The organism is Bacteroides timonensis, assembly GCF_000513195.1.
Lineage (GTDB): Bacteria > Bacteroidota > Bacteroidia > Bacteroidales > Bacteroidaceae > Bacteroides > Bacteroides timonensis.
The window spans coordinates 1-57671 of the sequence record NZ_CBVI010000002.1; the positions used below are offsets into that span (position 1 = coordinate 1).

Here is a 57671-nt window from a genome sequence, read left to right on the forward strand (position 1 = left end):
AAAATATAAATATCTTTCATCTGATTATCAAAGAGAGAATACGTTCTATTTCATGTTTTTGAATGCCATGATGCATTGGCAAACAAATCACACTATCAGCAATCCGATGTGCTACAGGCAGATTTTCAGGTCTGGCAGACTCCAAACCTCGATATGTAGAAAATTCACTTATCAAAGGATAGAAATACCGCCGGCCTAAAACATTGTTTTCCTTCATCTTAAAATAAAGTTCATCCCGAGTCATACCATATTCTTCGGAATTAACAAAAATGGGAAAGTAAGAATAATTGTGACGAACTCCAAGCACATCTTCCATAAAGCAAATACCTTTTACTTCCTTTAAAGCGCTCTGATATTGCAAAGCCACCTGATGCCGGGATTCAATAGCTGCATCCACTTGCCTTAGATTAATTAAGCCATAAGCAGAACGAATCTCATCCATTTTTCCGTTAATGCCAGGTGCGACAATAGTTGTTTCCCCTGCAAAACCGAAATTCTTTAAGTAGTCAATCCGCTCCTTTATTTTTTTATCATGACAAATTAAAGCACCACCTTCAACAGTGTTATAAACTTTCGTCGCATGAAAACTTAAAGTAGACATATCTCCAGCGTTAAGTATTGATTGTCCATTCACCTCCACACCAAAGGCATGAGCAGCATCATAAATCACCTTCAACCCATATTTATCAGCGATTGCCTGAATACGCACTGTATCACAAGGCTTACCATAAACATGTACCGGCATGATAGCAGTAGTCTTCGGAGTAATGGCAGCTTCAATCTTATCAGGATCAATATTACAAGAAATAGGATCAATGTCCACAAACACGGGCTTAATGCCATTCCACCACAAGGAATGAGTGGTCGCCACAAAACTGTAAGGAGTAGTAATTACCTCACCCGTAATGCGTAATGCCTGCAAGGCACACATCAGTGGCAACGTACCGTTAGTAAACAAACAGATATAAGGTACTTTCAAATATTCGCACAAGGCTTTCTCTAATTCCTGATGGTAATGACCGTTATTAGTCAGCCACTTTCGATCCCAAATATCCTGAAGATAAGGCATAAAGTCATCCAAGGAGGGAAGTAAAGGAGAAGTAACCGTGATTATTTTATTTTCCATCTTACTATAACATATGATTTATTTTTTTATTTACGCTTAAGTGTGGTAAGTACTAGTTGCCTGATTTCAAGATATTCAACCAGCTGAAGACGTTCATAAATGAGCATAGCCAACAGTATTCCAACCAGTATTTGGATAGGTAACAGAATATAAAGAGAAATATTCCAAAAGGAAATCCCCCACATCACAGCTGCCACAATGGATGAAACCATAAAAGTAGGTAATATGTCTTTAATTTGTTTTCCGGTAGGATAATGAATCAAATTCGCAGAATAATAACTATTCAGAAAATAAGCAATAAATGAAGTACAAACACTTCCCCAAAGCATATATTCAATCCCATACAAAACACCAACCACAATGGGACCAACGGCAATCATTTTCTTTATTATTTCCAGTTTTAGAAACAGGTCTGAACGACCTTTAACTTGTAGAATATTCAGATTAATGGCATGAAGCGGATAAAGCATGCCACTGAAGCAAATAATCTGTAAGAAATAAACAGCAGGCAGCCACTTCTCTCCTATCAGAATAATAATTAGAGGTTTTGCTACCGCTGCCAAGCCTAACATACAAGCAAAAGTTATCAACATCGTAGTTCTTATCATCCGTCGGTAGGCTTCGCGCAGTCGTTCCGAGTCTTCTTGGATGGAACTGAGCACCGGATAACTAACACGCTGAATTACAGAGGTCAAATTACTTGAAAAAATTATATTAAACTGTTCTGCACGAGTATATTGCCCCAACTGTGCAGAAGTATAAAAACGGCCGATAATAATATAATAGATATTCTTGTAAATTGTGTCCAGCAATCCAGAAAGTAATAATTTTGAACCGAAGCCAAACAATTCCTTAAAACTTTGCATGGAAAATTCCCATATCGGCCGCCAATGGCAATGTATCCACAAAAACAGCGTATTCAATGATTGGCGGGAAAGTTGTTGCCCTACCAAGCTCCATACTCCCATTCCCGACACAGCCATACCAATTCCAATAATACCACTGCTGATACTGGAAACTAATGAAACCTTGGTCTGAACTTTAAAATTAACATCACGGACAAAAATAGTACGAGGAATAATTCCCAATGCATTAACCACCAGCATCAATCCAATAATTCTTACAATTCCCATCAATACCGGTTCTTTAAAGAATTTACTAATGGCAGGTGCAGCAAAAAATAAAGCAAGATACAGAACAATGCTAATCACTAAATTGAAATAGAAAACCGTATTATAATCCACGCGTTCAATATGTACCTTGCGTATCAATGCATTGGAAAAACCGCTGTCAATAATAGAGTTGGAAATTGCTATAAAAATAGCAATCATGGCCATAATACCGTATTCGCTCGGAGTCAGCAAACGGGCTAAGACAAGTCCTACCAAAAAGGTAATTCCTGAATTGGCAATATTATCAACAAAACTCCATCCGACACCTCGAATGGTTTTGTGTTTTAAGGATTCTGACATGTGTTAACGATTCACAAGCAAGTGGAAAAGATATCCTCCACATCAATTCTCATAACTCCGATGATAGAACCAAATCTCGCAGATTAGAATGCCGCATATCTTTTTCACTTACCAACACTTGCTCCACAGGTATTTTCCAGTTAATCCCCAAATCCGGGTCATTCCATGCCAAAGCACCTTCATACTCCGGAGCATAAAAATTATCACACTTATATTGAAATATCACCTCATCGCTCAACACACTGAAACCATGCGCAAGACCTCTTGGTATAAAGAATTGACGATGATTTTCTTCTGTTAGTTCTACAGCTACATGCTGTCCGAAAGTCGGCGAACCTTTTCTTATATCTACAGCAACATCCAAAACAGTCCCCTTTACTACACGCACCAGTTTACTCTGTGCAAAAGGAGGTTTCTGAAAATGCAAACCACGAATGACACCGTAAGACGATTTAGATTCATTATCCTGCACAAATGTTGTCTTACAGACTTTTTCTTCAAATTCTCTCTGATTGAAGGATTCAAAGAAGTAGCCACGTCCATCTTTAAAAAGACGTGGTTCTATGATGACAACCCCTTCAATGGCTGTTTTTATAATTTCCATATTGATTCAAAAAAAGAGTATTCATAGCTCTTTAAATTTCCGATACGCCACCTCCAACTTCACATCATACCTATTCTGCGCATAAGCAGGGCCGTTATAGCATTTAGCAAACGCAGCCCAGTCCTTACATTGCAAAGCACGAAGCATCGGAGGATTCTTTTTGATGAAATTCGCAAAAAGAAGCAGTTGTTTGTATTCGCTTTCGCACATGCTCTGCACGAAGCTTTCTACGCTCTCCTCACCACAAGCGGCATAAATCATGGCTTTTCGTTTAATCCGGTCGGACGAATGGAATTGGTGTACATATCCAGTATCGCCAGCACCCCCTTGGGGAGGGAAAGGCCAGAGGCGTGGATGTTCACCTTCAGACGGCTCGACAGGGTGTTTTCATATTCTTCTTTCCGCACCTCCCCCCCCGGAGGCGCAAGACGACCGTTCAGCAAGACCTTACGCTCTACAAGCTGTATATTGCCGTTGTCTTTCGGCTTATAGACATACGAGCCTACGGAAGTGATTTCAAGGTCGAAGTCCACATTCAGAATCTTCATAAACCAATCTTTCAAACGGAGAAACAGGCGGGAAAAGAGGCCTTTCCTTTTTCCGGGCTGGCCGATAGGGTAAAAACGGATGACAAGGCGTTCGCCCATGATATACGCAGGTTACTCTTCCACTTCTTCCCAAGGACAGGGATTATCAATCACATTCTGAAACTCCGCAATAGCTTCCCGCTGTTCTATTCTGAGCATAAACCGGATCGTTATAGTATTACACTCTGACTGCGCTCAATGAAGTCTTGAGCAAACGCATAGAATAGTACCCTGATTTGAGTGCTTACCTCAAATCTCCCTCAGCCCCGTCTTCCACCCCTCAAACGGGCAAGACTTCATTATTTCATTATAGAGTTTACAGCTATAGTTTAGCACCTCTATCATCGCAGCGGTTATGGCGGGATTGCCTACCAGTTCATAAGATTGCAGAAAGACATCCAAGTCTACCCGCTTCGCTATACCGCTGGCATTGTTTTCGTCAGGTAAAGTAATGCATTCAAATCCGGACTTCACTGTAAACAGATCAATCACTGTAGGGCACTGCTTTTCAAGCATTTTAAAGAGTTTATTGGGGTCGTCGTGATTATTCACGCGGTCGAAGTAATTTCCCCAGGAACAAAACAAAGATACTTGTTTCGAATTTGTAACAATAAGATTGACTATGCCGTAAGTTCCCTTAGAAATCTTTACCACATACTCTATGTAGTCTTTACGGATAATGACTGTAGTCTTTTCGCCTTGGAAGAAGGTCGCACCGGCTGTATTTGAAAGGAAATTACGCATAATACTAGTTTTTTGGAGCTACAAACATTACTTTCTATCTATCCAATTTTCTATCTTTACATTTTTAACACGTTCAAAATGCCTCAAATTATCAGTCACCAACGTATAACCTTTAGCCATAGAGCACTGGCAATAAGTAAATCGAAATCATCTATAAGCAGACCTTCTTTACGAAGGCGTGACTTTTCGCGGGCATAAACATCTATACTGGCTTCAAAAGTAACAATATTGATGCAAGATAAAAAATGATCTAATTGATTACGTCTTTTAGAAGTAGCACCACCATATTCTAAACCATACTTGAGTTCAGCTACCGTAACAGATGATATATAGCAATTTTCAACACCTATTTCATCCATTTTTTGTGCAACATTATATTTGTCCCGAAATAGGAACACACAAATATTAGTATCAAGCAAATATTTCTTCATCCCCAAGACTCAACTGTTCTTGTAAAAGTACGACTCTGGCGAATATCATCAATTATCTCATCTGTAGAACGAGAGTCATCATCCCACATCCCTCGAAATTCTTTCGTCCAACCTTCTTTGGCACCATTATTAGCCGGATTATCCAATAAGGAATTAGATAATTTGGCTATTAAAGCCAATTTTACATCTTTACCCAAGTTCTTTACAGAATTCCAATAAAGATCTATTTCGGAAACTTTTGCATACTTATCCATTGAACATCCTCCTATTACACCATTCATACTTTTAGAATAATACAAAGAACGGAATTTGGTTTATAAAAAGCAAATATTCAGCGAGGTTTCTATCAAACGCACTCTGTTTCTTTATTCTCCTAATGTCTACTATAGCATCATTATTGCATTCATATTTTATTCTTCAAATATACACTCATCCATCGGCAGACGTATCACGCAATCTATCCCACCACAAATTCAGCCCTATCCATACCACAATATCCACCATCAACATTATCGTATTATTCACATATGGCATCAACAGTATATTTATCGCACTGAAAGCACATGACATGCCCAATAAGCCAATCATAGCTTTTCTCGGACTAAGTCCAATTGCCAATAATTTATGATGGATATGATTCTTATCCGCCTCAAATGGACTTTTACCATTACGCACTCGAACCAATATCACTCGAATTACATCAAACGAAGGAATAATCAAAGTGCTGAAAGCAATCACAAAGGCACCCTCTGTATATGACATTACATCAGGATTCACCTGGCTATATTTAATAGCAAGAAAACTCAAAGTGTATCCCAATGTCAAACTTCCTGTGTCTCCCATAAAGATCTTCCTGGCTCGTTCCGCGCTACCGAAAACATTATAGTAGAAGAATGGAACAAGAACGCCAAAGGTAGCGGCCGCCAACATTGCATAACTCCAAAGCCCTTTCTCAATAAATAAAAAAGCAAAAATGAGAAGGGCTACACTGCTCAATCCGGATGCCAAACCATCAATTCCATCAATCAGATTTATTGCATTCGTGATAAATACAACAGTAAAAACTGTGAAAGGCATACCAATATAAGGAGCAAGTTCATGAATGCCGAACAAGCCGTACAAATTATTAATCCAAAGTCCGGACAACGGAAATAAACAAGCACAAAATATTTGGATAACAAATTTTTGACGATAACGAACACCCACCAAATCATCCGCTATTCCTGTCAGATAAAGCAAGGTCATTCCACATGCAAAAAGAAGCATTTCCGGCAACAAATAAGAAGCATAAAGAGTAGTAAGCTCACAGCCTAAAAGCAAACGGAAAGTGTAAACCAAACAATATGTAAAAAGCACAGTAGGAAAGAAAGAAACTCCACCTAAACGAGGAATGGCCTTCCTATGTATCTTACGGGAGTCCGGTATATCAAAAAGCTTCTTTCGCATAGATATCAGCAAGATACGCGGAATTAACATCCGAGCTATAAATACTGATATCAAGAAAGTTAGAAGAATAAATAGAATATTCAAGATGAATATAAATTATAAATGATTAGTATGTTAACCAAGTACCTCAAAAGGATATTGATTTTCTTCAATATTCTTCAATTCTTCCATGACTTCCGCTTGTTCGGAAGTTAAAGTTCCTTTGTCCCACTGATCCATAATGGAATGAGCTTCTTGAAGCAAACTCTCTTCATAAATTTCGCCATAACAGTAAGTCAGCAAACGAACTTTAAGCAAAGAAGTTGGAAGCTGTTCCAGAATATTATAAGCGCGGTCTAATACAGATTGCTTCTTCTGCTCTTTATCTCCATAATCGTAGATCGTAGCATTGTAACCCATCAAAAGTGCCAGACACAGATTGGCTTCTTCTTCGATATCGGAACTCTTAGAGGAAAAAAGAGAATTGGACTTAACGAGAACTTCCTTATTCAACCGACAAAAAGTATCGGAATAGATAGGTTCGCCGTCCATACCAAGATACATCAGCTCATGAGCAGCACGTTGAAGCTCAAAAGCACAAGAAAGTAAAGAATTCATGGAGATTAATATATAATTAGTTGATTAGCTTCAGATAAGACTTGGGGACTTTAATACTTGCGACTAAGACACCCTTGATACGAATAACAACATAGGTTTTATTGGCTTGTGTGGCAATCTCACCTTCAATGCCGCTAAAATCCCCTTTGATGACCTTCACTTTATTCCCTATAGCAAAGGGTTCGCTATCAAAACTGACTCCATCAGGATTCAAGTCCATAATAAACATGAAGTCTTCCATTTGTTTATTAGGGACCACCAACATGGAATGAGTGAAAAGGTCTTTCATATAATAAAGGCGAACACCATAAACATTGGAAAGATCACAGGCAGTCTGCTTAGTAGCATAGATAAAGATTAAATTTCGAATAACAGGAACCTCAGTGCGCTTACGGCGATACTTCAGCTGAGATACCACAATTCGCGTGGGAAGATAGTAATCAAGATCCAGGCCCTCTTCTGCCTTAAACTTATCTAGGGATTTTCGGACAGCAAACTCTTGCTTATCACGAGTACGGGCTGCAAACCAATATTTTTGATTTTCAATCACTTGCAAAAAGTAAGTAGAGGATTTTACTATAGTTCCGGATGCGCTTCGCGGTTTGAACGAGACATATTCTCTTTCAAACCGTAACCAATAGATATTTCAATTTAATGAGCTATAAACGAAGATATTAAATTCGAAGAAACGCCTTTTAATCGTTCGTTTAATGGGCGTCAAGATTTGAGAAAAAACAGATAATTCAAAAACATAAAAAGGAAGAGATATTAAATATATTAAACGACAAAAATGTTAGACTGATTATCAATAATATAACTATATAAAAAGCCTAGTTCTAAAATATTTTTATTAAACATCTTGCAAGTTCAAAAAATACCCATTATCTTTGCGCCCATTAAACGAACGATTTTTGGACACCCCTATAATTTTAGAGTAACTATCTACATTTCAATATATTAACCAAACAAAAACCATCAACAAAAGAACTTTTTTTTATCAGTTCCATTGCCAGTTACAAAAAGAAACTCCTACCTTTGCCCGTTTTTCAAATCAAACATTTAATATAGATTTAATTATTACGTTAAATAAATAAAATTATGGAACAAGAAGAAATGGCTGAAAGCCTTGAAAAAAAGACCTGAAACAGGCAAAAAAGTCACCTTTAAGAGGCAATGTATCAGAGATTAAGAGAAAACCCGGACGCCCTAAAGGTATAGTGGTAAAAGGGATACTTCCCAAATATCGAAAAGAAGGGATGATAGAACTGCTCAATTGGAGAGACAAAGGATTTTTCGGTAAAAAAGAAAACATATCCATTCACGAATTGGCAGACAAGGGTGCTGAATGGGAACTTTTTCTCTCTGACAGTAATACTCCACTATCAGCCAAGACAATAGAAATAGAATTGGGAGAAATCTGGAGAGGTGAACATCTACAGAAAGTGATGGAGAAGAAGAGTAAAAACAAGAATAAAGACAAGAAATAAATGGACAACAATTAAATATTGACACCCTATATACAACCTGCTATATCTTTGCCCCCGCTTTAGCAAAGATTAAGCCCCGCAAATCGAGAAGATGTCGCTTTATCCCCAAAGTGATGTCTTCTCTTTTTTTATGCCCGACATAAACACCGACTAAAGAACTAAGAATTAATAATTTAAAATTAAACACAATGAGAAATCGAAAGAAACCCGCTTCAATCTATGAAGCACTCAGAAAGAAATGGAGAATACGAATCATGCTCGAAAAAGACTACACAGAAGACGCAGCACTATGGATGACCGACAGAGTAGAAAGCCTAATCAGCCACATGCAGTATGGATATGCACTCATAGCATACCATAAACAGGACGGAACCTTCAAGTTTGTAAAAGCAACACTACTTCCATACGAAAAATGTTTCCGTCGGAAATACGATATACATCGTATAGAAGGGCACATCATCTACTGGGATGTGGAGTCACAAGCATGGAGAAGTTTCCAATTAGAGAATTTTCTGGAATGGAGACCGATCAATTGAATGAAAGAATTAAAAATGAAAGAATAAAATTATGGCAATGACGTATGGAGGGATTCAATATTATCCCATTTCAGTGGTACTCTTTGACGAGATATACATGGGGCTGATAGAAGCCAGGTTCGGAATGAAAGGCATAGCCATAGCGATGAAATTGCTATGCAAGATATACAAGGAAAACGGATATTACCTGCTTTGGGGAGAGGAACAATGCGCACTCTTCACCAATAAGGCGGGAAAAGATATCGATGAGGAAGAAATGCAGGGTATCGTGGATATTCTTGTAGATAAAGGATTCTTTGACAAACAAAGTTACGAGAAGCAGCAGGTTCTGACTTCCATAGAGATTCAGAAAGTATGGCTGGAAGCTACAAAACGTAGGAAAAGGGGGGATATAGCCTCCCTACCCTACATATTGGTGAAAACGGAAGAAGAAAAAAGCGATAAAGGTGATAAAGATGGTAAAGAGACAGAATGTATGCAAAATCCACAGAATTGCATACAGGACGTAGCCGATTCCACCGAAAATGCAGACAATTCCGGACAAAGCATAGTAGAGTATAGTAGAGCAGAGGAAAGCAAAGAACTCCCCCCACTAACTCCCCCGACGGGGGAGGATGTCGGTGTATGGAGAAGATATTCTTTCGTCGAGTTTCCGGGATACGCCTACAACAAAAACACCCACAACCTGGAATGCCTCTTGCTCGCACTGGACGGACTGCATATCAACGATCCTAATGACGTGAAAGCGATTCTGAAGCTGTCCGACTACGGACGGCTGGGAAACGGGGTCTGGAAAATCATACATGCAACCAAGTGGAGCATAGTGAACAGCAAAGGGAAATATCTGGTCGGAGCACTGAACAAGGCGAGAAATCAATAGCTTGGAAAGCAGAAAAAAAGTCTAAAACCGGGCACTGATTATCAGAGGATTACAAGGAGTTAACTTCCTGCCGACAAGGAGTTAACTTCTTGTAGACAAACTCTTAACTTCTTGTAAACAAGGATTTGGTGGTAGAATGCGTCATCCGATAAACGTATTCCGTCCTTATCCTTTTCAGCTACACCCACAAATTCTACCTTGACCGATTTACCAACGACAAATGTAACCAGCCATAAATACCCAATACAATAACCAGCAATGTCTGTATACCATGTACTATCAGGGCAAAAACTCCCGCATCGGTAGCATTGACACCGTATAGCATCATCATTGTAATGACAGCGAAATGCCACGGTCCCGCCCCATTAGGAGTAGGGACAATCACAGCAAAAGTGCCGCCCACAAACATCACCAGACTTGCCAGAAAACTGAGATGTTCAGTAAAAGCGAAGCAATAGAAAGTGATATAAAAGTGATAAAAGTAGCATATCCATATCAACACCGTGTAAAGGAGGAAAAGCGGTATATTCTTCACACTCTTCAATGACATCACACCTTCCCATACATTCAGCACCACTCCTTTCACTTTCTCGAAGAAAGAAAGCATACGCAGAAGGAAATAGAGTAATACTAATACACCAATGATACTAAAAAGAACGACATAAAACCAGGGAGATGTCACCAGATGCACCAACGAAGGGACTTTCGTACCTGTCTCTTCAAAAAAACGAAGGAAGACAGGCATCTGCATCAGAAAAGTAATCCCGGTAATCAAAAGAATGGTCAATGTATCTATCAAGCGTTCCGTTACCACTGTTCCAAGCGATTTGGCAAAAGAAACATCGTCATATTTGGCAAGCACACCGCAACGGGAAACTTCGCCTACACGGGGTAAAACAAGATTAGCGGCATAAGAAACAAAGATAGCATCCACACAATCGCTCGTCTTTGGATAAGCTCCGAGCGGAGCAAGCGTCTGTTTCCAACGCCAGCCACGGAAAACATGGCTCATCACACCAAAAAACAACGAAAACAGCATCCATCCCCAGTCCGTTCCATGCAGAAGTACCTCCTTGGCGCGTGCAAAATCAAAATCTCGATACACCCAATAAAGAATAAAACCGCCCAAAGCGACCGGTAAAAGGATCTTCAGTGTCTTTTTTAATAGTTTATTCATGCAGAATTCGTTATTCTTCGTCGAAAAGGATTACCTTTGTGGGCTGCAAATACAGCACTTTCCCAAAAGGACGGTCTCCGTTTGCGGTGCAAAAGTAACGATTTAGTTGATAAATGAAATTAGTAAAGCCTAAAAAGTTTCTCGGCCAGCATTTTCTGAAAGATCTGAAAGTGGCACAGGATATAGCCGATACGGTAGACGCATGTCCCGGCCTCCCCATTCTGGAAGTAGGTCCGGGCATGGGGGTATTGACCCAGTTTCTGGTGATAAAAGAACGTCCGGTGAAGGTGGTGGAACTGGATTATGAGTCCGTAGCCTATCTGCGTGAAGAATATCCGTCACTGGAAGACAACATCATTGAAGACGACTTCCTGAAAATGAATCTCCAACGCCTGTTCGACGGGCAACCTTTTGTGCTGACAGGAAACTATCCTTATAATATATCCAGCCAGATATTCTTCAAAATGTTGGATAACAAAGAACTGATACCTTGTTGTACCGGTATGATACAGAAAGAAGTGGCCGAACGTATTGCCGCCGGACCGGGCAGTAAGACGTATGGCATCCTGAGTATATTGATACAGGCATGGTATCGTGTAGAATATCTTTTCACCGTACACGAACATGTATTCAATCCGCCACCCAAAGTGAAAAGTGCAGTTATTCGCATGACACGAAACGAAACGAAAGAGTTGGGTTGTGATGAGAAACTGTTCAAACAAGTAGTGAAAACGACTTTTAATCAACGCCGCAAAACCCTGAGAAATTCGATAAAGCCGATACTCGGCAAAGATTGTCCGCTGACGGAAGACGTTTTGTTTAACAAACGACCAGAACAACTATCGGTACAGGAATTTATCAGTCTGACCAACCGGGTTGAACAGGCCTTGAAAGAGATTAGAGAAACAAGTGATGAAACCAAGAAATGATAATTAAAGATTTTAGGCGCGGATGAACGCGTTTTTTTCAGACACGGATTTCACGGGTTACACAGTTATTTCCGGAGTCATACAGTAAAGCCGTGAAATCCGTATCTGAAAATAATTTAATAGCGTAGCTTTTAATCCGTGGAATCCGCGTAATCCGCACCTAAAAATCATACGACTTAGCCCGCTAAATTATCATTTTAAAAAGAGGAGAAAGATTATGGAGATGGACGAAGAATACATTGACAATGTCAAAAACCTCATAGAACAAAAGGACGCTGAGAACGTCAAAGCGCTCCTTATAGACCTGCACCCTGCGGATATTGCCGAACTGTGCAATGACCTGAGTCCTGAGGAAGCACGTTTCGTATACCGCTTACTGGATAACGAAACGGCAGCAGACGTGTTGATGGAAATGGATGAGGACGTCCGTAAAGAATTCCTGGAAATACTCCCGTCAGAAACCATTGCCAAACGCTTTGTGGACTACATGGATACGGATGATGCCGTAGACCTGATGCGTGAATTGGATGAAGAAAAACAGGAAGAAATTCTTTCTCACATTGAAGACATCGAGCAGGCAGGAGACATCGTAGACCTGTTGAAGTACGACGAAGATACCGCCGGTGGTTTGATGGGTACTGAAATGGTGGTCGTAAACGAGAACTGGAGTATGCCGGAGTGCCTGAAAGAGATGCGTCAGCAAGCTGAGCAATTGGATGAAATCTATTATGTCTATGTCATCGACGACGAAAACCGCCTGCAAGGAGTGTTTCCACTGAAAAAGATGATTACCTCCCCTTCTGTATCCAAGGTTAAACACGTGATGAGGAAAGACCCCATTTCTGTACGCGTAGACACATCTGTGGACGATGTGGTACAGACCATTGAGAAATATGACCTGGTAGCCGTTCCTGTTATCGACAGTATCGGACGGCTTGTGGGGCAAATCACCGTAGACGACGTCATGGATGAAGTTCGTGAACAATCGGAACGTGATTACCAGTTGGCATCCGGTCTTTCCCAGGATGTGGAAACGGATGATAATGTAATGCGCCAGACCAGCGCCCGCTTGCCATGGCTTATTATCGGTATGCTGGGTGGTATCGGCAATTCCATGATTTTAGGTAATTTCGATGCTACTTTCGCAGCCCATCCCGAGATGGCACTCTACATACCGCTGATCGGTGGTACAGGCGGAAACGTAGGAACACAATCTTCGGCCATCATCGTACAGGGTCTTGCCAACAACTCGCTGGATGCAAAAGATACTTTCAAGCAAATTACCAAGGAATCCGTAGTGGCCCTTATCAACGCTACTATTATTTCCTTATTAGTATATATATATAATTTTGTCCGGTTCGGCGCAACTGCCACCGTCACCTATTCCGTTTCTATCAGCCTGTTTGCAGTAGTGATGTTCGCATCTATCTTCGGCACGCTGGTACCTATGACACTGGAAAAGTTGAAGGTAGACCCAGCCATCGCTACCGGTCCGTTTATTGCAATTACCAATGATATTATAGGCATGATGTTATATATGGGAATTACCGTACTTCTATCCTAAAACAAGAAAAATGAAAAAAAACTAAGGAAAAAAGTATGAAGTAATTGTTTTATTTCATTAATTTGTGACCTAATGTAACCCGAACGGGTAAAACCGTTTTTTAAAATGTATGTACAATGATGGACACTCATGACACTAATCTCCCCGAAAAGGCGGTGGAATTAGAAGAAGAAAAGAAAGCAGCTGAGGTTTCAGAACCGGCTCTGACGGAAACTCCGGCTGAAGAAGCAACGCAGGAAGAGCAGCCGGTAGAAGCCGCACAAAAGCTAAGCAAGGAAGAAATCCTGGCTAAATTGAAAGAGATTTCCGCAGATGTGGAAAACGCCGGCAAACAGGAGATAGATAGTCTGAAACAGGCTTTCTATAAGCTTCATAATGCCGAACAAGAAGCGACAAAGAAGCTGTTTATCGAAAACGGGGGAATAGCAGAGAATTTCATTCCAACAACGGATGCTGTTGAAGAGGAATTCAAAAATATCATGTCCGTCATTAAAGAAAAGAGAGGTGCATTGTCAGCTGAACAGGAACAACAAAAAGAGCTGAACCTGCAAATCAAACTTTCCATTATCGAGGAACTGAAAGAACTGGTAGAGTCACCCGACGATGCCAACAAATCCTACTCAGAATTCAAGAAGTTACAGCAACAGTGGAATGAAGTGAAACTTATTCCGCAAGCCAAAGTCAACGAACTGTGGAAGAGTTATCAACTCTATGTGGAGAAGTTCTACGATCTGTTGAAGCTGAATAATGAATTCCGCGAATATGACTTCAAGAAAAACCTGGAAATAAAAACACATCTATGTGAAGCTGCCGAAAAGCTGGCTGATGAAGCAGATGTAGTGTCGGCTTTCCACCAGTTACAAAAGCTACATCAGGAATTCCGTGACACGGGTCCGGTTGCAAAGGAACTACGTGACGAAGTATGGAATCGATTTAAAGCTGCTTCCACAGCCGTAAATCGCCGTCATCAACAACACTTCGAATCATTGAAGGAAGTAGAGCAGCATAATCTTGACCAGAAAACAGTGATTTGTGAAATCATTGAAGCAATAGACTACAACGAATTGACCAACTTTGCTGCGTGGGACAATAAAACACAGGAAATCATTGCCCTGCAAAACAAGTGGAAGACCATCGGTTTTGCACCGCAAAAGATGAACGTGAAGATATTCGAACGTTTCCGTAAAGCGTGTGATGAATTCTTCCGCAAGAAAGGTGAATTCTTTAAAGCCCTGAAAGAGGGCATGAATGCAAACCTGGATAAAAAACGTGCTCTTTGCGAGAAAGCCGAAGCTCTGAAAGACAGTACCGACTGGAAAGCAACCGCTGACGAACTAACCAAACTGCAAAAAGAATGGAAGACCATCGGTCCGGTAGCAAAGAAATATTCTGATGCAATATGGAAACGGTTTATTTCTGCTTGTGACTACTTCTTCGAACAAAAGAACAAGGCTACTTCCTCCCAACGTTCCGTTGAGATAGACAACCTGAATAAGAAGAAGGAAATCATCGAGAAGTTGGGTGCCATTGATGAGAATATGGATACGGATGAAGCGACTCAGTTGGTACGCGAATTAATGAAGGAATGGAACAACATCGGTCATGTACCTTTCAAGGAAAAAGACCGTTTGTATAAGCAATACCACGGACAAGTGGATAAATTGTTCGACCACTTCAACATCAGCGCTGCTAATAAGAAGCTGAGTAACTTCAAATCCAACATCAGCAGTATTCAGGAAGGCAGCCCGCAGTCACTCTATCGCGAACGCGAGAAACTGGTACGTGCAGCAGATGCCATGAAGAACGAATTGCAGACTTATGAAAATAATCTTGGCTTCCTGACAGCTTCTTCAAAGAAAGGCAACAGCCTGCTGACAGAACTAAACCGCAAAGTAGAAAAACTGAAGGCAGATATTGAATTGGTAAAACAAAAGATTAAGGTTATCGACGATTCCATTCGTAGCACCGAATAATTTTAAGCCTATATATACAAAGAGGGTGTTTCAACATTTTTGAAACACCCTCTTTGTTATTTATATCTTAATGATGGAACAGACGAATACCTGTAAATGCCATAGCGATACCGTATTTATCGCAGGTTTCAATAACATGATCATCACGTACTGAACCTCCTGCCTGGGCAATGTATTCCACGCCAGTCTTGTGAGCACGCTCTATATTATCTCCAAACGGGAAAAAAGCATCTGAACCAAGAGCTACTCCTTTCAGAGTATTCAGCCATTCGCGCTTTTCCTCACGCGTCAGCACTTCCGGTTTTTCTGTAAAGAACTGCTGCCAAATACCGTCAGCCAACACATCATCATGGTCATCGCTAATGTAAATATCAATCGTATTATCACGGTCGGCACGGCGGATTTTCTCTACCCAGGGTAAGTTCAATACTTTTGGATGCTGGCGAAGATACCAGATATCAGCTTTATTTCCAGCTAAACGGGTACAGTGGATACGGCTTTGCTGCCCTGCTCCGATACCAATCGCTTGTCCGTCTTTCACATAACATACAGAATTGGACTGCGTATATTTCAAAGTAATAAGCGCTATCATTAAATCACGCTTTGCAGCATCCGGGAAAGTCTTATTCCGCGTAGGAATATTAGCAAACAATTCGCTACCATTCAGCTGAATCTCGTTACGTCCCTGCTCAAAAGTTATTCCGAACACATCCTTACGCTCAATCGGTGCAGGTTTATACGAAGGATCAATCTTAATCACATTATAAGTACCCTTACGCTTGTTCTTCAGAATTTCGAGTGCCTCGTCCGTATATCCCGGAGCAATGACACCATCGGATACTTCGCGGTTAATAAAACGGGCAGTCGCCTCATCACAGACATCACTCAAAGCTATAAAATCTCCGTAAGATGACATACGGTCCGCACCACGGGCACGCACATATGCACTGGCCAGAGGAGAAAGCGGCAAGTTATCAACAAAATAAATCTGTTTCATTGTCTCATCCAATTCCAGACCAATAGCAGCACCTGCAGGGCTAACATGTTTGAATGAAGTCGCAGCCGGCATTCCGGTAGCCGCTTTCAATTCTTTCACCAACTGCCAACCGTTCAGTGCATCCATAAAATTGATGTATCCCGGGCGTCCGTTCAGGACTTCGATAGGTAACTCCCCCTCCTGCATAAAAATGCGGGCCGGCTTCTGATTAGGGTTACAGCCGTACTTGAGTTCTAACTCTTTTGCCATAGTTTTAATTATTTTGAATAGAATTGCTACATTATTACTTAAAACATAAAGTATGATCAATCATTATAAATCCACAACAATACAGGCTTGGTTTCAGCCTTTAACAACACATCAATTTGCCTCATCGTTTCATTACAAATCACCGGACATCCCTGACTCATGCCTAATGGAAGATGTGAAGGATAAACCTCTGTCGCAGGCAAAGGAGTATAAGAATGTAATACGACAATACGTTTGAAAGCATTATCATTAGTGGGTTCCAGACCATGCAATTTATAATGAACATTGATTCCCCATTTGCTGTAAGCCCGAATACCGACTTTGTATTTTCCCAGAGAAGAGCAAAGACTTCCCGGTGTATTGCTAAAGACAGGTTTAGAAGGTGTACTATCTTTCCCATAACCATGGGCACAAAGACTTGCATACTTAATGGAATCTCCTTTAAAATCCCAAACAAAGAAACGTTTTTTACCAGAATGTATGCTGAAATCTACTAAGAAACAATAATTCGTACTGAATCCCTTACTAACGCAATATGCCTTTACTTCATGCGCTTTCGATTTCAGACGTAGATGATCGACAACATTTACCGTAATGCTTTCACTACATTCGGCACATGCTCTACCCTCTGATCCTAAAATAAAGAAAAATAGCAGCAGAAACTGAATGAATCTCTTCATAAGCTTCATTATTGTATTAGACGTTAATAGACTTGGGGAGAAAAAGCAAAAAAGCTACGAACTTATTACATTCGCAGCTTTTTTTAGTTGGGCTACCTGGATTCGAACCAGGAATGACAGGACCAGAATCTGTAGTGTTACCATTACACCATAGCCCAATAACAGGTCGTTTCTGTTTTGCGGTTGCAAAGATACAAAGAATTTGATAATCCAAAACAATTTATCGTGTTTTTTTCTCTAAAATCTGCTAAGATGCCGTATGCCAAAGAAATATATACCTAAAAAAAATCAAAAATTGAAAGACTTTTTCCCTTTTAGGTGTTTGATACAAGAATTCAGCGTATATTTGTCAACTGTTTAATTTTAATAATAAGTAATGAACGAATCAAAGAAACTCATTCAACAAATAACCGAAGGTATACAAGATAAAAAAGGAAAAAATATTGTAATAGCAGATCTTTCTAAAATTGGCGATACTATCTGCAACTATCTTGTCATTTGTCAGGGAAACTCCCCAAGCCAGGTGACCGCCATCGTAGAGTCCGTAAAGGAATTCACCCGCAAAGGCGCTAACAGCAAACCTTTTGCAATAGACGGATTGCGCAATGCCGAATGGGTAGCAATGGATTACTCCGACATACTGGTCCATGTGTTTCTACCCGAAACGAGAGACTTCTACAATCTGGAAAATCTCTGGGCCGACGCCAAATTAACCCAAATACCTGACATTGATTAATAAGCCCTATGGACAACAATAATAATAACGCTAACAAAAAGCCCAATAAGGTAAATATGCCCAAGTTCAACCTGAACTGGCTGTATATGATCATAGCTATGATGCTTCTGGGCTTGTACATCACCAATGAAAACAGTACCGGAATCAAAAGTGTCTCTTATGACGAATTCCAGCAATACGTACGTGACGGCTATATGAGCAAAATCATCGGTTATGATGATAACTCTGTAGAAGCATATATCAAGCCACAATACGTTAAAAACGTATTTCAGGCAGACTCTAGTAAAGTGGGTAAAAATCCCATGATTACGACTGAAGCACCGTCTCGTGAAAGCTTGGGAAACTTCCTGCAAAAGGAAAAAGATGAACTGCACTTTGACGGTTCTATCAACTACGAAAAGAAACGCAATTATTTCGGGGTCGTACTGTGGCAGATTCTGCCTATTGCTTTCCTTATAGGTTTCTGGATATTCATGTCACGCCGTCTGAGCGGTGGTGGCGGTGCAGGCGGTGGCGGCATTTTCAATGTCGGTAAATCGCGTGCCCAACTGTTTGAGAAGGGGACTCCCGTGAAAGTGACATTCAAAGATGTAGCCGGACTTGCCGAGGCCAAACAGGAAGTAGAGGAAATTGTGGAATTCCTGAAAGAACCGCAAAAATATACAGACCTGGGAGGTAAAATACCCAAGGGCGCATTGCTGGTAGGCCCTCCGGGAACCGGTAAGACCCTGCTTGCCAAAGCTGTGGCAGGCGAGGCCAACGTACCGTTCTTCTCACTGGCTGGTTCCGACTTTGTGGAAATGTTTGTCGGTGTAGGTGCATCACGTGTACGTGACTTGTTCCGCCAAGCCAAAGAAAAAGCCCCCTGTATAGTATTCATTGATGAAATTGACGCCGTAGGTCGTGCCCGCGCCAAAGCTGCCGCCATGGGTGGAAATGATGAACGCGAAAACACATTGAACCAGTTATTGACAGAAATGGACGGTTTCGGTTCCAACAGCGGTGTAATCATCCTGGCTGCTACCAACCGTGTAGACGTTTTGGATAAAGCCTTGTTGCGTGCCGGACGTTTTGACCGCCAGATTCATGTAGACCTTCCCGACCTCAACGAACGTAAGGAAGTATTCGGCGTACACTTACGCCCCATCAAAATAGATAATACAGTAGACGTAGACCTGTTGGCACGCCAGACCCCGGGCTTCTCCGGTGCCGATATCGCCAATGTCTGCAATGAGGCTGCACTGATCGCTGCCCGCCACGGCAAAAAGTTCGTAGGCAAACAAGATTTCCTCGATGCTGTAGACCGTATTGTTGGTGGCCTGGAAAAGAAGACGAAAATCACTACGGAAGCGGAACGTCGTTCCATCGCTATCCACGAGGCAGGACATGCTTCCATCTCCTGGTTACTGGAATATGCCAATCCGCTGATTAAAGTAACGATTGTTCCACGCGGACGTGCCCTAGGCGCTGCCTGGTATTTGCCCGAAGAACGCCAGATTACCACCAAAGAACAAATGCTTGATGAGATGTGTGCCACACTGGGTGGACGCGCAGCTGAGGATTTGTTCCTGAAACGCATTTCGACCGGTGCCATGAACGACCTGGAACGTGTTACAAAACAGGCTTTCGGCATGATCGCCTACCTCGGAATGAGCGAAAAGTTGCCCAACCTCTGTTATTACAGCAACGATGAATATTCTTTCAATCGCCCGTACAGCGAAAAAACAGCTGAACTGATTGACGAAGAAGTGAAGAATATGGTGAACGAACAGTACGAACGTGCTAAGAAAATACTTTCCGAACATAAGGATGGGCACGCCAAACTGTCACAGTTGCTGATAGATAAAGAAGTTATCTTTGCAGAAGATGTGGAAGAAATCTTCGGAAAACGTCCTTGGGCTTCCCGTTCTGAAGAAATCAGTGCAAACAAGATTTCGGAAGACCTTAAGAAAGCTGAAGAAGCAGCTGCCAAAGAAGCTGTGGAGAGCGAAAAAGAAGTAAAAGCGGAAGAAGAAAACAATGTTGAAGGCGGAACAGAAGCCGGCAAAACAAAGGTTTCAGCAGAAGGTACCAAAGTTTCTGTAGAACGACCCGCAAAAGAATAAAGAACTAAAAACGGAATTACCGTGAAAAGCAATTTCTTAAAACGCGCCATCACAGGTGTGTTATTCGTAGTAGTATTGGTGGGCTGTATCCTATACAGCCCCCTTTCATTCGGTATCCTGTTCACCATTATCGGTGCACTGAGCGTACACGAATTTGCCCACCTGATAAACCAAAACGGTGAAGTACAAATCAATAAAACAATTACCGCTTTGGGAGGCGCTTATCTCTTCTTGGCCGTAATGGGCTTTTGTCAATCTACTATCGGAGCCCAGGTATTTCTGCCTTATCTGGCATTACTGCTTTACCTGATAATTACAGAACTGTATCTGAAAAAGAAAAATCCCATTGGTAACTGGGCCTTTTCCATGTTAAGCCAGCTGTATGTAGCATTACCGTTTGCATTGCTCAACGTATTGGCTTTTCAATATAACCCGGCAGAAAGCAGCGTGACCTACAATCCCATCCTACCACTTTCCATCTTTGTATTTATATGGCTGAGTGACACTGGAGCGTATTGTATAGGCTCGTTAATCGGCAAGCATCGTTTGTTCGAACGTATTTCCCCCAAGAAGTCATGGGAAGGAAGCATCGGTGGTGGTGTGTTCTCTATTGCTTCTTCATTCGTATTCGCCCACTACTTCTCATTCCTGTCTGTTTGGGAATGGGCCGGACTGGCACTGGTTGTTGTCATCTTCGGTACTTGGGGTGATCTAACGGAGTCGCTAATGAAGCGCCAGTTAGGTATCAAAGATTCGGGTCACATCCTACCCGGCCACGGTGGAATGCTCGACCGTTTCGACAGTGCTTTACTGGCAATCCCCGCAGCAGTGGTTTACCTCTACGTTTTAATGTTGATGAAATAAAAAAGGCCGGAGGAATTCACATTCACCCGGCCCTACACAAAACACTTTACTTTACTTCAATTGCATCTTTGAGAAATCTAAGCTAGAAGCTTTTTGGGAATTATCCGATTGTTTTTCAAAGGTAATTTCGACTTCATCGTTCACTTCTGAATTCAGCTTCAACTTGATACCTTTCGTTTCAGAAGTTATATTCAATTCTTTCAGATTGAACGACACTAATCCGGGAGCACGAACTCCACTCAGGTCATCATAATCATTGTATCGAAGTTCCAGATGGATATATCCGTCATCATTACCTTCTTCCGCTAAAGGAACCTCGGCATCTTCTGCACGTTGTACCAGACTGATGCGATGTTTCGTACCCGAATTCTTCGGCAGATTCTGCATAAAGATAACGTTCATATATCCCCCACTGATGGTGATATCCCCTTTATAGATAAATACCGGATCATTACCATATTCCTCATCATTCTCCGATGTCAGCGGTTCCACACTTTTCGTCAGGGCATGCCAGATCTTCTCAATCTTCACGGCATGATCATATCCTTCATAATTATCATAGATGGGATTAAAGATTGTTATTATACGCTGCCCGTCTACAGGCTGATACCAACCCATATTAGTATTAATAGGCCAAAGCGTTCCCCAAGTGTCACTTTCCAGATAGAAAGTATTCCCCTTCACGCGTACGGTACTCCAATTCGGATAAGAAAAATCACCGATAGAGTATCCGTCATCTAAATCATCGCATGATTGCAACGCAGGTAGTACTGCCAAGCACATCATAAAAAATAGCCAATGTAATCTCTTCATAATCAAAGTCCTTTTGCTTGTTTTCGTAAAAATTGTTAGTTCATAATCTTTCGTGTATTCTGACTATAAAATACGAAAGCCGGGCATTTACTGCACCGGCTTTATCTCTTTTAACTATTTTATATCCTTTTGAAGCAAAAAGACTTTCATTATGTAACTCCTTCTAAATCCTACCACAATAATGCAGGTGTAACAGGCGTATCATTTCTTGTGCAGCATGCTTCGGAGCACCGGCATCTCCCAGACGCGATGCCATGTACTCATAGCCTTCGAGCATTCGTTGCCGATACTCCTTATTATATAAGATACGTTCCAGTTCGGCACGGGCCTGCTCTACTGTCATCGTATCAGCCACGAGCTCTTTCACCACCTCACGGTTTGCAATAAGATTCACCAATGAAATATACTTTACCGTCAGTATATGACGGCGCAGGAACGAAATGACCTTCCCTATCGGCGTATGATAGCAAACAGCCTGCGGCACCCGGAACAAGGCCGTTTCCAGCGTAGCAGTTCCCGAAGTTACCAATGCAGCTTCAGCCTGTTGCAGCAAACGATAGGTTTGTCCGAAAAGGATCTTTACTTTCGCACCGCCTATATATTCGTGATAATAGTCAGGAGAAATACCGGGCGCACCGGCCAAAACCAATTGGTACTCAGGAAAGGCAGAAGCTGCACGAAGCATATCGGGCAAGTTATCTTTTATCTCCTGCTTCCGGCTACCCGCCAGTAAAGCGATTATCGGCTTAGGCTCCAATCCGGTCTCACGAATAAAATCATCGTACGTTTCAGGATGTTCCGCACGAAAAGCGGTCACTTCATCTACCGTAGGATTGCCTACATAATGTATCGGATAATGATGCTTGCCTTCGAAAAACTCCACCTCGAACGGCAGAATGGAAAACAATTCATCCACATCCCGCTTGATATTCTTGATACGGTATTCTTTCCACGCCCATATCTTCGGAGAGATATAATAATAGACTGGGATTTGCGTCTTAGCTCGCAGGAACTTGGCAATATTCAGGTTAAAACCGGGATAATCCACCAGTATCACTACATCCGGCTGCCATGCCACAATATCCTCTTTACATCGTCTCATGTTGGCAAAGATTGTGCGCAAATGCAGTAACACCGGGATAAAGCCCATATAAGCCAGTTCCTTATAGTGCTTCACCATCGTTCCACCCACTGCTGCCATCAGGTCGCCCCCGAAGAAACGGAATTCCGCCTGCGGGTCTTCAACCTTCAAAGCAGCCATCAGGTGAGACGCGTGTAAGTCACCGGAAGCTTCACCGACAATCAAGTAATACTTCATATCAAATTAGATTAGAACCAGCTTTGCAGTTCATCTATAAGTTCGTAAGCCGTAACATCCACCTTGGTCGGAGTAATAGCTACATACCCGTTATCAAGTGCCCAATGATCATTCTTTTCATTATCGGAATCGGTATTCTGGAACTCACCGGTCAGCCAGTAGTAATGGGTATCACCGCGATGCGCGAAATTCTCCCATTCATTGGTCCACTGTCCTTTGGACTGTTCGCAGACTTTAACTCCCTTGAGTTCCTGCACATTGGGGAAATTTACATTGAGGCAAGTCAACGGAGGCAGCCCCTTTTCCAAAACCTGACGGGCTATCTCGCGGATATAAGGACCGGAAGGCTCAAAATCAGGATTCGGATCATGACAGCAAAGAGAGAAACCAATGGAAGGCACACCTTTCAGGCAGCCTTCAATTACCACTCCCATCGTACCGGAATAATGCACATTCACGGCAGAGTTATCACCGTGATTGATACCACCGACTATCAGATCGGGTTTGCGATCGAGCACCGTATGTAAAGCAAGTTTTATGCAGTCTACCGGAGTACCGGAACATTTATAAACTGTCAGCCCTACATCTTTACGAACCAACTGGTAATGAATGGGTTCCGTTACAGTCAGCGCACTTGCACTACCCGAACGCGGCGCATCCGGCGCCATCACAACTATTTCTCCCAGCGGACGAAGAAACTTAACCAACTCACTAATGCCTTTTGCAATGACACCATCGTCATTGGAAACCAATATCAAAGGTCTCTGATTTTCCATATTCATCTTTATTTTCTATGCAAAAGTAGGCAAAAATAAAGAAAGCACCTAATACAATACTTTGCTTTTGTTGTCCCAAAGTTTGCGTTTCATTCGATTATCGAACAATATTGTAAGTAGTCAATCAGAATGAATTCGTAGTATAAATGGGAATTTAGTTACCTATTATTATGTGAACTAATTATGAACACTTACTTATTATTTTTATTCGATAATCGAATAAAACCAGCGTAAACCGTTATTCTTCGTGATGTCCGTCATCTCCTCCCGTCGCACTCAACACGATATTGCGTGCGACATGCGCCTCATTTCCGGCAGCATCTGTACAGTAAACCATCAGGTGGTAATCTCCCGGAGTGGCATTAGCCGGTATCACGATATCATGATGATGGATATGAGCCGTCCTTTGTTCCGAAACATCGTAAGACTTATTAAAGGTGAAATCAACAGTCGTCTCAGCAGTGCGGGTATCATGCGAATGATGGTCGAAGTTATTGTGAATCTCTATCTTGTACGATTTCAACATGACATCATCCGATAAGTCCATCTCAAAATGTACTCCGTGTTCACTGCCTATTGCCAGCACTCCGCCTTCGGCAGGCGATTTAAGATCAATCACCGGTTTTGTAGTATCACTAAGCGGATTGTCACTGTCTCCGCAAGCTGTAAGTAATGAGACACTTATCACTAAAAGGGAAATAATCATCGGGAAATAAAATCTTGTTTTCATTTGAATAATTTTTTAAATGGTACTTTGATTAATAATTGAAAGTTTCGCCCCGGTTCGGGAATCTCCACTTTCCGATAAAAACTGAGATGATTGTAATACCGCGTATTGAATAAATTACGGACAGTCAGAGTAATCTCCACTTCCGTTCCGGCAACGGGTAAATCAAGAGAGCCAGCTATATGAAAGAGGTTTGCACCCGGCGTGCGGTCTTCGTTGCGATCCACACGGTTTTGCCTGGCTATGCTCTGCCATTCGGCATAAAGCATATACCGCTTCCTTTGCCAGGTGAGCGTGTTGCGCAGCGTGGCAGGTGGAGAAAAGCTCAAAGGAATACGTTCATCACAATTGTAGGTATAGACATACTCACCGGATATACGGTAGTTGAGAGTAGGCAAAATAGTTAGTTCCACACTCGCCTCCACTCCGGCAAACAAGGCTTCCGTCTGCGTATAACGGTAAATCTGTCCCGTATGGGGTAAAACAGACCATTCCCCCGTAGGCCGCAGAAAGATATAATTACTAAACCAATTGACGAAAGGAGAAACATATACAGACCATCTCCCGTACTTCAACTGATAAGAAGCATCCATCTGCCAACCCTGTTCGGACGAAAGTGTGGCATCTCCCTGTTCATGACGGAATGTGCCGTGATGCACACCATTCGAAGCCAGTTCATTAGCTCCCGGAAGACGAAAACTCCGCCCGACATTTACCTTCAACTGATGCCGCGTCGAGGGCGTCCATACCACACCCAATGATAAAGAATAGTCGCCAAAGCTCCTGTTTACCCGGCGGCTGTTCCACCGGTAGAACTCCACCTGCTCTTCAGCATATCCCTGTTCTTGCAAATAAGTAGCCAGATAAGGATCATCATGGGCAAAGACACGCATGCGACCATAGTCATACCGTACACCTCCACTGACGGATAATGTATTATCCGGACGATACGTCGTAAGCCAGGATATACCGGTAGTAAAACGATCATATTCCGGCAACAAGAAAGAATAACCGGAAATCGTATTTCGCTGGAATTGAGAATCCCATCCCATCCGGTGTTCCCAAGAAGAAGAACCGATCCACCGTCCTTTTGCCGAAAAACTGAAAGTATTCAGATTAAAGGCCAGTTCTTTGTCAGGATCAGTTTCCGGCAGAAGTTGTGTTCCGTAATGGGTATGAAACGCACTCCATTCCTCGCGGTGATTGTTCTGATAACCGATATCACCCGACAGGATAAACTTCTCCCAGGCATACTGCTGATGAGTGGTCACTTTCAGGTGATTTACCTTACTATAAGGAAGATCGATGTTCCGGCTGTCACCGTCGTCTTCCAGACGTGACAAGTCGGGTACCCCATGTGCTCCGGGGAAGAACCCCGTCTTCTGAAAAACATTGGACACAGCAAGATTCGACTTATATCCCTTCTTCTGATATTGGGTAAAGAAATTGACGTTGCGTTCCCATCCCGCCGTATTTTTCAGCCGACGACCGTAGACCGGCATCTTCTGAGTCAGATAAACAATCGTGTCTGCCGGGATACGGTAATCTCCAAAGCGCTGTTCCGAGTAACGCAACCGCGTATACCAGGCATTTCTTTTGATACCCAACATCAGTGAAGCGCCTATGGTTTCGTTCACAGACTTACCCAACAGCGTCACGTCACCAAACAACATATTCTCTGCCGGCACCTGCACCGGAGCAATATCAATTACTCCGCCCATGGCGTCACTGCCGTAAAGCAGCGAAGCAGGACCTTTCATTACATTCACGGCATCCACATTGAAAGCATCCAGCTCCAGACCATGGTCTGCACCCCACTGCTGCCCTTCCTGTTTGATGCCATTCTCCAATACAGCCACCCGATTAAAGCCCATGCCACGAATCATCGGCTTGGAGAATCCCGAACCGATATCCATAGCCTGCACGCCGGGGATATTTTCCATAGCCTGCATGAAGTTACCCGTGAAATGTTTCCGCAAGAAATCCCTGTCAGCCACTTCGAGCGTAAGTGCAGTCTTTTTGTTCTGAAGCTGTTGATAGGTTTCCGCTATCACGACTTCAGGCAAAGCTACATTACGGACTGAATCGGATTCCTGCGCATGAACGGAAAGGGTTGTACACAACATCCCCATCACGCCCGGAATAATTCCTATACGCATTGATTACAATCTTAATTTAGAATAAAACAATGAGAGGCAAGCTACAGAAAGCCCGTCTCCACATGAATGTAAATTATGTAATCAAGCTATGGGAGGTGCGCGTAGATAATGTGAATAAGACAGTGTATAAACAATCTTATCCTGATGAACAACCTGCTCAAATGTGATGGGCGTTAAGATGCAACGGAAGTCAATAGACTGCGCTTCCGTGAAAAGAGAAAGAGAAAAGTGACAGATAGCACAATCATCGGACGAATGCCGCGGATGATCTGCATGGGAACAGGAAGCAGCATGCTCGTCCTCGTGATGGTGAAAAGCCTTCACCACGAAGAACGGTAGGAGTGCCATCATCAGCACCCATGCTATAACTACTCTCTTCTTTCCGCTGTTATTCACTTTCTTAATCGACAAGTATTTGAATAGGCTGCGAAGATATGTATCTCTAACTAAAAACGCAAACTACGGCACTTAATATGTGTTACCGCTCCGGCTTTTATCAATCTGAATAAGCCATTTCCAGACAGGCAACACCTCTATTGAAAGCCCATCCTTTTCTACCACCCGTTCATCATTACGAGTCACAATCTGAAGTCTTTCCGCATTCAGGAATTTAGCCGCTTTCACAAGCCCATTGACTTCACGTTCAAAAGTCTGCACATCCGAGATATTATATGAAGCCTGAATCAGCCAACTTTCTTCCGGCATATAGAAGTCAACTTCTATATTCTGATTGTAGAAATAAACCTTTTCTCCAAACTGACGATGCAAGGTTATCGCAACAAGATTCTCCAACAATAAAGTTTCCGGCCGGAAAATAAACAAATTCAAGATTCCATTATCAATAAAGTAATATTTACGGTTACTCTCACGCTCTGCGAACCTCGCAGCATAGTTTTCCAAACTGAATATAAGCCAAGTCTCTTGCAGATAGCCCACATAATCAATAATGGTACGCACCCCCACACTTTCTCCCGCTGAAGAAACTATATTCTTCAAACGATTATAAGAAGAAGGTTGCATCACACTCTCCGCCAATTTTTTCACCAACAACCGCATTGAATCCGAATTACGCAAAGAATAACGGGCAACTAAATCGCCGAAAAATATCTTCTGATACAATCCGCTCAACCATGAACGCTTGTCTTCAAAAGAAAGTAGTTCCGGAAAACCGCCATTATAGAAATAAGTATCAAAACTACGCACCACCCCATTTCTAATACCCGGTGTATAAAGCCAATTTGATTTCAATTCAAATCCTTCGAAATTTAAAAATTCCCTAAAGGAGAATGGATATACATTCTGTATCAGGAAACGCCCGCCTAAGGTCGTAGCAATCTCAGAACTCAGCATTTTAGCATTGCTTCCCGTAACAAATACCCGATAGCTCTTATCTGCCAGTCGACGAACAAATTTTTCCCAGCCTGGCACAATCTGTATCTCATCCAGAAAGAAAATTGGACGAGAAGAAAATGTTTCTTCATACACCTGCTTTATCTCATCCAAATCTTCCGACTTCAGTCCTATGAAACGTTCGTCTTCAAAATTAAGATAGAGAATTTCTTCTATATCAGTTCCCCTTTTCATAAGCTCATGGATCCGTTGAAACATAAGATAAGACTTTCCGGTACGGCGAATGCCTAAAAAGACATAATTCCCGTTGTCTTCAAACTTGAAAGGACGTTGCAGCAACTTCACATTCTGAACAAACTCCTGATTTTCACCTATAATCTGCTTTATCAGTTCTCGATCCATCTTCTTTATTTGTTTTATATACGCAACACAAATATAGGATTTTTGTTTCATATACGACACAAAATACCTATATTTTTATTTCATATACAATACAACCTAACGAAAGAAACTTCCCACCGCATAAAGAGGCACGTTCACAAAAATCAGGAGGAGTTTACTCCACTCAATCACATTTTCAAGAGGAGTTTCCCGCTTTAAGCGTTACTAAGCGGCTAAAAGGAGGAGAAGTTTCGGTTATTTAACGTCCGCGCTACAGCATCCCCTTCCCCATCACGCACATCTCCCTTACCTTTCCCCCGCAAAAAGCTTGCATATCTACTGAAGCATGATTACCTTTGCCGCTCAAGATGGTATCTTGTGTTGTTCAAGATCACATCTCATACTACATAAGATGCCATCTTGAGCGGCTAAACAAAGAGAGCTACAGTCCATAGGAATATGAGTTCCATGCGCTAAGCCCCTATGCAGCTGACATTAAGAAGCATAGCTGTCATCAACAACACCAATCAACAGAAACAAGGATATGGGAATGATTTATTTAGTAAGGAAGAAACTCTTCCGCTCCAAGGAAGGAATGAAACAACTGTACTACGCTGTGCAACGTACCCTGCAACCACGCGGCGGAGTAACTACCGAAAAGCTGGCGCAACGCATGGCCAGCCGTAAAGGCATGAGCGAAGGCGACGTGCAAAGTGTACTGGTGGACTTACCCAAATACATAGAAGAAGCGCTCAGAGAGGGCGAGTCCGTCACCATCAGAGGACTCGGCTCCTTCAACCTCGCCATAACCAGCGAAGGCTTCGAACATCCCGACGACGTAATGCCGGGCAAGGTGCAGGTTTCACGCATTTACTTCAAACCGGATCGCACGTTGGTGGGAAGGCTACGCCAGGACATGGATTTCTTCCGTTACCCGCTGAGCAAGTACTTCCCCCACGAAATGCTACGTCCCGAAACGCTGGAACGCGAACGGGTACAGACCAAAAATAAGCCGGAAGACGAAGCAAAGGATATTGATACGGTAACAAGCTGAAAGCACTGAAAGCCGTCCCCGACCGGACATTTCAGTCTAAACGCCTTACACACAACGGCCTAAAGCCGCTGAAAGAGATGAAAGCGCAGAACGCATGATTATTCGCACAAACCACGCCCCAAATGCGGACAGGCACTTAAAACAAATCTTAATCTTCTGCAAGCGAGACAAAAAAGATATTTCATTTCAAGATAATTACGTATATTTGCAAGCTGAACAAGAGAACGAAAAGTGCCGGAACAGGTCGAAATGAAATAAAACGGCTTTGAGTTATTAACAAAAAAGGCGACTTATCAACAGATTTTGCAATCTTTCTCTTTTTTAGTAGGCGCAATACGGAATTATCACTTATTTCGCTGCCAATAAACACTAAGATTATGGGAAAAATTATTGCTTTGGCAAATCAAAAAGGTGGTGTAGGAAAAACAACGACTACGATTAACCTCGCAGCCTCACTCGCCACCCTGGAAAAGAAAGTGCTCGTTGTGGACGCAGACCCGCAGGCAAACGCCTCTTCCGGTTTGGGTGTCGACATCAAGCAGTCGGAATGCACTATTTACGAATGCATTATCGACCGGGCTGATGTTCGCGAAGCTATCCATGACACCGAGATTGATACACTGAAAGTGATATCCTCACACATAAACTTGGTGGGCGCCGAGATAGAGATGCTCAATCTGAAAAACAGGGAAAAGATATTGAAAGAAGTACTTGCCCCGCTGAAGGAAGAGTTTGATTATATCTTGATAGACTGCTCGCCCTCACTGGGACTGATTACCATCAACGCACTGACCGCAGCCGACTCTGTGATTATCCCCGTACAAGCGGAATACTTTGCATTGGAAGGCATCAGTAAGTTGCTGAATACAATCAAAATTATCAAGTCGAAACTGAACCCGGCACTCGAAATCGAAGGTTTCCTGCTAACCATGTACGACTCACGCCTGCGCCAGGCCAACCAGATTTACGACGAAGTGAAACGCCACTTCCAGGAACTGGTGTTCGAAACCGTGGTGCAACGCAACGTCAAACTGAGTGAAGCCCCCAGTTATGGTCTGCCTACCATCTTGTATGATGCAGACTCCACAGGAGCCAAAAACCACATGGCACTTGCCAAAGAACTGATTAGTCGCAACAATTAATTTAAAAACGAAGAACCATGGCACAAAAAAGAAATGCATTAGGACGCGGGCTCGACGCTCTGCTCTCAATGGACGAAGTGCAGACCGAAGGCTCTTCTTCCATCAACGAAATAGAGTTGTCGAAGATTGTCGTCAACCCGAATCAGCCACGTCATGAATTTGACGAAACGGCGCTTCAGGAACTTGCCGACTCAATCTCTGAAATAGGTATCATTCAGCCCATCACCTTGCGTAAGCTCTCGGACGATGAATATCAGATCATTGCCGGAGAACGCCGCTTCCGCGCCTCGCAACTTGCCGGACTGACAAGTATCCCCGCCTATATCCGCACCGCCGACGACGAAAACGTCATGGAAATGGCGCTTATCGAGAACATACAGCGCGAAGACCTGAATTCTGTGGAAATCGCTCTTGCCTACCAGCACCTGTTGGAACAATACGGCCTGACGCAGGAACGCCTCAGCGAACGTGTAGGTAAAAAGCGCACTACCATCGCAAACTACCTGCGCCTGTTGAAGCTGCCTGCACCTATTCAGATGGCCATACAAAACAAGCAGATTGACATGGGGCATGCCCGTGCACTCGTCACTCTGGCCGATCCGAAGCTGCAAGTGAAGATATTCGAAGAAATCATCGAGCATGGATACTCCGTACGCAAGGTGGAAGAATTAGTAAAATCTCTGAGCGAAGGCGAAACCGTGAAAAGCGGCGGACGCAAAATAGCTCCCAAACGAGCCAAGTTGCCCGAAGAATTTAATATGCTGAAACAACAGCTATCCGGCTTCTTCAGCACCAAAGTGCAGCTGACCTGTTCGGAGAAAGGAAAAGGTAAAATCAGTATCCCGTTCAATAACGAAGAGGATTTAGAACGTATTATCGGCATACTCGATACTCTAAAAAAATAAATGACGAAAGGAACTAAAACATATCAATGGTGTATCGCCCTGCTGCTTTGCCTCGTGCAGACGGCAGGGATTGCTATGTATGGGCAGGACCGTCCGCGTGCCGCTGCCAAACGACAGCAAAAAGAGCTTGCGGACACATTGCGGAAGATACCGCAAATTGTACCGGATAGCCTGGATGCACTAAGCGATCCTATTCTGCAACGGGTTTCAACCGCTGATAGCCTCGCAGTAGCCGACAGTATTGCTGCCGAAAATAAAAAGCGTTTGTTGGAGATGACCTCCGCCCCCACCCCGCAAGTGCCCGATACGCCAGCGGACAGTCTGAACAAAGAACTCAATAAAAAAGTTTTTATTCCCAATCCGACCAAAGCGACATGGCTTGCTTTGGTAATTCCGGGAGGGGGACAGATTTATAACCGGAAATACTGGAAACTACCTATTATATATGGTGGCTTTGCCGGATGTGCATATGCACTGACTTGGAACGGGAAAATGTATAAAGACTACATGCAAGCGTACAAGGATGCCTCCAAAGGCAACTGGGATGCCAGCAGTATCACTGATCTGCTCCCCCCGGGATACATCGACAGAGTTTCCCAGACACAAATAGTAGAAACGCTCCGAAAACGAAAGGATACATACCGTCGATATCGCGACCTGAGTATCTTCGCTTTTATCGGCGTTTATCTGATATCGGTTATCGATGCGTATGTAGATGCGGAATTATCTAATTTCGATATAACGCCCGACCTCAGTATGAGAATAGAACCGGCTGTTATCAACAACCAATATAGCACCGGTACCTCCAATAAATCCGTCGGACTGCAATGCAGTTTCCGTTTTTAAATGAGAATAAAGCCATACCAAAGAATAATCACACATGAAGAATAAATCTGTAAATATGAAGAAGTTTATCGCCACTCCGTTCCTGTTTTGTCTGTCACTCTTCACCTTCCAGGTGCAAGCGCAAGAAAGCGTGGATGTACTCATCCGCGACAACGGAACGGAAAGAAAGGAAAGCATCGAACTTCCTCCAAGTATGACCTATCCGCTGGACAGCCTGCTCAACGACTGGAAAGCAAAGAATTATATTGATTTAGGCAAAGATTGCAGTACCTCCACCGAGAATCCGTTTTTCAGTGATTCCGTCTACATCGACCGTCTCAGCCGCATCCCTGCCGTGATGGAAATGCCATACAATGAAATTGTACGTAAATTCATAGATATGTACACAGGACGCTTACGCAATAACGTATCGTTCATGCTGAGCGCCTGCAATTTCTATATGCCTATCTTTGAAGAGGCACTCGATACTTACGGACTGCCCATCGAACTCAGATACTTGCCCATTATCGAATCCGCCCTTAATCCTTCTGCCCGCTCTCGTGCAGGAGCTTGCGGACTGTGGCAGTTCATGCTGGCTACCGGAAAAATGTATGGTCTGGAAAGCAACAGTCTCGTTGACGAACGCTGCGATCCAATCAAGGCCACCTGGGCTGCCGCCCGCTATCTGAAGGATCTGTATGCCATTTACCAAGACTGGAATCTGGTGATTGCCGCCTACAATTGCGGTCCGGGCACCATCAACAAGGCCATCCGCCGTGCCGGAGGGAAAACGGATTATTGGGAAATCTATAACTTCCTGCCGAAAGAAACCCGTGGATATGTGCCCGCGTTTATCGCCGCCAACTATGTGATGACCTACTACTGCAAACACAACATCTGCCCCATGGAAACCAACATTCCCGACGCAACAGATACAGTACAGGTAACAAAAAACTTACATTTCGAACAGCTTGCCGATATCTGTAACGTGAGTATGGAAGAGATCAAAAGTCTTAATCCCCAATATAAAAAGAATATAATTCCTGGTGAAAGCAAGGCGCAAACCCTCCGCCTGCCAATGAATTACATCAGCACATTCATCGACAGCCAGGACACCATCTATGCCCACCGTTCTAATGAATTATTCAAAAACCGCCGTACTGTAGCTATCCCCGAAACCCGTTCTACAGCAAGACGCGCTACAACCGGCAACGGAAAGCCGACTTACCACAAGATACGGAATGGCGAAACACTGGGTGGCATTGCAGGTCGCTATGGCGTCACCGTCAAACAACTTCAGAGTTGGAATGGATTGCGCAATACCAACATTTCTGCCGGAAAGCAATTGAAGATATATAAATAAAGGCACAAATGCTTGCGTGATGTTGAAAATTGCTTATTTTTGCAGCAACTGAAGAAAGGAGAACAGGATATGGAAGAGAATGTGGGCCAGAAAGATAAAGAAAAAGTCGAAGAAGAAATGATTGAACAGGCTTTCCAGCAACTGTTAAACGACTACTTGGCAACCAAACACCGCAAGCGTATTGAAATCATAACAAAGGCATTCAACTTTGCCAATCAGGCGCATAAGGGCATCAAACGCCGTTCGGGCGAACCCTACATTATGCATCCCCTCGCCGTGGCACAAATTGTATGCAACGAAATAGGTCTTGGTTCTACATCCATTTGTGCCGCCTTGCTGCACGATGTGGTAGAAGATACGGACTATACCGTAGAAGACATAGAAAACATATTCGGTCCGAAGATCGCCCAGATTGTAGACGGGCTGACCAAAATATCCGGTGGTATTTTCGGTGACCGTGCTTCGGCACAGGCAGAGAACTTCAAGAAGTTGCTGCTGACAATGTCAGATGATATACGCGTAATTCTGATCAAGATAGCCGACCGGCTGCACAATATGCGCACGTTAGGTTCGATGCTTCCCAACAAGCAATTCAAAATTGCAGGCGAGACATTGTATATCTATGCTCCCCTCGCCAATCGCCTGGGACTGTACAAGATAAAGACAGAACTGGAGAATCTGAGTTTCAAGTACGAACATCCCGAAGAGTATCAGGAAATCGAAGAAAAGCTGGCAGCCACAGCAACCGAACGTGATAAAGTATTCAATGATTTCACTGCTCCGATACGTGCCCAGCTGGACAAAATGGGGCTGAAATTCCGTATTCTCGCGCGTGTTAAATCCATCTATTCCATCTGGAACAAGATGCAGACCAAGCATGTACCGTTTGAAGAAATCTATGACTTACTTGCCGTACGTATTATCTTTGAACCACGAAATGCGGACGAAGAACTGAACGATTGTTTTGATATCTATGTCTCCATCTCTAAAATATACAAACCCCACCCCGACCGTCTGCGCGACTGGGTGAGTCATCCCAAAGCCAACGGTTACCAGGCCTTGCACGTCACCCTTATGGGAAACAACGGGCAATGGATTGAAGTACAAATCCGCAGTGAACGGATGAATGATGTAGCCGAACAAGGTTTCGCCGCCCACTGGAAATATAAAGAAGGCGGAGGCGGTGAAGATGAAGGTGAACTGGACAAATGGCTGCGCACCATCAAAGAAATACTTGATGACCCGCAACCGGATGCCATTGACTTCCTCGATACCATCAAGCTGAACTTGTTTGCATCGGAAATATTTGTGTTTACTCCCAAAGGCGAAATCAAGACTATGCCGCAGAACTCTACGGCACTGGATTTTGCATTCTCCCTGCACACTGACATCGGTAGCCACTGTATCGGCGCAAAAGTAAACCATAAGCTTGTCCCTCTGAGCCACAAGCTTCAAAGTGGTGACCAAGTGGAAGTTCTGACTTCCAAATCACAACGCGTACAGCCGGAATGGGAAGTATTCGCCACTACTGCCCGTGCCCGTGCCAAGATAGCCACCATCCTGCGCAAAGAGCAAAGGAACAGCCAGAAAGAAGGCGAAACCCTTCTGAACGAATTCTTCAAAAAAGAAGAGCTGCGATTGGACGACCTGTTGATAGACAAGTTGGTGAAAGCCCATAATATGAAGAACCGGGACGAGTTTCTGATAGCTATCGGCAATAAAAAGATCGTATTGGGCGACCTGGATAAAAATGCCCTGAAAGAGAAACAAGGAACCAACTGGAAGAAGTTTCTCACCTTCTCGTTCGGCGGTAACAAGGACAATAAAGAACCGATTGAAGAAAAACCACTGCAAGAAAAGGAGAAAATCAATACAAAGCAAATCCTGAAACTGACGGAAGAGAATATCCAGAAGAATTATATCATGGCAGAATGTTGCCACCCCATTCCGGGTGACGATGTACTGGGATATATGGACGAAAACGACCGTATCATTATCCACAAACGCCAGTGTCCCGTCGCCGCACGTTTGAAGAGCAGTTACGGAAACCGTATTCTGGCTACAGAGTGGGATACCCATAAAGAACTCTCCTTCCTGGTGAATATATATATAAAAGGTATAGATGCCATGGGATTGCTGAACGAAGTAACGCAGGTTATTTCCCGTCAGCTGAATGTAAATATCCGTAAGTTGTCCATCGAAACAACAGACGGTATTTTTGAAGGAAACATCCAATTGTACGTGCATGATGTGGATGATGTGAAAACCATCTGCAATAATCTGAAACAGATACAAAACATTAAGCAAGTAACCCGCGTAGAAGGATAAAAAACTATAAAAGCACACTAATATGTTTAACTCAAAAAAAGGAATAGATGACAAGGTAAGCAATAAATTAACCACGCTTTCCAGTCAAAGTTTAATTAAAGGTGATTGTTCCATCGATGGGGATATGCGTATCGACGGAACTGTAGAAGGAAATATCCGGTGTACCGGAAAAATAGTCATCGGTCCGGAAGGAAAAATACACGGCAACCTGTCTTGTACACACGCTAGCCTTCACGGAACTATCATCGGTGATGCATACGTGAAGGAAGAACTCACCCTGAAAGCCAACTGTGTGATGCAGGGCAATATCTATACCACCAAATTGGAAATAGAATCACAGGCTAAATTCAATGGAAGCTGTAATACGAATGATACCAGTCATGAGATAAAATTGTTGGAAGCTGTTACTGAATAACATTATTTACAATATATTCAGGTCCGTCAAAAACCACCTTGCAGAAAAAAGTTTTATTTTGCATAGACATCTATTATTGATATAAAATAGCTATTTTTGCAGTCTATATCAATGAAGTATACTATGATAGTCGGCAAATATATAAATTTGGGAACGCTCCAGAAGCTACTGTTTGATGATGAAAAAGTAATTATTTCCGATGAATGTATTCAAGAAGTAGATAAGAGTTTTCGTTTCTTGAAGGATTTCTCCAGTGATAAAATTATTTACGGAATTAATACAGGGTTCGGTCCTATGGCTCAATATAGGATTGAAGATAAATCATTAACGGAATTACAATACAACATCATCAGGAGCCACTCTACTGGAGCGGGAAAACCATTGCCTCCTCTTTATGTGAAAGCAGCAATGATTGCCAGATTATTCACTTTTCTTCAAGGGAAATCAGGTATACATACAGAGCTGGTCGAATTACTCGTCAAGTTTATTAATCTGGATATTTTTCCGTATATACCGGAGCATGGCAGTGTAGGTGCCAGTGGCGATTTAGTGCAATTGGCGCATATAGCGTTGACGCTGATCGGTGAAGGAGAAGTGTTCTATCAAGGGCAGCTACAACCCACTGCCCAGGTACTTGAGAAGAATCATCTCAAACCTTTCTCCATACATATCCGTGAGGGGCTTTCAGTAACAAACGGCACTTCTGTCATGACAGGCATTGGCATTGTTAACTTGATTTATGCCCGCCAATTGCTCAACTGGTCCGTATGCGCCTCGGTAATGATGAATGAAATTGCTGCATCGTATGATGATTTTGTTTCTCAACCGCTGAATGATGCCAAACTTCATAAAGGGCAGCAAAAGATAGCTGAAATGATGAGAGTCTGGATGTCCGACAGTAAATGTACTCTCAAAAGAGAAAATGAACTGTACGGACAGAAACACGAAGAAAAGATTTTTGAACATAAAGTGCAGCCTTATTACTCGTTAAGATGTACTCCACAGATATTGGGACCGGTTTATGACACCCTTATAAATACGGAAGAAGTATTGATAAACGAAATCAACTCAGCTTGCGACAATCCGATTGTTGATCCGGAAACCCAAAATGTATATCATGGCGGAAACTTTCATGGTGATTACGTCTCTTTTGAGATGGATAAACTGAAAATAGCCATAACGAAACTGACAATGCTAAGTGAACGCCAATTGAACTATCTGTTCCATGATCGCATCAACGGAATACTTCCTCCATTTGTCAATCTGGGAGTATTAGGGTTGAATTATGGGTTACAAGCCTCACAATTTACAGCTACTTCCACAACAGCCGAGTGTCAGACGTTATCTAATCCCATGTATATACACAGTATCCCAAACAACAATGATAATCAGGATATTGTAAGCATGGGAACTAACTCTGCGTTAATAGCCAAAACAGTCATAGAGAATTCTTTCCAGGTTATGAGCATCCTGTTTATGGGTATCGTACAGGCTGTAGATTACTTAAAGATACAGAAAAAGCTCAGTACGGAATCGCGTTGCGTATACAATGAGATCCGGGCATTTTTCCCTGTATTTACCCAGGACACTCCCAAGTACAAGGAAATAGAGGCTATGAGTGAATACTTGAAAAATAAGAAATTCAATTTATAAATGAAATACGCATTAATAACAGGCGGAAGCCGAGGTATAGGACGTTCTGTCAGCATCAAGTTGGCAGCAATGGGATATACCGTGCTGATTAATTATCAAAGTAACGATAAGGAAGCGGCAAACACACTGCAATTAGTTCGTGAAAACGGAGGCGCCGGAGAATTATTGAAGTTCGATGTCACTGATCCAAAGGCAGTATCCGAAGCTTTAAATAACTGGAGCGAACAACACCCGGATGAATATATCGAGGTGCTGATAAATAATGCAGGCATCCGCAAAGACAATCTGATGCTTTGGATGACCGAAGCAGAATGGAGCGGGGTACTGAACACCAGCCTGAACGGCTTCTTTTATGTCACCCAGGCATTGCTTAAGAACATGCTTGTCAAACGTTTCGGACGCATTGTCAACATCGTTTCATTATCAGGAATCAAGGGCATGCCAGGACAAACCAATTATTCTGCCGCCAAAGGAGGTGTCATTGCTGCTACCAAAGCATTAGCTCAGGAAGTGGCGAAGAAGCACGTGACCGTCAATGCGGTGGCTCCCGGATTCATCCGCACGGAAATGACCGAAGATATCAACGAGAACGAATGGAAAAAACATATCCCTGCCGGACGCTTCGGCGAACCGGAAGAAGTAGCTGATCTCGTAAGTTTCTTAGTATCTCCCAATGCATCTTATATTACAGGTGAGGTTATTTCAATCAATGGAGGACTGCATACATGAGAAGAGTTGTCATTACAGGAATGGGGATTTACTCATGCATAGGCAAAAACCTGAGCGAAGTAACAGACTCATTATATAACGGTAAATCGGGCATCGGCATTGATCCTCAACGGAAAGAGATGGGATATCTGTCTGCACTGACCGGCTTGTTGGAGCGTCCTGATCTCAAAAAGATGCTGGACAGACGAAAACGTCTCTGCCTGCCTGAACAAGGAGAATATGCCTATCTGGCAAGTGTGGAAGCCTTCAAAAATGCAGGTATTGATGAAGCATTCCTGGAAGCGAACGAAGTAGGAGTGCTCTATGGAAATGATAGTAGCACTGCACCGATTATTAATGCTGTGGATATTATCCGGGAAAAGAAGAATACCGTTCTGGTAGGTTCCGGTTCTATCTTCCAGTCGATGAATTCAACTGTGTCGATGAACCTGTCGGTCATCTTTAAACTCAGAGGAGTAAACTTCACAATCTCCGGTGCTTGTGCAAGCGGTTCCCACGCCATTGGCATGGGATATCTGCTTATCAAATCGGGATTGCAGGACTGTATTCTTTGTGGTGGCGCACAGGAAGTAAATCCATTCTCAGTGGGTAGTTTCGATGGGTTAAGCGCATTTTCCAACCGTGAAGCTGAACCCCAGAAAGCATCCAGACCTTTTGATAAAAGCAGGGACGGGCTTGTACCCAGTGGAGGTGGCGCCAGCCTGGTACTGGAAAGTTATGAATCAGCTGTCAGGCGAGGAGCCCCCATACTGGCAGAAATTATCGGCTACGGTTTTTCATCCAACGGAGATCACATATCTGTTCCTAATATAGACGGGCCAAAGCGTTCATTGGAAATGGCCACTCGGAATGCCGGAATCGCATTGGATGAAATTAAATACATCAATGCGCACGCCACTTCTACACCAATAGGTGATTTGAATGAAGCAAAAGCCATAGCGGAAGTATTTGAAGGACATCGCCCATACGTGACGTCCACCAAGTCTATGACCGGTCACGAAATGTGGATGGCAGGTGCCAGTGAAGTAATCTATTCTACTTTAATGATGCAAAATAACTTCATTGCTCCCAATCTGAATTTCGAAGAGCCGGATGAAGCATCTGCCCAACTTAATATCCCCACCCAACGAGTAAATATGGAATTTGATACATTCCTCTCAAACTCATTCGGATTCGGAGGAACCAATTCTACATTAATTATTAAAAAAGTAAAGTAATATAAGTATGACCCACGAAGAAATCATTGAAAAGATAAGAGAAACCTTATCCGAGGAATTTGAAGTAGATATCGATCTTATCCAGCCTGATGCTCCGCTCATGCAAACCCTTGAGTTAGACAGTCTGGACTTGGTAGATATGGTAGTGTTGATTGAAAAGAACTTCGGTTTTAATGTAACCGGGCAAGATTTTGTCGGAATCAAAACGTTCCAGGACTTCTATAATCTCGTTATCACACGTATGGCCGAAAACAAAAACGAATAAACAAGATGTGGAAAGGTAAAACCCGTGGCGGTGTATCCGGATACCTGTTTTTCATTTACCTAATCAGGTATTGTGGTGTAAAAGCCGCTTATGGTTTTCTGTCTCTGATTGTTCTTTATTTTATTCCGTTCGCTCCGAAAGCAACAAAGAGTATCTGGCAATATGCCCGTCGTATCTTAAAACGGAACCGCATACAGTCGGTGGGACTATTACTGAATAACTATTATCGTTTGGGACAGATACTTATAGACAAGGTAGCCATTGGAAATGGAATGATCGACAAGTATCATTTCAAATTCAACCACTATCAGGAGTTTCTAAATGTATTGGATGGAAATCAGGGAGTAATCATGATCGGTGCACATGTTGGTAATTGGGAAATCGGAACTCCCTTTTTCAATGACTACAGCAAGAAAATGAATGTGGTGATGTACGATGCCGAACATCAAAAGATTAAAGAAATACTGAAAAAGAACGGGCAGCAGCAACCTTACAAGATTATACCGGTCAACGAAGATAATCTGGCACATATATTTAAAATTACAGAGGCACTGGATCATAAAGAATATGTCTGTTTTCAAGGAGACCGCTATCTGAATGCAGATAAACTGCTGACTTGCAAGTTCATGGGACACGAAGCACGTTTTCCAATCGGTCCTTTCCTATTGGCATCGCGGATGAAAGTTCCGGTAGTCTTCTATTTTGCCATGCGGGAGGCTAAACAAACCTATCATTTCCATTTTATACTCGCGGAGCAAGTGTCCGGTTCGAAAGAGAAAAGAGCAGAACAATTATTATTGGAACAATATGTGAATGCTCTGGAAAAAATAATCGGCCAATATCCCGAACAATGGTTTAACTATTATTCTTTCTGGAACCCGTCTGAATAAACAAAAATCAACAGAATGAAACTATTCCCTTCATTACAAAAAAGATATGCCAAAGAGCGATTCACCGCTGTGCAAGCACAGCGATTGGCCCAGGAAATCGCTTTTGGCCCCGTCGTATTTCAGGTCTCACGCCTGATGCTGAAATTCGGTATTTTCCGCCTGCTATCCGATAATCGGGAAGGTCTGTCACTGGAACAGATCAGCCAGAAAACCGAATTATCCAGATATGCAGCACAAGTTCTACTGGAAGCCTCCCTCACCATAGGTACTGTATTGGTAAAAGACGATCAATATATACTGGCAAAGGCCGGATGGTTCCTGTTGAACGATGAGATGGCACAAGTGAACATGAATTTTAATCAGGACGTCAATTACAAAGGTCTGTTCCACCTGGAAGAAGCGTTGGTAAATGGCCGCCCCGAAGGTTTGAAAGAACTGGGAGACTGGCCTACTATTTACGAGGGATTATCCGACTTACCCGGGCAGGCACAGAAAAGTTGGTTCGGCTTCGACCATTTTTATTCGGACAATTCTTTCGATCAGGCACTCGAAATCGTATTCAGCCACTCTCCCCGAACTCTGCTTGATGTAGGAGGCAATACAGGTAGATGGGCTACCAAATGTGTGCAATACAACAAGCAAGTAGAAGTTACCATTATGGATTTACCTCAACAACTGGAAATGATGAAGCAAAAGACGGAAAAAATTTCCGGCCACGAGCGTATTCATGGACATGGTGTAAATCTTCTCGATGAAAATGTACCTTTCCCGAAAGGTTTTGATGCGATCTGGATGAGTCAGTTTCTGGATTGTTTTTCCGAGAAAGAAGTTATCAGTATACTCTCACGGGCTGCTCAGTCCATGTCTACAGAAGGGCGACTCTACATCATGGAAACATTCTGGGACCGACAGAAGTTCGAAACTGCTGCCTACTGCCTGACACAGATCAGTATATACTTTACTGCTATGGCAAATGGTAACAGCAAAATGTATCACTCCGACGATATGGCACGGTGCATTCAAGAATCAGGGCTGGAAATAGAAGAAATATATGATAACCTGGGATTGGGACACAGTATTGTAAAATGTAAACTGAAATGAAAAGAACTCCTATCATATCCGGTGAAGGAATCCTGAACCTGATACCACAACGACCGCCAATCGTTATGGTAGACTCATTCTGTGGCATTGAAGATAATTGTTCCTATTCAGGTCTCACAGTCACTGACGATAATATCTTCTGCCAGGAAGGCAAATTGCAGGAAGCAGGTATTATTGAACACATAGCCCAATCGGCAGCGGCACGGATCGGATATATCTATTTACAGAAAAATGAACCGGTACCCTTAGGCTTTATCGGTTCGGTAGATAAATTAACCCTTCATCGTTTACCGGAGACAGGACAGGAATTATCCACTGAAATTACGGTTATTCAAGAGGTATTCGACATTACTTTGGTATCTGCTTGTGTAAGTACTACGGAAGGAGTGATTGCAGAATGTAGGATGAAAATATTTTTAGATAAGAAATGAGGCAAAAAACGAATCTGCATACACCTGCACTCATTGACCGCACCACAATAAAGGTACGTTTCAGTGAAATAGACTCCATGCAAATCGTATGGCATGGTGAATATGTACGCTATTTTGAGGATGGAAGAGAGTCTTTCGGAAAGCATTATAGTTTAGGATATATGGACATCTACAGTGAAGGATATATGGTACCCATCGTTGAATTAAATTGCCAATTTAAGCAATCCTTATCCTTCGGTGAAGAAGTTATCATTGAAACCCGATACATTTCTTGTGAAGCTGCCAAGATTAAATTCGAATATGTACTATATCGGGCTACAGACAACAATATCGTTGCTACCGGAAGTACGACTCAGGTTTTTCTAAATACTAACAGGGAGCTGGAGTTAGCAACTCCGGCCTTTTATCAGGAATGGAAAAGGAAATGGAACATTCTATAACTGTATATATCACAGCTGATACTCTGATTAGTTCTTTAGGAGCAACTACCCGGGAGAATATAAAAGCAATCCGGGAATATCGGAGCGGAATCACCAGGCATGAAGCAGGAATCATATCTGATACTTCTATATTAGCTGCCACGATTCAACCGGAACAATGGGAAAGAGCAAAGAAATTGGGTACGTACACACGCTTGGAACAACTATTCATACTTGCCATTCAGGATATTCTGTCCCATTCCGAAATGAATCTGGCGGATAAAGACTGCGGCCTCATCCTATCCACTACTAAAGGTAATATCGACCTGTTGGCCAATCATCCCGACGACCTTGATATCAGAGTTCATCTATGGGAAATGGGAAGAAGAATAAGCGAATATTTTCAGGCCGGCAACCGGGTAGAAGTTATTTCTAATGCCTGCATATCAGGAGTATCCGCTTTGGTTGTAGCAAAGCGGTGGATCGAATCCGGCAAATACAAGAAAGTCATAGTAGCGGGAGGTGATATCCTCTCCCACTTCATTACCAGCGGATTTCTATCTTTCAGATCCATCAGTTCCGAAAGATGCCGCCCTTATGATGCCCGGAGAGACGGACTCAATTTAGGAGAGGCCTGTGGTGCTATCCTGCTGAGTTCGGAAGGAAACGATACGGATATCATCCTGTCCGGAGGAGCCATTAGTAACGATGCCAATCATATTTCAGGCCCGTCACGTACAGGAGACGGACTTTACTTCGCCATACGGCAGGCCATGGAAGAAGCCGCACTCCTTGCCGAAGACGTTAGTTTCATGAATACACATGGAACGGCTACTGTCTATAACGATGAAATGGAATCGAAAGCTATTCATTTAGCCGGATTGGAAACCGTTCCGGTTCATAGTTTGAAATCTTATTTCGGTCATACTTTAGGGGCATCGGGAGTGATTGAATCTATTATCTGTATTCACGAACTAAAGGAAAACGTACTATTCGGCACATTAGGCTATGAAAAGCCCGGTGTCAGCATGCCTATTCTGGTGCAAGCTGACCATCAGGAAATACCCATGAAGCATTGTATCAAAACAGCATCCGGTTTCGGAGGTTGTAATGCTGCTATCGTATTGACACTTCCCGCATATCAGAAACAGTCCTCAAGAGTACAATCACTGGTGACAGTTCATACAACCGCAACTGTTTCCATTGAGAATAGCTGTTTAAGTATGAATGGAGAGACCGTTTTTTCATCATCTGCCCCAAACTTTGCGCAGTTTATCCGCGAAGCATATAAAAATACAGGCGGAAGTAACATGAAATTCTACAAAATGGACGACCTTTGCAAACTGGGATATACTGCTGTTGAATATCTGTTAAAGGAGAAAAACTTTCAACCGGAAGAAATAGGTATATTGCTGGTTAATGCTGCCGCCTCACTGAATACGGATATTCGTCATCAGATGATTATCAATCAGGAAGGTGACCATGCAGCCAGTCCGACGGTATTTGTATACACTCTGCCTAACGTTGTAGCAGGTGAGATATGTATCCGTCATAAAATACAAGGAGAAAATACTTTCTTCATAGAAAAAGAATTCGATGCGGACAAATTGGAAGAATATGCACGAATTGTAATGAAGAAAGGTAATTTAAAAGCTTGCATCACCGGATGGTGCAACCTTTTAATGGAAGAGTATAAAGCTGATTTTAAACTAATAGAAGTACAACATTGATATGGAAGAATTAATAGAAAAACTAAAAAGAGAATTAATAGAAGAACTGAATCTTGAAGAAGTCACACCCGAAGAGATTGATCCCAATGAGCCTCTGTTTGGTGACGGTGGTTTAGGACTTGATTCTATTGACGCACTTGAAATTATTCTTATTTTAGAGCGTAACTATGGAATCAAAATAAAGAATCCTGCAGAAGGGAAACAGATTTTCTACTCAATACGTACATTAGCTAACTATATCTCTGAAAATCAGAAACAATGAAGATATATGTAACCGGTTTAGGTGTTGTTTCAGGTATTGGTCTGGGTGTTGCAGAAAATATAGCTTCACTCAGGAAACATCAGCATGGTATGGGGAAAGTAACCCTTTTCCCAACGGAACTGAATGTACCCGTATCAGAAGTAAAATACAGTAATGAAGAACTAAAACGGTTACTCTCTTTAGATATACAAAAAACGTTTTCCCGGACAGCCTTATTAGGCATGTTAGCTGCCCGGGAAGCAGTCGATGACGCCCGGTTAGATTTGAATTCTTTGCGTGTAGGTCTCATATCTTCCACCTCTGTAGGTGGTATGGATTTGAGTGAACATTTCTACAATGCCTTTAAAAAAGACAATAGAAAAGGAAGATTACGGGAAGTCATCTCTCATGACTGCGGCGCAAGTACTGAAATGATAGCGGATTATCTGAAAGTAAATGACTTTGTAACCACTATCAGTACAGCCTGTTCATCAGCTGCTAATGCTATCATGTTAGGAGCCCGCATGATCAGGAATGGCCAACTGGACGCTGCCATTGTAGGAGGTACAGATGCCTTATGCAAGTTTACCCTCAACGGTTTCAACTCACTTATGATTTTGGATAAGGAACACTGCCGTCCTTTTGACGCATCCCGTGCAGGCCTCAACTTAGGAGAAGGAGCCGGATATATTGTCCTTCAATCAGAGAAATTACTCCGGAAAGAGTCTTATTGCTTATTAAGCGGATATTCGAATGTGAATGAAGCTTTTCATCAGACCGGCAGTTCACCCGAAGGAAACGGACCATTCTGGTCTATGACAGAAGCCATAGCTAAGAGTGAAATTCCTCCCGAAGAGATTGATTATATCAATGTACATGGCACAGGAACTCCAAGTAATGATCTTTCAGAAGGACTTGCTATCCGGCGGATTTTTGGTGATAAAATACCTCCGTTCAGTTCTGTCAAAGCGTTTATTGGTCATACATTAGGAGCTTCGGAAGGAATTGAAGCGGTTTATTCTGTTCTCTCCGTATATCATGGTTGCATCTATCCCAATCTGAACTTCAAAGAACCTATAGGAGAAAACAAGTTGATGCCCGAAACCTCATTCCGCGAGGGACTACCCATTCGTAATGTACTATCGAATTCATTTGGATTCGGTGGAAATGATTCTTCGATCCTGTTTTCCACATTAAAAGAGAGATGATGCTACCTGTCTATATCAATCATATTGCTTCTATTCACGCGGATACTGCTTCCGGAGAATCCCCTTATTTATCCGCCAACGAACCGGACTACAAGAGTATTATCACAAATGCCGCACTACGGAGGCGTATGAGCCGGATCATCAAAATGGGAGTTGCATGCGGACTGGAATGTATCAGTACCCTACCTTCCGAAAAAGTACATGCGATCATCACCGCAACCGGACTCGGATGCCTGGCAGATACAGAGAAGTTCCTGAATACAATCATTGAGAATGAAGAACAACTACTGAATCCGACACCCTTTATCCAGTCAACCTTCAACACCATCGGAGCCCAAATAGCATTACTCCGCCAGATACACGCTTACAACATGACGTATGTGCATCGGGGATTAAGTTTCGAAAGTGCACTATTGGACGGTATGATGAGAATCTGGGAAGGTGATGAAAATGTCCTTGTAGGAGCTATTGATGAGATTACCCCTAACAGTCACACTATACAACAACGTCTGGGACTGCTAAGGGGCATACAAGCAGGCGAAGGTGCTCAGTTCTTCCTGCTGGGACGAGAAGCCACCGAATCCACATTAGCAGAACTTGCCGGTATATCAACTTTTATTCATGCGAACAGTACACAGGAAGTAGCTGAAAAGATTCATCGCTTTTTGCAAAGCAACCGATTAACAGCCGGACAAGTCGATTGGTTTGTTACCGGTAAAAATGGAAACCCGAAAGAAGATACCCTGTATACTGATTTAGAAAACAGCCTGTTTCCCACAGCAGCATATACCACCTTTAAGAATGAATGTGGTGAATATCCTACAGCATCTTCCTTTGCTTTATGGAAAGTGGCTAAAACTTTTGAAGAGAATCTAAATCCGGGACAGACAGCTCTGATATATAATCATTATCACTTCATTAACCATTCACTTATTTTAATCCGGAAAAAATAATGATAGTAGAAATCCTGATCACATTACTGATTATCTTTCTAGTCTACGCATCTTGCAACATCCGTTCTAACATCTATCTCAAGGTATTTTGTAAGAAACAGACTGAAGATAAAATTGTAGCTATCACCTTTGATGATGGACCGGACCCGGTACAAACTCCCAAAATATTGCAAGTACTCAAAGAACAACAAATACCGGTTTGTTTTTTCTGCATCGGTCACAAAGTGCAGGAGAATGAAGAGTTGATCCGACAAATCATCAACGAAGGACATCTGATTGGTAATCATTCTTTTACTCACACTAATCATTTTCCCTTGTACAGCCTGTCGAGGATGAAAAAAGACTTGCAAGCTTGCCAGTTTGCATTAGAACGAGTAACTTCGCAGAAAATCAAGTTATTCCGCCCACCGTTTGGAGTCACGAATCCTACTATAGCAAAAGCTGTCCGCATATTGGGATACACGCCTATTGGCTGGAATATCAGAACACTCGATACACTGCAACCTTCCAAAGAGAAAGTTTTGAAGCGTATTCAGAGAAGGTTACGCCCCGGTTCTATCATCCTTCTACACGATCGGATGCCGGACAGTGACCTGTTATTAAAAGAGATACTTAACTTAATTAAAGAACAGGGATATACAGTTGTCCGTCTGGACAGCATGTTATAAAAGCATTATGAGAACCATACTAATAATATTATCAATCATATTGGGTATTTCCTATACCCATGCCCAGACAATGAAGAAACTAATCCATACCCAGGATTTTGAAAACCGTCTGGCAAAGGAAGCACAAACCATGCAGTCCATTGAAAGTGACTTTACACAAGTGAAGTACCTGGATATTCTGGATGAGAAGGTAACCTCCAAAGGAAAATTCTATTATCAAAAGAGTGGCAAAATACGTATGGAATACGCCCAACCCGTCAACTACCTAATAGTGATAAACGACTCCCGGCTTAAAATTGTATCGGACGGTAAAAAGAGCGTTATGAGCCTAACCGCCAATAAGATGATGAATCAAATGCAAGATATGCTCACAGCTTGCATGATAGGCGATCTCTCAAAAATGTCTTCCGATTACAAACTGGAATATTTTGAAAATGATCCCTATTATATAGTGAAGATTAAGCCGGTCAATAAAGCCATACAAGCCTACATTTCGGAAATTGAAATATACCTGGATAAGAAAGATATGTCGGTTTACAAATTGCGTCTTTCCGAAACAGCCACCAATTATACGGAATATGAGTTCTACAACAAAAGATTTAATGCTTTGAAAGATGAAACAAAGTTTTCTATTCGCTAATCTGATCTTTATTCTGTATCTATTCACTTCCTGCGGCTCCTCAAAAACAATAGCAGGAGATGCCACATCTTATGTGACACCTATCATTTGCGCTGAAGAATATTCGCAAAAATACAATATGCAGTTAGACTTCATGAAGCATCACTTCAGCGGTTTATTAATTGTACGGAAATTGCCGGATAATGAAATAAGAATATTGGCATCTACTTACTTCGGCCTCAGTCTTTTTGATTTTTCACTCCGGGAAAATGAATTTCACGTCAACAGCTGCATAGAGCCCATGAAGAAAAAGAAAATGCTGTTATTACTGGAAACAGACTTCAAGAATCTATTTTTAAGTGGAAAGAATATCCGTATCAAAAAGAAAAGCGGTACCTTTGAAAAAAGAGTCACAGGCAGAGGATTCGGAAAATCAGTATTCTATCTATCGGAGTTCGCATCAGGACATCCCGAACAGATAAAAATCAAACATCCCTGGTTGCGACTAAGTATACAGTTGGACAAATTAAAAGAAAACCCAAACTAATATGGCTGAACTTCTTCCCAATTTCTATAAAGTCACGCACTCTGAGCATATCAATGAAACAGACTGGGTAGTGCAAGTCATGCTCAACCCACAACATGCTATTTATAACGGACACTTTCCACAACAACCCGTAGTTCCGGGCGTTTGTATGCTGCAAATAATAAAGGAGTGCATAGAGAAAATACAACAAGCTCCCCTGCAATACAAGCAGATAGCCTCATGCAAGTTTCTTTCTGTTATTAATCCGAATGAAACACCGGAATTAAAGTTCACATTGACTATCAAGAACAACGAAACGGGTACATTCCAGATTCTGGCTGAAGGAGCATCCTCAAAAGATATCTGTATCAAATTAAAAGCACAACTAATCGGCAAATAAATATGGAAGAACGTAGCGAGGAACTATGGCATGAGAAAGCCAGGCAACTTGGTATTGTAGTTATTATACCTACCTACAATAATGAAAAGACGCTGACTACCGTAATTGAAGATGTACTCTTCTATGTAGAAGATATCATCGTTGTCAATGACGGCTCTACCGATAGCACCCCTACTCTTCTGGAAAACTATCCGAACCTGCATATCATCACCCATCCTACCAATAAAGGAAAAGGAACTGCCTTAAAGAACGGATTGAAGCAGGCCAAAGCAGCCGGCTACCGATATGCCATCACTATAGATTCCGATGGACAGCATTTTGCTTCGGACATTCCTATCTTCATGGAAGAAATAGAAAAAGAACCGGATACGTTGCTGGTAGGTGCCCGTAATCTGACTTCGGACAATATGCCGGGCAAGAATACTTTTGCCAATAAATTCTCCAACTTCTGGTTTAAACTTGAAACCGGAGTAAAGCTTCAGGATACCCAATCGGGTTACCGGCTCTATCCATTACATAAAATCAATGTGCAGAGATTCTACTATACCGCTAAATATGAATTTGAGCTTGAAGCACTGGTCTTTGCAGTATGGGGAGGAACTACAGTCCGCAATATACCCATACATGTCTATTATCCGCCCCAGGAAGAACGTGTCTCCCACTTCCGTCCTTTCCGGGATTTCACTCGCATCAGCATATTGAATACCTTCTTAGTGTTCATTACTTTCCTCTGGATTTATCCGCGTAACTTCTTCCGGAAACTAACCTGGAGTAATTGCCGGAAATTCTTCCGGACTCACATTACACAGTCCGAAGAATCGAATCTGAAGATTACCTATGCCATTATGTTAGGTGTATTTATGGGAATAGTCCCGATTTGGGGATACCAGATGCTTGCCACTTTGTTTTTGGCTCATGTGCTTAAACTCAACAAAGTAATAGCTATTGTAGCAGCTAATATCAGTATTCCTCCCATGATTCCTTTCCTATTATATGGCAGTTACCTGACAGGATGTAAAGTCCTGAACAGGCCGGTTGAACTTCATCTTACCGATATCTCATTTGAAAATGTGAAATCGGTTTTAGAGCAATATTTAATTGGAAGTGTTATCTTTGCAACCGCTTGTAGTATACTGGCAGGTATTATAACGATCAGCCTGCTTACTATATACAGAAGGCCGAAAACAACATGACTCAGTTCTTTATCAGACTATATAATTATTTTCAAAGACACAAAGTTCTCTTCTACTTGTCACTCTGTGTTTGTGTCCTTTTTATGGGGTACTTCGCCTGGCAAGTCAGGTTTGAAGAGAATGTGACCCGTTTCTTTCCTGATACGAAAAACAGCCAGAACATCACCAAAGTATTTGATAACCTAAAAATAAAAGATAAGATTATCATCTTAATCTCTCCTGCCGACTCTACAGTAACTCCGGATTTAATGATAGAGGCCGGAGACCAACTGAAACAAAGCTTATTAGAAGAGTCTAACCAAACCTGGATTAAAGATATCTTTTCGGAAGTAGATGAAACAACCATTGAAAAAGCAACAGATTTTGTTTATGAAAATCTTCCGCTGTTCCTGACGGAAAAAGACTATCAGCACTTCGACTCACTTTTAACGCAAGAAGGCATAGAAGCCATGATGCGAAAGAACTATACCAACCTTCTTTCTCCCGCAGGTATAGCATTGAGAAGTTATATACAAAGAGACCCGTTAGGACTTGGGAATAACGTATTAAAGCATCTGCAGGATTTTCAGTTGGAAACCAATTATGAAATCAACAACGGACACATCTTTTCGAAGGATGGAAATACATTGCTGATGTTTATGACTCCGGTATTCGGAACAGGAAGTACCGGTGAGAATGAAAATCTGATCCGAATACTTGAAAATGAGTTGCAACAGGTTCAGAAAGAGTATCCTTCCATTCACGTATCTTACTTTGGAGGTCCCTCTGTCAGTGTCTATAATGCGCGACAGATTAAAAAGGATACCATTATTACTTCTTCGATCGCACTGCTGATTATCATTGTTTTCATCTCGCTGGTGTTTAAGCACAAGAAATCAATCCCTCTCATTGTCACTCCCGTTTTATTCGGGGGATTGTTCGCTTTATGCCTGATTTACTTTATTCAGGGATATATTTCTGCAATTGCCGTAGGTGCCGGATCGGCTATTCTGGGTATTGCGCTGAGTTACTCCATACACATGCTGGCCCATCAAAATCATGTTTCTACCGTCCAGCAATTGATTAAAGAAATAACTTATCCGCTTACAGTAGGCAGTTTCACTACAATAGGTGCATTCTTCGGACTTACTTTTACCACTTCCGAACTACTGCGTGATTTCGGTTTGTTTGCTTCTCTGGCACTTATCGGTACTACCCTTTTCTGTCTTATTTATCTTCCGCACTTCCTGAAAGGACAAGCAGATGTGAAACAAGGCAGGGTCTTACGCTTTATTGAGAAAATCAATGCCTATCCTTATGAAAAGAACAAATGGTTAGTAGGTGGTATCGTTATTATTACCCTTATCGGCTTATTTACTTCACAAAAAGTCAAGTTTAACGAAGACATGATGAGCCTCAACTATGAACCTCAACACTTAAAACAAGCAGAGGCTAAACTGGAACAGCTTTTCAATGCCCAAGAGAAAACCGTACTTTTTGTCAGTGTAGGTAAGAACATGACGGAAGCACTCGAAAGTTATGCAAATACCAATCAGCACTTATCCACTTTTAAAGAGCAGGGACTTATTAAAGCGTATGCATCTGCCGAGCAATTCTTAATTTCACCGGAAGAACAGCAAAAGCGTCTGGAACAATGGAACCAGTATTGGGGAGAGTCGGGAAAGATATCAACTATCCGTAAATACATAGACACCGCCGCCCGTACCTATCACTTCCGGGAAGGTAGTTTCAATGCATTTTACCAATGGTTAGAACACCCATTCCAGCCCTATAATTATCAGGACGATACAAATAGCATTGCCACTACCCTACTGAACGAATGGCAAACAAGTGCTGACTCCATCACGATGCTTGTTACCCAAGTACGCATCACTGATGATAATAAGGAAGAAGTCTACCAACAATTCAAGGATAATACGGATGTTGTAGTCTTCGACCGGAGTTATTTCACTAATCAATGGGTCTCTGCCATCAATAATGACTTTTACCTGATACTTTATATTTCTTCGTTCCTTATATTCCTGGCCCTATTGATTTCGTACGGGCGTATAGAATTAACCCTGATCTGTTTCCTGCCCATGCTCATCAGCTGGACCATTATTTTGGGCCTGATGGGGATTCTGGGTATCGAATTCAACATTATCAATATTATCCTCTCTACTTTCATTTTCGGTATCGGAGACGACTTCAGTATCTTCATCATGGATGGACTCCAAAACAAATACCGGACAGGGAAAGCAATCCTGAATTCCCATAAGACAGCTATTTTCTTCTCTGCATTCACAGCCGTTGTGGGAATGGGAACTTTAGTATTTGCCAAACATCCCGCCCTGCAATCCATTTCACTGATTTCCATCCTTGGAATGGTAGCGGTGGTATTAGTAGCCTATACCATACAACCTATTATTTTCCAGTTCTTTATTGTTAAACCGACTTCTAAGGGATTACCTCCGTATACCTTAATAGGCTTACTCCGCACGATCATCCTTTTCATGCTCTTCGTTACAGGATGTATAATTCTGAGAATTTTCATTTTCTTATTATACCTCATTCCGGTACGCCGCAGTTATAAGCAGCAGCTTGTTTGCCGGATTATCAACATTACTTGCAAAGGTATATTGGTAGTGGCAACATTCGTACGTAAAGAACACATCAACGTAACCAATGAGACATTCAAAAAGCCGGCTATCATAATAGCCAATCACCAGTCTTTCATTGATATCCTGGAGTTATTATCTTTTTCCCCGAAGATCATCATGATAACCAATCACTGGGTATGGAACTCTCCGGTATTTGGAAAAATCATTCAGTATGCAGGCTTCTTCCATGTAGACGAAGGATATGAACTTTGTGTGGAACGGATGCGGGAAAAAGTAAGAGAAGGATACTCCATTGCCATTTTCCCCGAAGGTACCCGGACCTATGACGGCAAGATGAAACGTTTTCATAAAGGTGCTTTCTATTTATCAGAAACTCTGCAATTGGATATTATTCCTATTCTGCTATACGGCAATGGAGAGATTATAGCCAAGGCACAACCTTTCTATGTCCGCAAAGGCATTATTTACTCTAAAATATTGCCTCGCATACTTTATAACGATGATTCATTCGGAACTACCTATCAGGAACGTACCAAGCGCATCTCTTCCTACATGAAAGAAGAATATGCACGTATTTGCCTGGAAAAGAATACACCGGCGAATCCGGCATTTTATGAGGCATTGGTACTGAACTATATCTATAAAAGTCCTGTCATCGAGTGGTACATCCGCATCAAAGTAAAGATGGAACACAATTACCAGTTATTCAATCAACTGATTCCAATGGAAGGACAGATTACGGATATCGGTTGTGGTCTAGGTCCTCTGTGTTATATGCTGTCTATGATATCCAAAGAAAGGCAAATATTAGGAATCGATTATGACGAAGATAAAATAGCTATAGCTCAACACGGCTGGCTTCGTGGCGAAAACCTTCGTTTTGAACATGCTGACGCATCGGTTTATGAGTTCCCGGAAAGTGATGTCTTCATCCTGAATGACGTATTGCATTACATGAATTATGAACATCAACATGACTTGCTAGTGAAATGCGCCAATCTTCTTCGTCCTGAAGGAATGATTATCGTACGTGATGGAAATTCCGCTGAAACCCATAAACATCGGCTAACCCGCCTCACTGAAGTTCTCTCTACCCAAGTTGTCAAGTTCAATCGCACTACGGATAAGCTCTGTTTCACTTCCGAAGCTCAAATTCAGAGCATAGCCCGGGAGTGTGGAATGGAAGTAAAGACTATCCGCAACGATAAATATACATCGAATACCATCTATATACTTAAAAAGCAATTACCATGAGTAAGTATGACATCATCATCATTGGAAGCGGGTTAGGTGGCCTTGAATGTGGAGCCATACTTAGTAAAGAAGGGTATAACGTATGTGTGCTCGAAAAGAACGAACTGTTTGGAGGATGCTTTCAGACCTATCGCCGGAAAGGACATTTGTTGGATACAGGAATTCATTATATAGGTAGCCTGGACGAAGGACAAGTCATGAATCAGTTTTTCCGGTATGTAGGAATCATGGATCACCTCAAAGTCCGGAAACTGGATGAAAATGCTTTTGATAAGATTTTCTATAAGAATCGCATATATGATTATGCAATGGGATACGAACGTTTTACCGATACCCTTTGCCGATCATTTCCTCACGAAAAAGAAAATCTCTGGCAATATACAACGTTACTGAAAGAAGTAGGCAACCTGATCAGTGTGGACAATCTGAAGAAAGGTATTATTTCTACTGAAGGAATGAAGTTCTTCAATACCTCAGCAGCAGGAATGATAGATAAGATTACCACCAATCCTGATTTGCAATCGGTATTGGCCGGCTCGGCACTTCTGTATGGTGGTTTAAGAGAACATTCCAACTTCTATGAACACGCCATGATTAACAACTCCTACATACAAGGAGCCTATCGGTTCATTGACGGAAGTATGCAAGTGGCCTCTGAAATGATCAATGTGATTCGTACTCATGGCGGAACAGTTTTGAACAACTGTGAGGTCACCCGTATCATTGTAGAGAACAATCAGGTAGCAGGGGTAGAGATAAACCATGTAGAGCGGATAGAAAGCAAATACATCATCTCTAACGTACACCCCAAACAAACATTAACCTTGCTGGACAAAACCCGCTGTATCAAAAATGCCTATATCTCCCGTATTAGTTCTTTAGAAAACACATACGGCATTTTCACTCTTTATCTGATTATGAGAGAGAAAAGTTATCCGTATCAGAACCAGAACCTCTATCTGCATGGAAACAACGATGTATGGTATGACAAGAAAGTCAATATGGGATATACCACCAATTGCATGATCTCCACACAAGCATCTTCCCGCAACAGTGATTATGCAGACGTCATTTCCATTCTGACTCCCATGTATATAGATGAACTGTCCGCCTGGCAGGATACACTTCCCGAACAACGAGGTGAAGACTATAAAGCCTTCAAAATGGGAAAAGCCAGGCAGTTATTGGAGTTCATCAAAAATCACGGGATCGATTTTACCGATCACATCGAGACAATGTATACCACTACTCCACTTAGCTACAGAGACTTTACGGGTACTTGCGACGGTTCCGCCTATGGAATTATCAAAGATTATAAATGTCCGCAAATCGGCTTTGTTTCCACCCGAACCAAATTGGGAAACTTACTTCTCACAGGACAGAACCTAAACGTCCACGGTGCTTTAGGAGTAACATTAACCTCCATCATCACTTGCGGCGAATTACTCGGACATGAATATTTAGCTAAACGAATAGGCCATGCATAAGATAGTAAAGAAAACAATTAAATATACGGCATGTGGCATAGGGGTGCTTCTCTTTGCCATTATCCTCTTTGTTAGCATACTCTATTTCTCTGCGGATATGCTGACTCCCGACTACTCCCCAAAAGCCAACGGAGAATTGGTACAGACAGATAGTCTTCGGGAATATGCGGGCAATTATCTGCGGCAAAGCAACAGTGGTCTGTGGGAATTGAAGGTGAGTGGCGACGCATTCCAGCGCGGTGAGGCCATAGGCAGACTTTCTTCTGATTTACTATATTATCAGGAGAAAGTCTTTGTTGACCAGATACGCGAAATCGTACCTTCTGACAATTATCTTAAGTTTCTCCGCTTCTTCATCGTACTTTTCAACCGTAATTTAGGAAAGAATGTCCCGGAAGAATTCAGAGATGAAATTTATGGCATTTCGCTCTCCTGTACCCATGAGTACGACTTTATCGGTACTCCCTACGAGCGCCAACTCAATTATCATTCGGCTCACGATCTGGGACATGCCATGCAAGATTACATGTTGGTAGGTTGCAGTTCCTTTGCCACCTGGGGAGAAAACAGTACCGACTCTTCCCTCATCATCGGACGCAATTTTGATTTTTATATGGGGGATAAGTTTGCACACAACAAACTGGTATCTTTTTATCAGCCCGAGCAAGGTTATAAATTTGCATCCGTGGGTTGGCCGGGTATGATCGGTGTACTTTCGGGCATGAATGAAACCGGACTCACGGTGACTATCAATGCTGCAAAATCGGATATGCCGACTGCTTCCGCTACTCCCATCTCTATCCTGACCAGAGAGATACTGCAATATGCCTCAACGATTGATGAAGCTTATGCCATCGCCCTGAAGCGGAAAACATTTGTTTCCGAATCCATACTGATCGGTTCCGCGCGGGATGGCAGAGCCGCTATCATTGAAAAGTCACCGGAGAAAACGGTACTTTTTACGAGTAGCGGTAATCTGATTATTTGTACGAACCATTATCAGTCGGATGCCTTCCGCAACGATGAACGTAACCAGGAAAACATTGCGACTTCCGATAGTCCCTATCGTTTTGCCCGTCTGCAAGAACTGTTGAAAGAGAATAATCCTATCGCCCCCATGAAAGCTGCTTCCATACTCCGCAACCAAAAAGGATTGGACAATATTGATTTGGGCATGGGTAATGAAACGGCTATCAATCAACTCATAGCCCATCACTCTGTTATTTTCCTGCCAGAGAAGCAGATCATGTACGTATCCACTTCTCCCTGGCAATGCGGCAAGTATATGGCATACGATCTGAACAAAATATTCAGCGATACTGTAAATTTCCATCACGAAATCGCCAC

At 42.4% G+C, this 57671-nt stretch carries 57 protein-coding genes and 1 tRNA gene (1 of these 58 running past the window's edge); 36 read left to right on the forward strand and 22 right to left on the reverse strand.

Annotated elements, in window-relative coordinates; translation table 11 throughout:
- Positions 1–16 precede the first annotated feature (16 nt).
- The 11 genes from BN161_RS01540 to BN161_RS01590 all read right to left on the reverse strand — a co-directional run bounded on the left by BN161_RS01540 (position 17) and on the right by BN161_RS01590 (position 7557).
- Positions 17–1126, reverse strand: a complete 1110-nt coding sequence (locus BN161_RS01540) for a DegT/DnrJ/EryC1/StrS family aminotransferase (protein ID WP_044262412.1) — start codon at positions 1124–1126, stop codon at positions 17–19.
- A 26-nt stretch (positions 1127–1152) separates the two neighbouring features.
- Entirely contained in the window at positions 1153–2598 is a 1446-nt protein-coding gene (locus BN161_RS01545) for a lipopolysaccharide biosynthesis protein (protein WP_044262414.1), read from the reverse strand.
- 49 nt (positions 2599–2647) lie between these two features.
- Positions 2648–3202: a dTDP-4-dehydrorhamnose 3,5-epimerase gene (gene rfbC / locus BN161_RS01550; RefSeq protein ID WP_044262415.1), complete on the reverse strand. Its 555-nt coding sequence runs from the start codon at positions 3200–3202 to the stop codon at positions 2648–2650.
- 21 nt (positions 3203–3223) lie between these two features.
- A complete protein-coding gene (locus BN161_RS01555; protein WP_044262416.1) occupies positions 3224–3463 on the reverse strand; it encodes an N-acetylmuramidase domain-containing protein in 240 nt (79 codons plus the stop codon).
- Positions 3460–3849, reverse strand: coding sequence for a hypothetical protein (locus BN161_RS01560; RefSeq protein WP_052356145.1), 390 nt, complete (start codon positions 3847–3849; stop codon positions 3460–3462). Before BN161_RS01560 ends, BN161_RS01555 begins: the two co-directional genes overlap by 4 nt.
- A 189-nt stretch (positions 3850–4038) precedes the next feature.
- The gene (locus tag BN161_RS01565) at positions 4039–4533 is read right to left on the reverse strand and encodes a hypothetical protein (protein WP_044262417.1); all 495 of its coding nucleotides are present in this window, start codon (positions 4531–4533) and stop codon (positions 4039–4041) included.
- A 95-nt stretch (positions 4534–4628) separates the two neighbouring features.
- Positions 4629–4964 carry a PIN domain-containing protein gene (locus BN161_RS01570; protein ID WP_244436376.1) on the reverse strand — a complete coding sequence of 112 codons (336 nt, stop codon included), beginning with the start codon at positions 4962–4964 and terminating at the stop codon, positions 4629–4631.
- Positions 4961–5245, reverse strand: coding sequence for a hypothetical protein (locus BN161_RS01575; protein ID WP_052356146.1), 285 nt, complete (start codon positions 5243–5245; stop codon positions 4961–4963). The genes BN161_RS01570 and BN161_RS01575 overlap by 4 nt, the downstream gene beginning before the upstream one ends.
- Positions 5246–5393: 148 nt before the next feature.
- Positions 5394–6494, reverse strand: coding sequence for an MraY family glycosyltransferase (locus tag BN161_RS01580; protein WP_044262418.1), 1101 nt, complete (start codon positions 6492–6494; stop codon positions 5394–5396).
- A 30-nt stretch (positions 6495–6524) separates the two neighbouring features.
- Positions 6525–7007 (reverse strand): UpxZ family transcription anti-terminator antagonist, encoded by a 483-nt coding sequence (locus BN161_RS01585; RefSeq protein WP_044262419.1) that lies wholly within the window; start codon positions 7005–7007, stop codon positions 6525–6527.
- Between the two features lie 16 nt (positions 7008–7023).
- Positions 7024–7557, reverse strand: a complete 534-nt coding sequence (locus BN161_RS01590) for a UpxY family transcription antiterminator (protein ID WP_044262526.1) — start codon at positions 7555–7557, stop codon at positions 7024–7026.
- Positions 7558–8263: 706 nt separating this feature from the next.
- On the opposite strand from BN161_RS01590, the gene BN161_RS01595 reads away from it, so the two are divergent.
- From BN161_RS01595 to BN161_RS01605, 3 genes are all read left to right on the forward strand, one after another.
- Entirely contained in the window at positions 8264–8494 is a 231-nt protein-coding gene (locus BN161_RS01595) for a hypothetical protein (RefSeq protein WP_044262528.1), read from the forward strand.
- A gap of 188 nt (positions 8495–8682) precedes the next feature.
- A complete protein-coding gene (locus BN161_RS01600) occupies positions 8683–9030 on the forward strand; it encodes an SH3 beta-barrel fold-containing protein (RefSeq protein WP_044262420.1) in 348 nt (115 codons plus the stop codon).
- A gap of 31 nt (positions 9031–9061) precedes the next feature.
- Entirely contained in the window at positions 9062–9910 is an 849-nt protein-coding gene (locus BN161_RS01605; protein WP_044262423.1) for a DUF4373 domain-containing protein, read from the forward strand.
- A 193-nt stretch (positions 9911–10103) separates the two neighbouring features.
- Here BN161_RS01605 and BN161_RS01610 read toward each other — a convergent pair whose 3' ends face one another.
- Positions 10104–11087 (reverse strand): lysylphosphatidylglycerol synthase transmembrane domain-containing protein, encoded by a 984-nt coding sequence (locus BN161_RS01610; RefSeq protein ID WP_044262425.1) that lies wholly within the window; start codon positions 11085–11087, stop codon positions 10104–10106.
- Between the two features lie 113 nt (positions 11088–11200).
- Between BN161_RS01610 and rsmA the strand changes: the two genes are divergently transcribed.
- The 3 genes from rsmA to BN161_RS01625 all read left to right on the forward strand — a co-directional run bounded on the left by rsmA (position 11201) and on the right by BN161_RS01625 (position 15553).
- Entirely contained in the window at positions 11201–12016 is an 816-nt protein-coding gene (gene rsmA, locus BN161_RS01615; RefSeq protein WP_044262427.1) for a 16S rRNA (adenine(1518)-N(6)/adenine(1519)-N(6))-dimethyltransferase RsmA, read from the forward strand.
- A gap of 223 nt (positions 12017–12239) precedes the next feature.
- Positions 12240–13580: a magnesium transporter gene (gene mgtE, locus BN161_RS01620; protein ID WP_026367655.1), complete on the forward strand. Its 1341-nt coding sequence runs from the start codon at positions 12240–12242 to the stop codon at positions 13578–13580.
- Positions 13581–13696: 116 nt separating this feature from the next.
- Positions 13697–15553 (forward strand): DUF349 domain-containing protein, encoded by a 1857-nt coding sequence (locus tag BN161_RS01625; protein ID WP_044262429.1) that lies wholly within the window; start codon positions 13697–13699, stop codon positions 15551–15553.
- Between the two features lie 67 nt (positions 15554–15620).
- Here BN161_RS01625 and BN161_RS01630 read toward each other — a convergent pair whose 3' ends face one another.
- From BN161_RS01630 to BN161_RS01640, 3 genes are all read right to left on the reverse strand, one after another.
- The gene (locus BN161_RS01630; RefSeq protein ID WP_044262431.1) at positions 15621–16799 is read right to left on the reverse strand and encodes a phosphoribosylaminoimidazolecarboxamide formyltransferase; all 1179 of its coding nucleotides are present in this window, start codon (positions 16797–16799) and stop codon (positions 15621–15623) included.
- A gap of 56 nt (positions 16800–16855) precedes the next feature.
- On the reverse strand, positions 16856–17479 hold the full coding sequence (locus tag BN161_RS01635; protein WP_394332280.1) for a murein L,D-transpeptidase catalytic domain-containing protein: 624 nt from the start codon (positions 17477–17479) through the stop codon (positions 16856–16858).
- An 87-nt stretch (positions 17480–17566) separates the two neighbouring features.
- Positions 17567–17637: transfer RNA gene (locus BN161_RS01640), tRNA-Gln, on the reverse strand.
- A 218-nt stretch (positions 17638–17855) separates the two neighbouring features.
- Here BN161_RS01640 and rsfS point away from each other — a divergent pair.
- From rsfS to BN161_RS01655, 3 genes are read left to right on the forward strand one after another with little or no spacing between them, the layout of a single operon-like run.
- Entirely contained in the window at positions 17856–18215 is a 360-nt protein-coding gene (gene rsfS / locus BN161_RS01645) for a ribosome silencing factor (protein ID WP_007212354.1), read from the forward strand.
- Between the two features lie 8 nt (positions 18216–18223).
- Entirely contained in the window at positions 18224–20320 is a 2097-nt protein-coding gene (gene ftsH / locus BN161_RS01650) for an ATP-dependent zinc metalloprotease FtsH (protein ID WP_044262434.1), read from the forward strand.
- A gap of 21 nt (positions 20321–20341) precedes the next feature.
- Complete coding sequence (locus tag BN161_RS01655) at positions 20342–21184, forward strand: phosphatidate cytidylyltransferase (protein ID WP_044262435.1); 843 nt, start codon at positions 20342–20344, stop codon at positions 21182–21184.
- A gap of 51 nt (positions 21185–21235) precedes the next feature.
- On the opposite strand, the gene BN161_RS01660 is transcribed toward BN161_RS01655, so the two are convergent.
- The 7 genes from BN161_RS01660 to BN161_RS01685 form a co-directional block, all read right to left on the reverse strand.
- A complete protein-coding gene (locus BN161_RS01660; protein WP_044262437.1) occupies positions 21236–21997 on the reverse strand; it encodes a NigD1/NigD2 family lipoprotein in 762 nt (253 codons plus the stop codon).
- A gap of 163 nt (positions 21998–22160) precedes the next feature.
- Positions 22161–23315: a lipid-A-disaccharide synthase gene (gene lpxB, locus BN161_RS01665; RefSeq protein WP_044262439.1), complete on the reverse strand. Its 1155-nt coding sequence runs from the start codon at positions 23313–23315 to the stop codon at positions 22161–22163.
- 11 nt (positions 23316–23326) lie between these two features.
- Complete coding sequence (surE, locus tag BN161_RS01670; RefSeq protein WP_044262530.1) at positions 23327–24091, reverse strand: 5'/3'-nucleotidase SurE; 765 nt, start codon at positions 24089–24091, stop codon at positions 23327–23329.
- Positions 24092–24329: 238 nt separating this feature from the next.
- Complete coding sequence (locus tag BN161_RS01675) at positions 24330–24821, reverse strand: DUF4625 domain-containing protein (protein ID WP_007212347.1); 492 nt, start codon at positions 24819–24821, stop codon at positions 24330–24332.
- Positions 24818–26977, reverse strand: coding sequence for a TonB-dependent receptor (locus BN161_RS01680; RefSeq protein WP_044262440.1), 2160 nt, complete (start codon positions 26975–26977; stop codon positions 24818–24820). Before BN161_RS01680 ends, BN161_RS01675 begins: the two co-directional genes overlap by 4 nt.
- An 81-nt stretch (positions 26978–27058) precedes the next feature.
- Positions 27059–27373: a hypothetical protein gene (locus tag BN161_RS28390; RefSeq protein WP_074435084.1), complete on the reverse strand. Its 315-nt coding sequence runs from the start codon at positions 27371–27373 to the stop codon at positions 27059–27061.
- 72 nt (positions 27374–27445) lie between these two features.
- The gene (locus BN161_RS01685) at positions 27446–28729 is read right to left on the reverse strand and encodes an ATP-binding protein (protein WP_044262532.1); all 1284 of its coding nucleotides are present in this window, start codon (positions 28727–28729) and stop codon (positions 27446–27448) included.
- Between the two features lie 523 nt (positions 28730–29252).
- Between BN161_RS01685 and BN161_RS01690 the strand changes: the two genes are divergently transcribed.
- From BN161_RS01690 to BN161_RS01820, 27 genes are all read left to right on the forward strand, one after another.
- On the forward strand, positions 29253–29762 hold the full coding sequence (locus BN161_RS01690) for an HU family DNA-binding protein (RefSeq protein WP_044262441.1): 510 nt from the start codon (positions 29253–29255) through the stop codon (positions 29760–29762).
- A 377-nt stretch (positions 29763–30139) separates the two neighbouring features.
- The gene (locus tag BN161_RS01695; protein WP_007215132.1) at positions 30140–30904 is read left to right on the forward strand and encodes a ParA family protein; all 765 of its coding nucleotides are present in this window, start codon (positions 30140–30142) and stop codon (positions 30902–30904) included.
- 17 nt (positions 30905–30921) lie between these two features.
- The gene (locus BN161_RS01700) at positions 30922–31809 is read left to right on the forward strand and encodes a ParB/RepB/Spo0J family partition protein (protein ID WP_007212341.1); all 888 of its coding nucleotides are present in this window, start codon (positions 30922–30924) and stop codon (positions 31807–31809) included.
- Positions 31810–32655 (forward strand): DUF5683 domain-containing protein, encoded by an 846-nt coding sequence (locus BN161_RS01705; protein ID WP_044262443.1) that lies wholly within the window; start codon positions 31810–31812, stop codon positions 32653–32655.
- A 34-nt stretch (positions 32656–32689) separates the two neighbouring features.
- Entirely contained in the window at positions 32690–33997 is a 1308-nt protein-coding gene (locus BN161_RS01710) for a lytic transglycosylase domain-containing protein (RefSeq protein ID WP_044262445.1), read from the forward strand.
- A 69-nt stretch (positions 33998–34066) separates the two neighbouring features.
- Positions 34067–36325, forward strand: coding sequence for a RelA/SpoT family protein (locus tag BN161_RS01715; protein ID WP_044262534.1), 2259 nt, complete (start codon positions 34067–34069; stop codon positions 36323–36325).
- A gap of 22 nt (positions 36326–36347) precedes the next feature.
- The gene (locus tag BN161_RS01720) at positions 36348–36740 is read left to right on the forward strand and encodes a bactofilin family protein (RefSeq protein WP_044262446.1); all 393 of its coding nucleotides are present in this window, start codon (positions 36348–36350) and stop codon (positions 36738–36740) included.
- A gap of 123 nt (positions 36741–36863) precedes the next feature.
- The gene (locus BN161_RS01725; RefSeq protein WP_209441878.1) at positions 36864–38393 is read left to right on the forward strand and encodes an HAL/PAL/TAL family ammonia-lyase; all 1530 of its coding nucleotides are present in this window, start codon (positions 36864–36866) and stop codon (positions 38391–38393) included.
- Positions 38394–39122, forward strand: a complete 729-nt coding sequence (fabG, locus tag BN161_RS01730) for a 3-oxoacyl-ACP reductase FabG (RefSeq protein ID WP_044262450.1) — start codon at positions 38394–38396, stop codon at positions 39120–39122. It begins immediately after the preceding gene.
- Positions 39119–40339: a beta-ketoacyl-[acyl-carrier-protein] synthase family protein gene (locus BN161_RS01735; RefSeq protein ID WP_044262452.1), complete on the forward strand. Its 1221-nt coding sequence runs from the start codon at positions 39119–39121 to the stop codon at positions 40337–40339. Before fabG ends, BN161_RS01735 begins: the two co-directional genes overlap by 4 nt.
- 7 nt (positions 40340–40346) lie before the next feature.
- Positions 40347–40604, forward strand: a complete 258-nt coding sequence (locus BN161_RS01740; protein ID WP_007212332.1) for an acyl carrier protein — start codon at positions 40347–40349, stop codon at positions 40602–40604.
- Positions 40605–40609: 5 nt separating this feature from the next.
- Complete coding sequence (locus BN161_RS01745; RefSeq protein ID WP_044262453.1) at positions 40610–41494, forward strand: LpxL/LpxP family acyltransferase; 885 nt, start codon at positions 40610–40612, stop codon at positions 41492–41494.
- A gap of 15 nt (positions 41495–41509) precedes the next feature.
- Positions 41510–42595 (forward strand): class I SAM-dependent methyltransferase, encoded by a 1086-nt coding sequence (locus BN161_RS01750; RefSeq protein WP_044262455.1) that lies wholly within the window; start codon positions 41510–41512, stop codon positions 42593–42595.
- On the forward strand, positions 42592–43026 hold the full coding sequence (locus BN161_RS01755; RefSeq protein ID WP_044262457.1) for a hydroxymyristoyl-ACP dehydratase: 435 nt from the start codon (positions 42592–42594) through the stop codon (positions 43024–43026). The genes BN161_RS01750 and BN161_RS01755 overlap by 4 nt, the downstream gene beginning before the upstream one ends.
- Positions 43023–43466 carry an acyl-CoA thioesterase gene (locus BN161_RS01760; protein ID WP_044262459.1) on the forward strand — a complete coding sequence of 148 codons (444 nt, stop codon included), beginning with the start codon at positions 43023–43025 and terminating at the stop codon, positions 43464–43466. Before BN161_RS01755 ends, BN161_RS01760 begins: the two co-directional genes overlap by 4 nt.
- Positions 43451–45175 carry a beta-ketoacyl synthase N-terminal-like domain-containing protein gene (locus BN161_RS01765; RefSeq protein ID WP_044262461.1) on the forward strand — a complete coding sequence of 575 codons (1725 nt, stop codon included), beginning with the start codon at positions 43451–43453 and terminating at the stop codon, positions 45173–45175. The genes BN161_RS01760 and BN161_RS01765 overlap by 16 nt, the downstream gene beginning before the upstream one ends.
- A 1-nt stretch (position 45176) precedes the next feature.
- Positions 45177–45437: a phosphopantetheine-binding protein gene (locus BN161_RS01770; RefSeq protein WP_044262462.1), complete on the forward strand. Its 261-nt coding sequence runs from the start codon at positions 45177–45179 to the stop codon at positions 45435–45437.
- Positions 45434–46624 (forward strand): beta-ketoacyl-[acyl-carrier-protein] synthase family protein, encoded by a 1191-nt coding sequence (locus BN161_RS01775; RefSeq protein WP_044262465.1) that lies wholly within the window; start codon positions 45434–45436, stop codon positions 46622–46624. The genes BN161_RS01770 and BN161_RS01775 overlap by 4 nt, the downstream gene beginning before the upstream one ends.
- Positions 46624–47577: a beta-ketoacyl synthase chain length factor gene (locus BN161_RS01780; protein ID WP_044262536.1), complete on the forward strand. Its 954-nt coding sequence runs from the start codon at positions 46624–46626 to the stop codon at positions 47575–47577. Before BN161_RS01775 ends, BN161_RS01780 begins: the two co-directional genes overlap by 1 nt.
- The gene (locus BN161_RS01785) at positions 47577–48245 is read left to right on the forward strand and encodes a polysaccharide deacetylase family protein (protein WP_044262468.1); all 669 of its coding nucleotides are present in this window, start codon (positions 47577–47579) and stop codon (positions 48243–48245) included. The genes BN161_RS01780 and BN161_RS01785 overlap by 1 nt, the downstream gene beginning before the upstream one ends.
- Positions 48246–48252: 7 nt before the next feature.
- Entirely contained in the window at positions 48253–48885 is a 633-nt protein-coding gene (locus BN161_RS01790) for a LolA family protein (protein ID WP_044262470.1), read from the forward strand.
- A complete protein-coding gene (locus BN161_RS01795; RefSeq protein ID WP_044262471.1) occupies positions 48860–49411 on the forward strand; it encodes a hypothetical protein in 552 nt (183 codons plus the stop codon). Before BN161_RS01790 ends, BN161_RS01795 begins: the two co-directional genes overlap by 26 nt.
- A gap of 1 nt (position 49412) precedes the next feature.
- On the forward strand, positions 49413–49790 hold the full coding sequence (locus BN161_RS01800) for an ApeI family dehydratase (RefSeq protein WP_044262473.1): 378 nt from the start codon (positions 49413–49415) through the stop codon (positions 49788–49790).
- A gap of 2 nt (positions 49791–49792) precedes the next feature.
- Positions 49793–50983, forward strand: coding sequence for a DUF2062 domain-containing protein (locus tag BN161_RS01805; protein ID WP_044262475.1), 1191 nt, complete (start codon positions 49793–49795; stop codon positions 50981–50983).
- Positions 50980–54837, forward strand: coding sequence for a trifunctional MMPL family transporter/lysophospholipid acyltransferase/class I SAM-dependent methyltransferase (locus BN161_RS01810; RefSeq protein WP_044262476.1), 3858 nt, complete (start codon positions 50980–50982; stop codon positions 54835–54837). The genes BN161_RS01805 and BN161_RS01810 overlap by 4 nt, the downstream gene beginning before the upstream one ends.
- Complete coding sequence (locus tag BN161_RS01815; protein WP_044262479.1) at positions 54834–56324, forward strand: phytoene desaturase family protein; 1491 nt, start codon at positions 54834–54836, stop codon at positions 56322–56324. Before BN161_RS01810 ends, BN161_RS01815 begins: the two co-directional genes overlap by 4 nt.
- On the forward strand, positions 56317–57671 hold the 5' portion of the coding sequence (locus BN161_RS01820) for a C45 family autoproteolytic acyltransferase/hydolase (protein ID WP_044262481.1). Its footprint extends 313 nt past the window's final position; 1355 of the gene's 1668 nt are visible here — the first part of the coding sequence; its start codon is at positions 56317–56319; its stop codon lies off the right edge, out of view. The genes BN161_RS01815 and BN161_RS01820 overlap by 8 nt, the downstream gene beginning before the upstream one ends.

Excerpts from the sequence above, each read along its gene's own strand:
- BN161_RS01540 (WP_044262412.1), bottom strand. The coding sequence starts at position 1,126 with ATGGAAAATAAAATAATCACGGTTACTTCTCCTTTACTTCCCTCCTTG.
- BN161_RS01545 (WP_044262414.1), bottom strand. The coding sequence starts at position 2,598 with ATGTCAGAATCCTTAAAACACAAAACCATTCGAGGTGTCGGATGGAGT.
- rfbC (WP_044262415.1), bottom strand. The coding sequence starts at position 3,202 with ATGGAAATTATAAAAACAGCCATTGAAGGGGTTGTCATCATAGAACCA.
- BN161_RS01555 (WP_044262416.1), bottom strand. The coding sequence starts at position 3,463 with ATGATTTATGCCGCTTGTGGTGAGGAGAGCGTAGAAAGCTTCGTGCAG.
- BN161_RS01560 (WP_052356145.1), bottom strand. The coding sequence starts at position 3,849 with ATGGGCGAACGCCTTGTCATCCGTTTTTACCCTATCGGCCAGCCCGGA.
- BN161_RS01565 (WP_044262417.1), bottom strand. The coding sequence starts at position 4,533 with ATGCGTAATTTCCTTTCAAATACAGCCGGTGCGACCTTCTTCCAAGGC.
- BN161_RS01570 (WP_244436376.1), bottom strand. The coding sequence starts at position 4,964 with ATGAAGAAATATTTGCTTGATACTAATATTTGTGTGTTCCTATTTCGG.
- BN161_RS01575 (WP_052356146.1), bottom strand. The coding sequence starts at position 5,245 with ATGAATGGTGTAATAGGAGGATGTTCAATGGATAAGTATGCAAAAGTT.
- BN161_RS01585 (WP_044262419.1), bottom strand. The coding sequence starts at position 7,007 with ATGAATTCTTTACTTTCTTGTGCTTTTGAGCTTCAACGTGCTGCTCAT.
- BN161_RS01595 (WP_044262528.1), top strand. The coding sequence starts at position 8,264 with ATGATAGAACTGCTCAATTGGAGAGACAAAGGATTTTTCGGTAAAAAA.
- BN161_RS01600 (WP_044262420.1), top strand. The coding sequence starts at position 8,683 with ATGAGAAATCGAAAGAAACCCGCTTCAATCTATGAAGCACTCAGAAAG.
- BN161_RS01605 (WP_044262423.1), top strand. The coding sequence starts at position 9,062 with ATGGCAATGACGTATGGAGGGATTCAATATTATCCCATTTCAGTGGTA.
- BN161_RS01610 (WP_044262425.1), bottom strand. The coding sequence starts at position 11,087 with ATGAATAAACTATTAAAAAAGACACTGAAGATCCTTTTACCGGTCGCT.
- rsmA (WP_044262427.1), top strand. The coding sequence starts at position 11,201 with ATGAAATTAGTAAAGCCTAAAAAGTTTCTCGGCCAGCATTTTCTGAAA.
- mgtE (WP_026367655.1), top strand. The coding sequence starts at position 12,240 with ATGGACGAAGAATACATTGACAATGTCAAAAACCTCATAGAACAAAAG.
- BN161_RS01625 (WP_044262429.1), top strand. The coding sequence starts at position 13,697 with ATGATGGACACTCATGACACTAATCTCCCCGAAAAGGCGGTGGAATTA.
- BN161_RS01630 (WP_044262431.1), bottom strand. The coding sequence starts at position 16,799 with ATGGCAAAAGAGTTAGAACTCAAGTACGGCTGTAACCCTAATCAGAAG.
- BN161_RS01635 (WP_394332280.1), bottom strand. The coding sequence starts at position 17,479 with ATGAAGAGATTCATTCAGTTTCTGCTGCTATTTTTCTTTATTTTAGGA.
- rsfS (WP_007212354.1), top strand. The coding sequence starts at position 17,856 with ATGAACGAATCAAAGAAACTCATTCAACAAATAACCGAAGGTATACAA.
- ftsH (WP_044262434.1), top strand. The coding sequence starts at position 18,224 with ATGGACAACAATAATAATAACGCTAACAAAAAGCCCAATAAGGTAAAT.
- BN161_RS01660 (WP_044262437.1), bottom strand. The coding sequence starts at position 21,997 with ATGAAGAGATTACATTGGCTATTTTTTATGATGTGCTTGGCAGTACTA.
- lpxB (WP_044262439.1), bottom strand. The coding sequence starts at position 23,315 with ATGAAGTATTACTTGATTGTCGGTGAAGCTTCCGGTGACTTACACGCG.
- surE (WP_044262530.1), bottom strand. The coding sequence starts at position 24,091 with ATGGAAAATCAGAGACCTTTGATATTGGTTTCCAATGACGATGGTGTC.
- BN161_RS01675 (WP_007212347.1), bottom strand. The coding sequence starts at position 24,821 with ATGAAAACAAGATTTTATTTCCCGATGATTATTTCCCTTTTAGTGATA.
- BN161_RS01680 (WP_044262440.1), bottom strand. The coding sequence starts at position 26,977 with ATGCGTATAGGAATTATTCCGGGCGTGATGGGGATGTTGTGTACAACC.
- BN161_RS01685 (WP_044262532.1), bottom strand. The coding sequence starts at position 28,729 with ATGGATCGAGAACTGATAAAGCAGATTATAGGTGAAAATCAGGAGTTT.
- BN161_RS01690 (WP_044262441.1), top strand. The coding sequence starts at position 29,253 with ATGGGAATGATTTATTTAGTAAGGAAGAAACTCTTCCGCTCCAAGGAA.
- BN161_RS01695 (WP_007215132.1), top strand. The coding sequence starts at position 30,140 with ATGGGAAAAATTATTGCTTTGGCAAATCAAAAAGGTGGTGTAGGAAAA.
- BN161_RS01700 (WP_007212341.1), top strand. The coding sequence starts at position 30,922 with ATGGCACAAAAAAGAAATGCATTAGGACGCGGGCTCGACGCTCTGCTC.
- BN161_RS01705 (WP_044262443.1), top strand. The coding sequence starts at position 31,810 with ATGACGAAAGGAACTAAAACATATCAATGGTGTATCGCCCTGCTGCTT.
- BN161_RS01710 (WP_044262445.1), top strand. The coding sequence starts at position 32,690 with ATGAAGAATAAATCTGTAAATATGAAGAAGTTTATCGCCACTCCGTTC.
- BN161_RS01715 (WP_044262534.1), top strand. The coding sequence starts at position 34,067 with ATGGAAGAGAATGTGGGCCAGAAAGATAAAGAAAAAGTCGAAGAAGAA.
- BN161_RS01720 (WP_044262446.1), top strand. The coding sequence starts at position 36,348 with ATGTTTAACTCAAAAAAAGGAATAGATGACAAGGTAAGCAATAAATTA.
- BN161_RS01725 (WP_209441878.1), top strand. The coding sequence starts at position 36,864 with ATGATAGTCGGCAAATATATAAATTTGGGAACGCTCCAGAAGCTACTG.
- fabG (WP_044262450.1), top strand. The coding sequence starts at position 38,394 with ATGAAATACGCATTAATAACAGGCGGAAGCCGAGGTATAGGACGTTCT.
- BN161_RS01735 (WP_044262452.1), top strand. The coding sequence starts at position 39,119 with ATGAGAAGAGTTGTCATTACAGGAATGGGGATTTACTCATGCATAGGC.
- BN161_RS01740 (WP_007212332.1), top strand. The coding sequence starts at position 40,347 with ATGACCCACGAAGAAATCATTGAAAAGATAAGAGAAACCTTATCCGAG.
- BN161_RS01745 (WP_044262453.1), top strand. The coding sequence starts at position 40,610 with ATGTGGAAAGGTAAAACCCGTGGCGGTGTATCCGGATACCTGTTTTTC.
- BN161_RS01750 (WP_044262455.1), top strand. The coding sequence starts at position 41,510 with ATGAAACTATTCCCTTCATTACAAAAAAGATATGCCAAAGAGCGATTC.
- BN161_RS01755 (WP_044262457.1), top strand. The coding sequence starts at position 42,592 with ATGAAAAGAACTCCTATCATATCCGGTGAAGGAATCCTGAACCTGATA.
- BN161_RS01760 (WP_044262459.1), top strand. The coding sequence starts at position 43,023 with ATGAGGCAAAAAACGAATCTGCATACACCTGCACTCATTGACCGCACC.
- BN161_RS01765 (WP_044262461.1), top strand. The coding sequence starts at position 43,451 with ATGGAACATTCTATAACTGTATATATCACAGCTGATACTCTGATTAGT.
- BN161_RS01770 (WP_044262462.1), top strand. The coding sequence starts at position 45,177 with ATGGAAGAATTAATAGAAAAACTAAAAAGAGAATTAATAGAAGAACTG.
- BN161_RS01775 (WP_044262465.1), top strand. The coding sequence starts at position 45,434 with ATGAAGATATATGTAACCGGTTTAGGTGTTGTTTCAGGTATTGGTCTG.
- BN161_RS01780 (WP_044262536.1), top strand. The coding sequence starts at position 46,624 with ATGCTACCTGTCTATATCAATCATATTGCTTCTATTCACGCGGATACT.
- BN161_RS01785 (WP_044262468.1), top strand. The coding sequence starts at position 47,577 with ATGATAGTAGAAATCCTGATCACATTACTGATTATCTTTCTAGTCTAC.
- BN161_RS01790 (WP_044262470.1), top strand. The coding sequence starts at position 48,253 with ATGAGAACCATACTAATAATATTATCAATCATATTGGGTATTTCCTAT.
- BN161_RS01795 (WP_044262471.1), top strand. The coding sequence starts at position 48,860 with ATGAAACAAAGTTTTCTATTCGCTAATCTGATCTTTATTCTGTATCTA.
- BN161_RS01800 (WP_044262473.1), top strand. The coding sequence starts at position 49,413 with ATGGCTGAACTTCTTCCCAATTTCTATAAAGTCACGCACTCTGAGCAT.
- BN161_RS01805 (WP_044262475.1), top strand. The coding sequence starts at position 49,793 with ATGGAAGAACGTAGCGAGGAACTATGGCATGAGAAAGCCAGGCAACTT.
- BN161_RS01810 (WP_044262476.1), top strand. The coding sequence starts at position 50,980 with ATGACTCAGTTCTTTATCAGACTATATAATTATTTTCAAAGACACAAA.
- BN161_RS01815 (WP_044262479.1), top strand. The coding sequence starts at position 54,834 with ATGAGTAAGTATGACATCATCATCATTGGAAGCGGGTTAGGTGGCCTT.